At 64.2% G+C, this 54,808-nt stretch carries 59 protein-coding genes (2 of these 59 cut by a window edge); 42 read left to right on the forward strand and 17 right to left on the reverse strand.

Going from position 1 to position 54,808, the window contains the following annotated elements; genetic code table 11:
• From FJ867_RS01695 to FJ867_RS01720, 6 genes are all read right to left on the reverse strand, one after another.
• Positions 1–668 carry the 5' portion of a septation protein A gene (locus FJ867_RS01695; protein WP_140559284.1) on the reverse strand. Its footprint begins 7 nt before the window's first position, so the window shows 668 of its 675 coding nt (coding positions 1–668); the start codon lies at positions 666–668; its stop codon lies beyond the left edge, outside the window.
• A 51-nt stretch (positions 669–719) separates the two neighbouring features.
• The gene (gene ftsY, locus FJ867_RS01700; protein WP_140524973.1) at positions 720–2,555 is read right to left on the reverse strand and encodes a signal recognition particle-docking protein FtsY; all 1,836 of its coding nucleotides are present in this window, start codon (positions 2,553–2,555) and stop codon (positions 720–722) included.
• A gap of 12 nt (positions 2,556–2,567) precedes the next feature.
• Positions 2,568–3,893: a tRNA (N(6)-L-threonylcarbamoyladenosine(37)-C(2))-methylthiotransferase MtaB gene (gene mtaB, locus FJ867_RS01705; RefSeq protein WP_140816348.1), complete on the reverse strand. Its 1,326-nt coding sequence runs from the start codon at positions 3,891–3,893 to the stop codon at positions 2,568–2,570.
• A complete protein-coding gene (dapF, locus tag FJ867_RS01710) occupies positions 3,893–4,777 on the reverse strand; it encodes a diaminopimelate epimerase (protein ID WP_140816350.1) in 885 nt (294 codons plus the stop codon). Before dapF ends, mtaB begins: the two co-directional genes overlap by 1 nt.
• A gap of 72 nt (positions 4,778–4,849) precedes the next feature.
• Positions 4,850–5,011, reverse strand: a complete 162-nt coding sequence (locus tag FJ867_RS01715; RefSeq protein ID WP_140518074.1) for a DUF1328 family protein — start codon at positions 5,009–5,011, stop codon at positions 4,850–4,852.
• Between the two features lie 89 nt (positions 5,012–5,100).
• Positions 5,101–6,120, reverse strand: coding sequence for an MBL fold metallo-hydrolase (locus FJ867_RS01720; RefSeq protein ID WP_140518075.1), 1,020 nt, complete (start codon positions 6,118–6,120; stop codon positions 5,101–5,103).
• Positions 6,121–6,249: 129 nt separating this feature from the next.
• On the opposite strand from FJ867_RS01720, the gene FJ867_RS01725 reads away from it, so the two are divergent.
• The 3 genes from FJ867_RS01725 to zapE all read left to right on the forward strand — a co-directional run bounded on the left by FJ867_RS01725 (position 6,250) and on the right by zapE (position 8,656).
• Positions 6,250–6,693 (forward strand): hypothetical protein, encoded by a 444-nt coding sequence (locus FJ867_RS01725; protein WP_140816352.1) that lies wholly within the window; start codon positions 6,250–6,252, stop codon positions 6,691–6,693.
• A 136-nt stretch (positions 6,694–6,829) separates the two neighbouring features.
• Positions 6,830–7,369, forward strand: a complete 540-nt coding sequence (locus FJ867_RS01730) for a protease inhibitor Inh/omp19 family protein (RefSeq protein WP_140550731.1) — start codon at positions 6,830–6,832, stop codon at positions 7,367–7,369.
• Positions 7,370–7,396: 27 nt separating this feature from the next.
• The gene (zapE, locus tag FJ867_RS01735) at positions 7,397–8,656 is read left to right on the forward strand and encodes a cell division protein ZapE (protein WP_140816354.1); all 1,260 of its coding nucleotides are present in this window, start codon (positions 7,397–7,399) and stop codon (positions 8,654–8,656) included.
• Between the two features lie 21 nt (positions 8,657–8,677).
• On the opposite strand, the gene FJ867_RS01740 is transcribed toward zapE, so the two are convergent.
• A complete protein-coding gene (locus FJ867_RS01740) occupies positions 8,678–9,106 on the reverse strand; it encodes a GNAT family N-acetyltransferase (protein WP_140816356.1) in 429 nt (142 codons plus the stop codon).
• A 236-nt stretch (positions 9,107–9,342) separates the two neighbouring features.
• Between FJ867_RS01740 and mdh the strand changes: the two genes are divergently transcribed.
• The 12 genes from mdh to lpdA all read left to right on the forward strand — a co-directional run bounded on the left by mdh (position 9,343) and on the right by lpdA (position 21,236).
• Positions 9,343–10,311 carry a malate dehydrogenase gene (gene mdh / locus FJ867_RS01745; protein WP_140492808.1) on the forward strand — a complete coding sequence of 323 codons (969 nt, stop codon included), beginning with the start codon at positions 9,343–9,345 and terminating at the stop codon, positions 10,309–10,311.
• Between the two features lie 30 nt (positions 10,312–10,341).
• The gene (gene sucC, locus FJ867_RS01750; RefSeq protein WP_140492804.1) at positions 10,342–11,535 is read left to right on the forward strand and encodes an ADP-forming succinate--CoA ligase subunit beta; all 1,194 of its coding nucleotides are present in this window, start codon (positions 10,342–10,344) and stop codon (positions 11,533–11,535) included.
• 4 nt (positions 11,536–11,539) lie between these two features.
• Positions 11,540–11,911 (forward strand): cupin domain-containing protein, encoded by a 372-nt coding sequence (locus tag FJ867_RS01755; protein WP_140518078.1) that lies wholly within the window; start codon positions 11,540–11,542, stop codon positions 11,909–11,911.
• Between the two features lie 4 nt (positions 11,912–11,915).
• The gene (locus tag FJ867_RS01760; protein WP_140518079.1) at positions 11,916–12,413 is read left to right on the forward strand and encodes a DUF1579 family protein; all 498 of its coding nucleotides are present in this window, start codon (positions 11,916–11,918) and stop codon (positions 12,411–12,413) included.
• An 83-nt stretch (positions 12,414–12,496) separates the two neighbouring features.
• Positions 12,497–12,802 (forward strand): hypothetical protein, encoded by a 306-nt coding sequence (locus FJ867_RS01765; protein WP_140492797.1) that lies wholly within the window; start codon positions 12,497–12,499, stop codon positions 12,800–12,802.
• Positions 12,729–13,145, forward strand: coding sequence for a PIN domain-containing protein (locus tag FJ867_RS01770; protein WP_033838548.1), 417 nt, complete (start codon positions 12,729–12,731; stop codon positions 13,143–13,145). The genes FJ867_RS01765 and FJ867_RS01770 overlap by 74 nt, the downstream gene beginning before the upstream one ends.
• A gap of 26 nt (positions 13,146–13,171) precedes the next feature.
• The gene (gene sucD, locus FJ867_RS01775; protein WP_140518080.1) at positions 13,172–14,074 is read left to right on the forward strand and encodes a succinate--CoA ligase subunit alpha; all 903 of its coding nucleotides are present in this window, start codon (positions 13,172–13,174) and stop codon (positions 14,072–14,074) included.
• Between the two features lie 138 nt (positions 14,075–14,212).
• A complete protein-coding gene (locus FJ867_RS01780; protein WP_140816358.1) occupies positions 14,213–17,197 on the forward strand; it encodes a 2-oxoglutarate dehydrogenase E1 component in 2,985 nt (994 codons plus the stop codon).
• Positions 17,198–17,228: 31 nt separating this feature from the next.
• A complete protein-coding gene (odhB, locus tag FJ867_RS01785; RefSeq protein ID WP_140816360.1) occupies positions 17,229–18,509 on the forward strand; it encodes a 2-oxoglutarate dehydrogenase complex dihydrolipoyllysine-residue succinyltransferase in 1,281 nt (426 codons plus the stop codon).
• An 86-nt stretch (positions 18,510–18,595) separates the two neighbouring features.
• Positions 18,596–19,054 carry a hypothetical protein gene (locus FJ867_RS01790; protein WP_181168314.1) on the forward strand — a complete coding sequence of 153 codons (459 nt, stop codon included), beginning with the start codon at positions 18,596–18,598 and terminating at the stop codon, positions 19,052–19,054.
• Complete coding sequence (locus tag FJ867_RS01795) at positions 19,051–19,806, forward strand: SDR family oxidoreductase (RefSeq protein ID WP_140518084.1); 756 nt, start codon at positions 19,051–19,053, stop codon at positions 19,804–19,806. The genes FJ867_RS01790 and FJ867_RS01795 overlap by 4 nt, the downstream gene beginning before the upstream one ends.
• Positions 19,807–19,832: 26 nt before the next feature.
• Positions 19,833–21,236, forward strand: coding sequence for a dihydrolipoyl dehydrogenase (gene lpdA, locus FJ867_RS01800; protein WP_140518085.1), 1,404 nt, complete (start codon positions 19,833–19,835; stop codon positions 21,234–21,236).
• A 562-nt stretch (positions 21,237–21,798) separates the two neighbouring features.
• Here the strand turns inward: lpdA and FJ867_RS01810 are convergent.
• On the reverse strand, positions 21,799–22,866 hold the full coding sequence (locus FJ867_RS01810; protein ID WP_140816364.1) for a TraB/GumN family protein: 1,068 nt from the start codon (positions 22,864–22,866) through the stop codon (positions 21,799–21,801).
• 180 nt (positions 22,867–23,046) lie between these two features.
• The gene (locus FJ867_RS01815; protein ID WP_140816366.1) at positions 23,047–23,985 is read right to left on the reverse strand and encodes a tyrosine recombinase XerC; all 939 of its coding nucleotides are present in this window, start codon (positions 23,983–23,985) and stop codon (positions 23,047–23,049) included.
• Between the two features lie 281 nt (positions 23,986–24,266).
• On the opposite strand from FJ867_RS01815, the gene rimM reads away from it, so the two are divergent.
• Together rimM and trmD are read left to right on the forward strand one after the other, a co-directional pair.
• Positions 24,267–24,866 (forward strand): ribosome maturation factor RimM, encoded by a 600-nt coding sequence (rimM, locus tag FJ867_RS01820; protein WP_140492758.1) that lies wholly within the window; start codon positions 24,267–24,269, stop codon positions 24,864–24,866.
• On the forward strand, positions 24,863–25,564 hold the full coding sequence (gene trmD / locus FJ867_RS01825) for a tRNA (guanosine(37)-N1)-methyltransferase TrmD (RefSeq protein WP_140816367.1): 702 nt from the start codon (positions 24,863–24,865) through the stop codon (positions 25,562–25,564). The genes rimM and trmD overlap by 4 nt, the downstream gene beginning before the upstream one ends.
• On the opposite strand, the gene FJ867_RS01830 is transcribed toward trmD, so the two are convergent.
• Positions 25,546–26,298 carry a sulfite exporter TauE/SafE family protein gene (locus tag FJ867_RS01830; protein WP_140559271.1) on the reverse strand — a complete coding sequence of 251 codons (753 nt, stop codon included), beginning with the start codon at positions 26,296–26,298 and terminating at the stop codon, positions 25,546–25,548. The genes trmD and FJ867_RS01830 overlap by 19 nt on opposite strands.
• Before the next feature lie 305 nt (positions 26,299–26,603).
• Between FJ867_RS01830 and rplS the strand changes: the two genes are divergently transcribed.
• The 7 genes from rplS to leuC all read left to right on the forward strand — a co-directional run bounded on the left by rplS (position 26,604) and on the right by leuC (position 32,689).
• Positions 26,604–27,143, forward strand: coding sequence for a 50S ribosomal protein L19 (gene rplS / locus FJ867_RS01835; protein ID WP_140518090.1), 540 nt, complete (start codon positions 26,604–26,606; stop codon positions 27,141–27,143).
• A 155-nt stretch (positions 27,144–27,298) separates the two neighbouring features.
• Complete coding sequence (locus FJ867_RS01840; RefSeq protein WP_140816368.1) at positions 27,299–27,718, forward strand: organic hydroperoxide resistance protein; 420 nt, start codon at positions 27,299–27,301, stop codon at positions 27,716–27,718.
• Complete coding sequence (locus tag FJ867_RS01845; RefSeq protein ID WP_140492743.1) at positions 27,715–28,224, forward strand: MarR family transcriptional regulator; 510 nt, start codon at positions 27,715–27,717, stop codon at positions 28,222–28,224. The genes FJ867_RS01840 and FJ867_RS01845 overlap by 4 nt, the downstream gene beginning before the upstream one ends.
• Positions 28,225–28,402: 178 nt before the next feature.
• A complete protein-coding gene (locus tag FJ867_RS01850) occupies positions 28,403–29,200 on the forward strand; it encodes a transporter substrate-binding domain-containing protein (RefSeq protein ID WP_140524675.1) in 798 nt (265 codons plus the stop codon).
• A gap of 260 nt (positions 29,201–29,460) precedes the next feature.
• Positions 29,461–30,273, forward strand: coding sequence for an amino acid ABC transporter permease (locus FJ867_RS01860; RefSeq protein ID WP_140816370.1), 813 nt, complete (start codon positions 29,461–29,463; stop codon positions 30,271–30,273).
• Between the two features lie 56 nt (positions 30,274–30,329).
• Positions 30,330–30,965 (forward strand): class I SAM-dependent methyltransferase, encoded by a 636-nt coding sequence (locus tag FJ867_RS01865; protein WP_140816372.1) that lies wholly within the window; start codon positions 30,330–30,332, stop codon positions 30,963–30,965.
• A gap of 314 nt (positions 30,966–31,279) precedes the next feature.
• Positions 31,280–32,689, forward strand: a complete 1,410-nt coding sequence (gene leuC, locus FJ867_RS01875) for a 3-isopropylmalate dehydratase large subunit (RefSeq protein ID WP_140524672.1) — start codon at positions 31,280–31,282, stop codon at positions 32,687–32,689.
• 87 nt (positions 32,690–32,776) lie between these two features.
• On the opposite strand, the gene FJ867_RS01880 is transcribed toward leuC, so the two are convergent.
• A complete protein-coding gene (locus tag FJ867_RS01880; protein WP_140492726.1) occupies positions 32,777–33,091 on the reverse strand; it encodes a hypothetical protein in 315 nt (104 codons plus the stop codon).
• Between the two features lie 160 nt (positions 33,092–33,251).
• Here FJ867_RS01880 and FJ867_RS01885 point away from each other — a divergent pair, with 160 nt between their 5' ends.
• Positions 33,252–34,448, forward strand: coding sequence for a GGDEF domain-containing protein (locus FJ867_RS01885; RefSeq protein ID WP_140563954.1), 1,197 nt, complete (start codon positions 33,252–33,254; stop codon positions 34,446–34,448).
• A 190-nt stretch (positions 34,449–34,638) separates the two neighbouring features.
• Positions 34,639–35,841 carry a GGDEF domain-containing protein gene (locus tag FJ867_RS01890; protein WP_140816374.1) on the forward strand — a complete coding sequence of 401 codons (1,203 nt, stop codon included), beginning with the start codon at positions 34,639–34,641 and terminating at the stop codon, positions 35,839–35,841.
• Here the strand turns inward: FJ867_RS01890 and FJ867_RS01895 are convergent.
• Entirely contained in the window at positions 35,825–36,187 is a 363-nt protein-coding gene (locus FJ867_RS01895; protein ID WP_140816376.1) for a hypothetical protein, read from the reverse strand. The two genes, FJ867_RS01890 and FJ867_RS01895, sit on opposite strands and share 17 nt — an antisense overlap.
• Positions 36,188–36,631: 444 nt before the next feature.
• On the opposite strand from FJ867_RS01895, the gene sdhC reads away from it, so the two are divergent.
• The 5 genes from sdhC to FJ867_RS01920 all read left to right on the forward strand — a co-directional run bounded on the left by sdhC (position 36,632) and on the right by FJ867_RS01920 (position 40,840).
• Positions 36,632–37,051, forward strand: a complete 420-nt coding sequence (gene sdhC, locus FJ867_RS01900; protein ID WP_140816378.1) for a succinate dehydrogenase, cytochrome b556 subunit — start codon at positions 36,632–36,634, stop codon at positions 37,049–37,051.
• A gap of 2 nt (positions 37,052–37,053) precedes the next feature.
• Positions 37,054–37,449, forward strand: a complete 396-nt coding sequence (gene sdhD, locus FJ867_RS01905; protein ID WP_140816380.1) for a succinate dehydrogenase, hydrophobic membrane anchor protein — start codon at positions 37,054–37,056, stop codon at positions 37,447–37,449.
• A 4-nt stretch (positions 37,450–37,453) separates the two neighbouring features.
• Complete coding sequence (sdhA, locus tag FJ867_RS01910) at positions 37,454–39,289, forward strand: succinate dehydrogenase flavoprotein subunit (RefSeq protein ID WP_140518102.1); 1,836 nt, start codon at positions 37,454–37,456, stop codon at positions 39,287–39,289.
• A gap of 39 nt (positions 39,290–39,328) precedes the next feature.
• A complete protein-coding gene (locus FJ867_RS01915; protein WP_140518103.1) occupies positions 39,329–40,108 on the forward strand; it encodes a succinate dehydrogenase iron-sulfur subunit in 780 nt (259 codons plus the stop codon).
• A gap of 105 nt (positions 40,109–40,213) precedes the next feature.
• Positions 40,214–40,840 carry a DUF480 domain-containing protein gene (locus tag FJ867_RS01920; RefSeq protein WP_140559263.1) on the forward strand — a complete coding sequence of 209 codons (627 nt, stop codon included), beginning with the start codon at positions 40,214–40,216 and terminating at the stop codon, positions 40,838–40,840.
• Positions 40,841–40,888: 48 nt separating this feature from the next.
• On the opposite strand, the gene FJ867_RS01925 is transcribed toward FJ867_RS01920, so the two are convergent.
• Positions 40,889–41,314, reverse strand: coding sequence for an OsmC family protein (locus tag FJ867_RS01925; RefSeq protein WP_140518105.1), 426 nt, complete (start codon positions 41,312–41,314; stop codon positions 40,889–40,891).
• A gap of 213 nt (positions 41,315–41,527) precedes the next feature.
• Here FJ867_RS01925 and FJ867_RS01930 point away from each other — a divergent pair, with 213 nt between their 5' ends.
• Both FJ867_RS01930 and FJ867_RS01935 read left to right on the forward strand, forming a co-directional pair.
• Positions 41,528–41,755: a hypothetical protein gene (locus FJ867_RS01930; RefSeq protein WP_140492694.1), complete on the forward strand. Its 228-nt coding sequence runs from the start codon at positions 41,528–41,530 to the stop codon at positions 41,753–41,755.
• Complete coding sequence (locus tag FJ867_RS01935; RefSeq protein ID WP_140550698.1) at positions 41,752–42,108, forward strand: YciI family protein; 357 nt, start codon at positions 41,752–41,754, stop codon at positions 42,106–42,108. The genes FJ867_RS01930 and FJ867_RS01935 overlap by 4 nt, the downstream gene beginning before the upstream one ends.
• Positions 42,109–42,121: 13 nt before the next feature.
• Here the strand turns inward: FJ867_RS01935 and FJ867_RS01940 are convergent, their stop codons facing one another.
• Positions 42,122–43,381: a ubiquinone biosynthesis hydroxylase gene (locus FJ867_RS01940; protein ID WP_140816382.1), complete on the reverse strand. Its 1,260-nt coding sequence runs from the start codon at positions 43,379–43,381 to the stop codon at positions 42,122–42,124.
• A 98-nt stretch (positions 43,382–43,479) separates the two neighbouring features.
• On the opposite strand from FJ867_RS01940, the gene tesB reads away from it, so the two are divergent.
• From tesB to FJ867_RS01975, 7 genes are all read left to right on the forward strand, one after another.
• Positions 43,480–44,340 (forward strand): acyl-CoA thioesterase II, encoded by an 861-nt coding sequence (gene tesB / locus FJ867_RS01945; protein WP_140513947.1) that lies wholly within the window; start codon positions 43,480–43,482, stop codon positions 44,338–44,340.
• Between the two features lie 249 nt (positions 44,341–44,589).
• On the forward strand, positions 44,590–44,928 hold the full coding sequence (locus tag FJ867_RS01950) for a P-II family nitrogen regulator (protein ID WP_013528889.1): 339 nt from the start codon (positions 44,590–44,592) through the stop codon (positions 44,926–44,928).
• A gap of 32 nt (positions 44,929–44,960) precedes the next feature.
• The gene (locus FJ867_RS01955) at positions 44,961–46,313 is read left to right on the forward strand and encodes an ammonium transporter (protein ID WP_140816384.1); all 1,353 of its coding nucleotides are present in this window, start codon (positions 44,961–44,963) and stop codon (positions 46,311–46,313) included.
• Positions 46,314–46,622: 309 nt separating this feature from the next.
• Complete coding sequence (locus FJ867_RS01960) at positions 46,623–46,898, forward strand: hypothetical protein (protein ID WP_140513949.1); 276 nt, start codon at positions 46,623–46,625, stop codon at positions 46,896–46,898.
• A gap of 213 nt (positions 46,899–47,111) precedes the next feature.
• A complete protein-coding gene (locus FJ867_RS01965) occupies positions 47,112–49,778 on the forward strand; it encodes a DNA translocase FtsK (protein ID WP_140580170.1) in 2,667 nt (888 codons plus the stop codon).
• A gap of 135 nt (positions 49,779–49,913) precedes the next feature.
• Positions 49,914–50,594, forward strand: coding sequence for an outer membrane lipoprotein carrier protein LolA (locus FJ867_RS01970; RefSeq protein ID WP_140513951.1), 681 nt, complete (start codon positions 49,914–49,916; stop codon positions 50,592–50,594).
• A gap of 130 nt (positions 50,595–50,724) precedes the next feature.
• Entirely contained in the window at positions 50,725–51,531 is an 807-nt protein-coding gene (locus FJ867_RS01975) for an exodeoxyribonuclease III (RefSeq protein ID WP_140492674.1), read from the forward strand.
• Between the two features lie 122 nt (positions 51,532–51,653).
• On the opposite strand, the gene FJ867_RS01985 is transcribed toward FJ867_RS01975, so the two are convergent.
• Both FJ867_RS01985 and FJ867_RS01990 read right to left on the reverse strand, forming a co-directional pair.
• The gene (locus FJ867_RS01985; RefSeq protein ID WP_140492671.1) at positions 51,654–52,109 is read right to left on the reverse strand and encodes a cyclic nucleotide-binding domain-containing protein; all 456 of its coding nucleotides are present in this window, start codon (positions 52,107–52,109) and stop codon (positions 51,654–51,656) included.
• A gap of 121 nt (positions 52,110–52,230) precedes the next feature.
• Positions 52,231–52,914, reverse strand: a complete 684-nt coding sequence (locus tag FJ867_RS01990; protein WP_091576052.1) for a response regulator transcription factor — start codon at positions 52,912–52,914, stop codon at positions 52,231–52,233.
• Positions 52,915–53,058: 144 nt separating this feature from the next.
• Between FJ867_RS01990 and FJ867_RS01995 the strand changes: the two genes are divergently transcribed.
• Complete coding sequence (locus FJ867_RS01995) at positions 53,059–53,595, forward strand: L,D-transpeptidase (RefSeq protein ID WP_181165209.1); 537 nt, start codon at positions 53,059–53,061, stop codon at positions 53,593–53,595.
• Between the two features lie 66 nt (positions 53,596–53,661).
• On the opposite strand, the gene FJ867_RS02000 is transcribed toward FJ867_RS01995, so the two are convergent.
• The gene (locus tag FJ867_RS02000) at positions 53,662–53,898 is read right to left on the reverse strand and encodes a hypothetical protein (protein ID WP_140563946.1); all 237 of its coding nucleotides are present in this window, start codon (positions 53,896–53,898) and stop codon (positions 53,662–53,664) included.
• Positions 53,899–54,063: 165 nt separating this feature from the next.
• Between FJ867_RS02000 and gcvA the strand changes: the two genes are divergently transcribed.
• Positions 54,064–54,808, forward strand: partial view of a transcriptional regulator GcvA gene (gene gcvA, locus FJ867_RS02005; protein ID WP_140492662.1) — the 5' portion only. Its footprint extends 188 nt past the window's final position; the window shows 745 of its 933 coding nt (coding positions 1–745); the start codon lies at positions 54,064–54,066; its stop codon lies off the right edge, out of view.

Below are 54,808 nucleotides of genomic sequence, written 5' to 3' on the forward strand. Positions count from 1 at the left end.
CCGGCCTTCTCTTCGCCGCCGGTCTTGTCGTCCAGCGAATGGCGCAGGATCAGCGGCATCTGGCTGAAGGTGAACAGAAGCGTGATCGGCATGATGCCCCAGACCTTGAAGGTAACCCAGGCATCGGTCGAAAAATTCCGCCACACCACCTCGTTGACGAGGGCCAGGAACAGGAAGAACAGGCCCCAGCGAAAGGTGAGTTTTCTCCAGCCCTCGGCATCGAGCCTGAAGGCGGAATTGAAGACGTAGCCGAGCAGAGATCTGCCGAAGAACAGCCCACCGAGCAACACGCCGCCGAACAGCGTGTTGACGATGGTCGGCTTCATCTTGATGAAGATGTCGTCCTGCAGGTAGAGCGTCAACGCGCCGAAGATGAAGACGACGACGCCCGACACCATCGGCATGATCGGCAGGGTGCGGGTGAGCAGCCAGGACGCGACCAGCGCGATCGCGGTGGCGGCCATGAACAGGCCGGTGGCGACGAAGATCGGGCCGCCGAATTCCGCCAGCGCCGGGAATTTCTGCGTCAGCCATTCGCCTCGCGCATTGGCGAAAAAGAACACCAGCAGCGGCCCTAGCTCGAGAACGAGCTTGAGCAGCGGGTTGACGCCTTCCTTCTTCTCTTTCTGCGGGTCGGACGGATCGCGTTCGAGAATGGGTGGGTTCATATCTTCCTTCTTACGCACGATCCGGTTGAAGCAACTTCCGGGATCATGCCGTTAGGCAACGCCAGCGATCGCCCTGGCGAATTCGCTTGCCGAGAACGGTTCGAGGTCGTCGACCTGTTCGCCGACGCCGATGAAATAGACCGGCAATCTGTGTTTTGCCGCGATCGCCACCAGAATACCGCCACGCGCCGTCCCGTCCAGCTTGGTCATCACCAGGCCGTTGACGCCGGCGATGTTGCGGAAGATCTCCACCTGGTTGAGCGCGTTCTGGCCGGTGGTGGCGTCGACCGTCTGCAGCACGGTGTGCGGCGCTTCCGGATCGAGCTTGCCCAGCACGCGCACGATCTTCTCGAGTTCCGCCATCAGCTCGGCCTTGTTCTGCAGGCGGCCGGCGGTATCGATGATCAGCACGTCGGAGCCTGCTTCCTTCGCCTTCTCGAAAGCATCGTAGGCGAGGCCGGCGGCATCGGCGCCGAGCTTGGAGGCGATGACCGGCGATTTCGTCCGCTCGCCCCAGATCTTGAGCTGCTCGATGGCGGCGGCTCGGAAGGTGTCGCCGGCGGCCAGCATCACCGACAGGCCGCCATCGGTCAGTTTGGCCGCCAGCTTGCCGATGGTCGTGGTCTTGCCGGTGCCGTTGACGCCGACCACCAGGATGACATGCGGTTTGTGGCTGAGGTCGAGTTCCAGCGGCAGGGCGACGGGGGTCAGCACCTTCTCGACCTCCTGCGCCATCACGGTGCGGACCTCGGCGTCGGAGACATCCTTGCCGTAGCGGCTGGCGGCCAGCGAATCGGTGACGCGCAAGGCCGTCTCCAGCCCGAGATCGGCGCGGATCAGCACGTCCTCCAGATCCTGCAGCGTGTCGTCGTCGAGCTTGCGCTTGGTGAAGACGCCGGCAATGTTGCCCGACAATTCGCGCGAGGAGCGGGCAAGCCCGTCCCGCATGCGCTGGAACCAGGAGCGCCGCGGCGCCGGCTCCGGCGCCTTCTGCGGCTCGGCCTTCTGCTCCACCTTTCTGGCGACCGTTACCTTTCCGGGGGCGGGCGCAGCCTTCGGCGGGACGGGAACTGCCTCAGGTTCCGGCGCGATCTCGGCGCGCACAGGCTGCGGCTCGATCGGCGCAGGCTGGCGAATCGGCGGCGAGATTTCGGCGGCGGTTTCGGCGCTGGGTGCCAGGTTCTCGACAGGTCGGCGCTGCCCCTCACCCTCGCCCTCTTCCCGTGAAGGACGGGGAGAGGGAGGCGTTGGCGTTGCAGCTTCTTCCTTCTCCCCGTCACTATACGGGGAGAAGGTGCCAGCAGGCGGATGAGGGGCGGCGCCGGCCTGTGAAGGCTGCGCGGAAGACGGTGTCGCAGGAATCTCGATTGGCGCCGGCGTCTCGACCGGAACTTCGGCGGGCGTCGGTACTTCGGCGGGTGCCGGTTCCGGCAGCTGCTCCGGGCGCGACGGGACAATTTCCGGCTCGGCGGGCGCTGGTTGCGGTACCTCCTGCGGCCGCGGTTCGGGCGCAGGCTCCGGAATGGCCGGGGGTGTCGGAATTTTCTCAGGGGCCGGCGGCTCCGGGCGCTCTGGCGCCGGTGCCGGTTCCTCCTCCGGCCGCGGCTCCGGCAGCGGTTCCGGCTCGGGCGGAATGGTCGGCTCCGGCACCGGCGGAATGGCCGGGGCAGGCTCGGGTGTCGGCTCCTCGGGCGGCGCGGGCTCGACGGGAGGCTGAGCCTGGCTCTCCTCCCGCTTCAGGAATTCCGGAACGGCCTGCTCGGCCGCTGGCTTCAGCGTGTCGAGCTGATCCCATTTGATCGGCGGCAGCGGGGCGGTCTCGTCGACGCGCTCCTCGACGACCTCCTTCTTGCCGAACGAAAATATCTTCTTGAAGAACCCGGCCATCTCTTGCGTTTCTCAGGCGGCGCGGGCGGCAAGCGGAACCGCGATCAGCCGGGCGCCGTCATGGCCGGTGACTGTTGCTTCGACGATCTCGCCCGGCGCGCCGGTGGCGAGCGCGGCGAGCGTGAACCCTTCGGTGCGGCCGAGCCCGTCGCGCTCGATCAGGATCGACTGACGCGTTCCGGAGAGCGACGACAGATGGCGGCGATATGCCGTCTCGCCGGCGGCGCGCAGGCGGGCTGCCCGCTGCTTGACCACTTCGCGGCGGACCTGCGGCATGCGCGCGGCGGGCGTGCCTTCGCGCGGCGAAAACGGAAAGACGTGCAGGTGGGTCAGCCCGCATTCCCCGACGATCTTTGCCGAATTTTCGAACATAGCCTCCGTCTCGGTCGGGAAGCCGGCGATGATGTCGGCGCCGAAGACGACGTCGGGGCGCAGCTTGCGCACGTCTTCGCAGAAGCGGATCGACTGATCGCGCAGATGCCGGCGCTTCATGCGCTTCAAAATCATGTCGTCGCCCGATTGCAGCGACAGATGCAGATGCGGCATCAGCCGCGGCTCGGTGGCGACGGCGTCGAGCAAATCGTCGTCGGCCTCGATGGAATCGATGGAGGAGAGGCGCAGGCGCTTCACGTCCGGCACCTGGCGCAGGATGGTCTTCACCAGCCTGCCGAGTTTCGGTGCGCCCGGCAGGTCGGCGCCGAAACTGGTCATGTCGACGCCGGTCAGCACGATCTCGGCATAGCCATTGCCGGTGAGCCGCTTGACCTGTTCGACCACGGCGCCCATCGGCACCGAGCGTGAATTGCCGCGGCCATAGGGGATGATGCAGAAGGTGCAGCGGTGGTCGCAGCCATTCTGCACCTGCACGAAGGCGCGTGCCCTGCCCTCGATGGCATCGACCATATGGCCGGCGGTCTCGCGTACGGAGAAGATGTCGTTGACGCGCGCCTTCTCGCTGTCGTTGACACCGAAATCCGGCAGCGCGCGATAGGAATTGGCCTTCAGCTTCTCCTCATTGCCGAGAACGAGATCGACCTCGTCCATGGCAGCGAAATTCTGCGGCTCGGTCTGCGCCGCGCAGCCGGTGACGATGATGCGAGCCTCGGGGTTATCGCGGCGCGCCTTGCGAATCGCCTGTTTGGCCTGGCGCACCGCCTCACCTGTGACGGCGCATGTGTTGAAGATGACGGCGCCGCCAGCCAGCCCACCGAGGCCCGCAGTTTCGGCCTCGCGCCGCATCACCTCGGATTCATAGGTGTTCAGCCGGCAGCCGAAGGTCACCAGTTCGATGCGATTGGGGCCCTTCCCCACATCGCCATCCTTGAAAGGAGCGGGCATCAGGCCGCGCTTTCGGTGTCGCGCGCCCAGGCGCCGCTCGAGGGATCGAAGCTGCCGGAAAATTCCCATTCGGCCGCACCGGTCAGGATGACATGGTCGTTTTCGAGCCATTCCACATGCAGCGAGCCGCCACCGGGGGTCAGCAGATTGACGCTGCGCCCGGTGCGCCGGCTGCGGGCCGCTGCCACGACGGCGGCGCAGGATGCCGTGCCGCAAGCCTTGGTCAGGCCGGCGCCGCGTTCCCAGGTGCGGATGATCATGCTGTCGGGCGAGGTCACCTGCGCGATGGTGATGTTGGCGCGCTCGGGGAAGATCGGATGGTTTTCGAGCAGCGGTCCGAAGCGGTCGAGTTCGTAGGACCAGACGTCGCGGTCGACCCAGAAGATGGCATGCGGATTGCCCATGGAGACGACCGAGGGCGAATGCAGCACCGGGGCGTCGATCGGGCCGACCTGCAATTCGATCATGCGGGTATCGCGAAACTCCTCGGCGAGCGGAATGTCCCGCCAGCCGAAGCGCGGCGTGCCCATGTCGACCGAGATCGAGCCGTCGGCATGTTCCTGCGCGTTGAGGATTCCGGCGACGGTCTCGAAGGTGAATGTCTTTTGTCCGGTCTCGGCCGCCAGCGCCTGGACGACGCAGCGCATGCCGTTGCCGCAGGCCTGCGCGCCCGAGCCGTCCGAATTCAATATGTCGATGAAATAGGCCGTACCCGGCGTCCGCGCCTCATGGATCGCCATGATCTGGTCGAACCGCGTCGAGGCATCGGCGTTGAGCGCGACCGCAGCTGTCGGCGTCACCCGGTCGGCACGGCCGCGCATGTCGGCAACGATGATCTCGTTGCCGATGCCGTTCATCTTGGCGAAAGGGGCGGTGCCTGCCATTTCTTCCGGTCATTCCGTACTGTTTGCCGCTATATGGCGGAAAAGGGCGGGAATTACCAGTGCATCGCGCCTTCAGGTGACGGCGAAGACGCCGAGCACGATCAGCAGGAATATGATCAGCACGATACCGATCAGGATGCGCGCGCCGGTGGCGGCCGCACCTGCTAATGCCGGCATGCCGAGCAGGCTCGCAGCGGCGGCGATAATCAGGAGAATGATGATCCATTTAAGCATGGAAATGCCTCGCAAAGCGATAGAAATCGAAGCCCCTTCAACAAACGCGCCGGTGGCGCTCGGGTTCCGCCGGCCGCGGCCGGCCCCGGTCAAAGCGCCGCTTCCTGCGGCACGTCCCAGACCTCACCTGGCCGCAAGGCGCGAAAACGTTCGCGCGGCAGGCCCTCGGCCTCCAGCGCCTCGTCGAGCTTGCGTGCCGGCTCGTCGATCGGTTCGTCGGTGAGCTGGAACGTGCCCCAATGGCAGCCGGCCGCATAGGCGGCGTTGCACAATGTCATGCCTTGCACCGCCTCCTCCGGGTTTTGATGCTGCGAGGCCATGAACCAGCGCGGCTCATAGGCGCCGATCGGCAGGATGGCGAAGCGGAAGCCGCCGTGCTTGTGAGCCATGAGCCGGTAGTTGATGCCGTCATGGAAGCCGGTATCGCCCGCGAAATAGATCCGGCCGGCCGGCGTCTCGATGACGAAGCCGGCCCATAGCGCCATGCGCCGGTCGCGTGTGCCGCGCGCCGACCAGTGATGCGCCGGCTCGACATGGACGGCCACGCCATCGCCGATGTCGACCCTGTCGCCCCAGTCATGCGCCGAGAGCCGCATGCCGGGAACCGCCCCGCCAATCAGGACGTCATTGCCGAACGGGGTCACCACCAGCGGGTCGTGCCTGGCCTTGAGCTGCTTCAGCGTCGCGATGTCGAGATGGTCGTAGTGATTGTGGCTGACCAGCACGAGATCGATCGGCGGCAGGTCGGCCAGGGCGATGCCCGGCGCGTTGACGCGTTTCGGCCCGACGAAGGAGAACGGCGAGGCCCGCAGCGACCATACCGGATCGGTGAGGATGTTCAGGCCCGCGGTCTGGACCAGCAGCGTGGAATGACCGACCATGGTCACGGTCAGGCCGGCGCCCTCGACACGTGCAGGCGGCTTTGCCTGCGGAAAGGGGCTCGGATTGGTGGCCGGCCATTTCGAGCGTTGGCCATTGAACTGCCATTTCAGCAGATCGGCGAAACGCGCCGGCGGCTGGCCGCCGGGATTGAAGAACAAGGTTCCGTCGAAATGATCGCTGGGCGGGCCGTTATAGTAGCGATTGGCGGCTTTCGGTCTCGCAGCCAATTTGCGGCTCCAGCGAATTTCGTCTTGATAGACATAGCCCTTGTGCCGGCTGGCGCAAGCGTTTGCCGGCCGAATGCCAACGGCCCGGGCGGCCGGCTTGAGTAGGATCGGATTGGGGAGGACGATGCCATGGCGATGAAGCGGACCAGGACACCATGGATGAAGGCCGGGGATTTCGGCCGCTCGCTGGCGCGCGGCATCGGCGTCAACCTGCTGGTGAGCGACATGGCGGCCATGGAAGCCTTCTGCCGCGACGTGCTCGGCGCCGATATCATCTATGCCGACGAGGATTTCGCGGCGATCGAGCTGCTGGGCTCGGTGTTCATGCTGCACGCCGACCATTCCTATCTCGACAATGCCATGACAGGGACGATCGCCGGCGCCGAGACACGCGGCGCCGGCGTCGAGCTGCGTCTTTACGGCGCCAACCCGGATGCGGTCGAGGCCGCCGCGCGCGAGCATGGCCACATCGTGCTGGCCGGGGCGATCGACAAGCCGCACGGCCTGCGCGAGAGCTATGTCGTCGGACCGGACGGCTATATATTCGTGCCGAGCGCTCCGCTGGCCGGATGATTGCGACAAATTTGCAACAATTCTTGGCGCAAACCCTATTTTAACCATATCGGGTTGAAATTTCGCCACCTTCTCCATCTTGGTGGAGGGCGACATTGTGCGGACGGCAGCCCCGCCGGATCCGACGGAGGTTGGAATGACTTTTTCGAAAACCGGCCTGGTGGCCGTATCGCTGGCGGCGCTCGTTGCGAGCGGCTGCTCAACCTCACGGTTTTCCTCGATGGACGACCAGCAGCCGGCGCCGCTGCAGCCGGCGCCGTCCGGTCAGGTGACGGCCAACCAGTTGCCGCCCCCGGCCTCCCCCGGCACCACGGATCCGTCGCAATTCCCGACCGCCCCGCAGAACAGCCAGGTCGCCTCCTTGCCGCCGGACGGTTCGGCGCCGGCGGGTGCGCCGGACCTGACCGCGGCCAGTGTCGCCGGCGTATGGAATGCCAGCGTTTCCGGCCAGAGCTGCAAGGTGGCGACGCCGCAGACCAAATTCGGCGCCGGTTTCCGCGCCGGACCGCTGCATTGCCCGGCGCCGATCGACGGCATCAAGTCATGGAACGTCGCCGGCAAGCAGTTGACGCTTTACGATGAGAATGGCGGCACGCTGGCACGGCTCTATTCCTCGGGCGGCTCGAAATTCGACGGCCAGACTTCCAATGGCCTGCCGATCTCGCTTACAAGGTAGCCAAGCCCCTCGACAACGACGTGACCTATGCATCTGCGTGACGGCCTCCAGACCCATGTGACCGTCAGGCAGCGTTACGACCATCTGGTCGACACCGGTGCCATCGAGCGCGATCCGGCGCAGGAGCGGATCGTCACCGCTCTCGACCGGCTGGTATCAGAGATTTCGGTGAAGCGGCTGGCGCACAAATCGAGCGCGCTTGGCTGGCTCTTCGCCCGAAGGCGCGAGACGCACGAGGCGGTCAAGGGCCTCTACATCCATGGCGGCGTCGGCCGCGGCAAGACCATGTTGATGGACTTGTTCTTCGAGCTGCTGCCGGTGCGGCGCAAGCGCCGCGTGCATTTCAACGACTTCATGGCCGAGGTGCAGGACCGCATCCAGAAGCACCGGCAGGAGCGCAAGGACGGCACGGTGAGGGAAGACGATCCGATTCCGCCGGTGGCGCGGGCGCTTGCCGAACAGGCCTGGGTACTGTGTTTCGACGAGTTCTCGGTCACCGACATCGCCGATGCGATGATCCTGTCCCGGCTGTTTTCGGCGCTGTTCGCCAGCGGCGTGGTGCTGGTGGCGACGTCGAACGTAGCGCCGGAGAACCTCTATCGCGACGGGCTGAACCGTCAGCTTTTCCTGCCCTTCATCGGCATATTGGAACGGCATGCGCAGGTGCTCTCGCTCGATGCCGACAAGGACTATCGGCTGGAGAAGCTTGCCCGTACGCCGGTCTATGTGACGCCCGCCGATGCGGCGGCCGATGAGGCGCTGGACGCGGCTTGGCAAACGATGACGCGCGGCGCGCCGACGGCCGAGGCGTCGCTTGCCGTCAAGGGCCGGCAGCTGGCCGTTCCGCGCGCCGCCGGCGACGCGGCGCGTTTTTCCTTCGCCGATCTGTGCGAGAAGCCGCTCGGCGCGCGCGACTATCTGGCCCTTGCCGACCGCTTCTCGACCATCTTTGTCGACCGCATTCCGGTGCTGGGTGAAGGCCGGCGCAACGAGGCCAAGCGCTTCATCCTGCTGGTCGACACGCTCTACGACCATCACGTCAGGCTGGTGGTAAGCGCGGAAGCGCCGCCGCAGCAACTCTATGTGGCCAAGCGCGGCGTCGAGGTGTTCGAGTTCGAACGCACGGCTTCGCGGCTGATCGAGATGCAGAGCCGCGACTGGCTGGAGGATTGGGCGGAGCGGCGGAAGGCGAAGACGACGCCGGAGGCGCGGCAGGCGCCGGCTACGCCGCCTTCGTCCCAGGGCGGAGCGACGCAAAGCGAAGCGCGCACCCTAGGACGAAGATAGGCCGAACTCCTGTCAGCCTGGCTACAGTTGATAAACATACATGAGGAAGCTCTCTGCTGACTCGTGCGTCTCCTCGCGCGACTCGTAAAGCGCGCGGGCGGCACGGTTGTCCGGCTCGGAGCCGACCCAGGCTTCTTCGCAGCCATTCTCCCTGCCGATCGCAAACATCGCGTCGAGCATCTTTCGCGCGATGCCCTGGCGCTGGAAGGCCGGCGATACGCCGACCTCGTCGATGTAGAGCTCCGTCGCCTTGTCGGGATGACGGTGAATGATGGCGGCGCATTGACCGACGGTCACGCCGTCGGCGAGCCCCACGACCATGAAGTGGCCGGGTTCCCTGAGATAGACTGCCAATCGATCTGGCCTGACCGGTTCGTCGAACACATCCTCGGCGACCCGCATCACAAGGGCGTCATTGCCGGCATCAAGTCTTACGATCTCCATCTTCATCGTGTAGATTTTCCCCAGTCGAGTTTTCAAACTTTTACGTTTACGTAATTCCCGGTCACTCTAACCGATTGAAAACGCTCGCTCCAAAATAATCGTTTGAATTTACGCGGCGCCGGGGCTATTGGGTGCGGCGAAATCTCGCGGGATCCCCGCAGCATTCCGGTCTCTTCCTCGACGCCGTCATCAGATCGTCAGCGATTTGAGCGACATCACGAACAAAGGGAAACTATCCTGACATGGCACGCAACAAGATAGCGCTTATCGGCTCTGGCATGATCGGCGGCACGCTCGCTCACATGATCGGCCTCAAGGACCTCGGCGACGTGGTTCTGTTCGATATTGCCGAAGGCATCCCGCAGGGCAAGGGGCTCGATATTGCGCAATCGTCGCCGGTCGACGGGTTCGATTCCAGGCTGACCGGCGTCAACGACTATGCCGGGATCGAAGGGGCGGACGTCTGCATCGTCACCGCCGGCGTGCCGCGCAAGCCGGGCATGAGCCGCGACGATCTGCTCGGCATCAACCTCAAGGTCATGGAACAGGTCGGCGCCGGCCTGAAGAAGTACGCGCCGAAGGCCTTCGTCATCTGCATCACCAATCCGCTGGATGCGATGGTCTGGGCGCTGCAGAAGTTTTCCGGCCTGCCCAACACCCATGTCGTGGGCATGGCCGGCGTGCTCGACAGCGCTCGCTTCCGCTATTTCCTGGCCGAGGAGTTCAAGGTCTCGGTCGAGGACGTCACCGCCTTCGTGCTCGGCGGCCATGGCGATTCCATGGTGCCGATGATCCGCTATTCGACGGTTGCAGGCATTCCTCTGCCCGATCTCGTCAAGATGGGCTGGACCTCGAAGGAGAAGCTCGACCAAATCGTGCAGCGCACCCGCGACGGCGGCGCCGAGATCGTCGGCCTGTTGAAGACCGGCTCGGCCTATTATGCGCCGGCCGCATCGGCGATCTCGATGGCCGAAGCCTATCTCAAGGACAAGAAGCGTGTGCTGCCTTGCGCGGCCCACCTTTCCGGCCAGTATGGCGTGAAGAACACCTATGTCGGCGTTCCCGTGGTGATCGGCGCCGGTGGCGTCGAGCGCGTCATCGAGATCGAGCTTTCCAAGCCAGAGCAGAAGATGTTCGATAGCTCGGTGGCGGCGGTGCAAGGCCTGACCGAGGCCTGCGTCAAGATCGCGCCGCAACTCGCCTCGAAGTGAACCCCAGCAGCTGATCCGGAGACGATCCAGATGAACATCCATGAATATCAGGGCAAGGCGCTGCTGAAGGGCTTTGGCGCGCCGGTGGCCCAAGGCGTGCCGGTGTTCAAGGCGGATGAGGCGGAAGCCGCCGCCAAGGCGCTGCCCGGCCCGCTCTATGTGGTGAAGAGCCAGATCCATGCCGGCGGCCGCGGCAAGGGCAAGTTCAAGGAGCTCGGGCCTGACGCCAAGGGCGGCGTGCGGCTGGCCAAGTCGGTCGCCGACGTCGTCGCCAACGCCAACGAGATGCTCGGCCACACGCTGGTGACCAAGCAAACCGGCCCGGCCGGCAAGCAGGTCAACCGGCTCTATATCGAGGATGGCGCCGACATCGAGCGCGAGCTCTATCTGTCTGTTCTGGTCGACCGTTCGGTCGGCCGCATCGCCTTCGTCGTCTCGACCGAAGGCGGCATGGACATCGAGGCGGTCGCCCACGACACGCCGGAAAAGATCATCACCGTCGCCATCGATCCGGAAAAGGGCGTTACCGCGGATGACGTGAAGAAACTCAATGGCGCGCTGAAGCTCGACGGCGATGCTGCCAGGGACGGCGGCACGCTGTTCCCGATCCTCTACAAGGCCTTCGTCGAGAAGGACATGAGCCTGCTCGAGGTCAATCCCCTGATCGTCATGAAGAACGGCCGGCTGCGCGTCCTCGACGCCAAGGTGTCGTTCGACAACAACGCGCTGTTTCGCCATCCGGATGTGCTCGAGCTGCGCGACACCACCGAAGAGGACGAGAAGGAGATCGAGGCGTCGAAATACGACCTCGCCTATGTCGCGCTCGACGGCAATATCGGCTGCATGGTCAATGGCGCCGGCCTCGCCATGGCGACGATGGACATCATCAAGCTCTACGGCGCCGAGCCGGCCAACTTCCTCGACGTCGGCGGCGGCGCGTCGAAGGAAAAGGTGACGGCGGCCTTCAAGATCATCACCAGGGATCCGGCGGTCAAGGGCATCCTGATCAACATCTTCGGCGGTATCATGAAATGCGACATCATCGCCGAGGGCGTTATCGCCGCGGTCAAGGAAGTGGGCCTGAAAGTGCCGCTGGTCGTGCGCCTTGAAGGCACCAATGCCGAACTCGGCAAGAAGATCATCAACGACAGCGGCCTCAACGTCGTGTCGGCCGACGATCTTGACGACGCGGCCAAGAAGATCGTGGCGGCGGTGAAGGGCTGATCAAGTGCCTCCGCGCAAGATAAATCTCGTCGAGGCGGCGGATGCGAAGATCGCGGAGGTCTTCGATCCGCATATCGCCGGCGACGTCAATGACAGCCAGGCGAAGGTCGCCAAGTTCGGCGCGGTTTTCGACTGGCACGCCCATGACAACGAAGACGAAGCCTTCCTCGTGCTGCGCGGTCGCATCGCCATCGATTTCCGCGACGGTCCGGTCGAACTCGGCGAAGGCGACTTCATCGTCGTGCCGCGCGGCGTCGAACACCGGCCGCGTTCGCTGACACCGGAACCTGTGGTGCTGATGTTCGAACCGGCAACGACGCTCAACACCGGCAATGCCAAGAGCGCTCTCACCGTCACCGACCTGAAGCGGCTGTGAACCCATGAACGCTGCGCCTTTCTCCTCGCTCTCGGCCGATCACCAGCGCCTGCAGGCTCTGGTCGGCGCGTGGCGCGGCGAGGAAGAGGTCGCGGACACACAATGGGCCGATGGGGGCTCAGCGACTTCGGAAGTACTGGCAGAGGCACAGTTCGGCGGCCTGTTCGTAGTGCAACGCTATCGCCAGCGCCGCGACGGGACGATTTCGTTCGGCGCGCACAGCGTGTTCGGCTTCGACCGGCAAAACAGCCTTGTCACCATGCATCAGTTCGATTCGATGGGCTTTGTGCCGGCCTCGCCGGCCTCCGGCACGTGGGAGGGCAACACACTGACGCTGTTGCGCTCGTCGCCGCGCGGGGCCGCACGCGTGACCTACGCTTTCGACGGCAGCGACAGCTATCGCATGCGACTGCAATTCCAGCCCGTCGGCAGCGACGGCTGGCAAGACATGATGAGCGGCCTTTACCGGCGCGTCCCGCCTTCCGTTTTGGGGGATGGCTGAGCGATGGAAATCCTGGGCAAAGCGGTTGAAGAAAGACACATAATCACACATATATTGGCTGTGTGTTTATGTGGAGACGAGCGATGAAGAACGTCACCCTGGCCATGGACGAGGCCCTGCTCGAGAAGGCGCGAGGCCTTGCCGGACGTCGCAAGACGACGCTCAACGCCCTCATTCGTTCACTGCTTGCGCATGAAGTCGAGCAGGAAGATCGGATTGCCTGGGCCAAGGCGGGAATGAAGCGGCTTATGGACGAGGCTGCGAAACGGAGCGACAGCGCCGACACCCCCTATAAGTGGGATCGAAGGGACGCCTATGCCGACCGGGAAGATCGACTGCTTTCTCGACACGAACGTCCTGATCTACGCGGCTTCGGAGAAGAATCGTGACCCACGTCGCGCGCCAATCGCAGAAGACCTGGTATCGAGCACTGTCTTTGGCGTGTCGGGGCAAACCTTGGCCGAATTCACAGCGGTGGCGCGAGGAAAATCCCTTCTGGGGGATGATCTGCTCGACCAATGGCTGGTCCTCCTCGGCACTTGTCCGCTGGTGCCTGTCGACGAAAGCTATGTTCGCGCAGGACTGGACCTCGCCCGCCGCTACGGAATTCACTACTACGACGCCGCGCTTCTTGCCGCAGCCGGATATCTCGGCGCGCCGATTTTCTACACCGAAGATCTCAACCACAACCAGGTTTATGGCTCGGTGCGAGCCGTCAATCCTTTCTTGTAATCGCTGAATTCAGAGGCGTTCTCACCATGTCCATTCTCGTCGACAAGAACACCAAGGTGCTCGTGCAGGGCCTGACCGGCAAGACCGGCACCTTCCACACCGAACAGGCGCTGGCCTATCACGGGACCAAGATGGTCGGCGGCATCCATCCCAAGAAGGGCGGCGAGACTTGGACCGGCGCCAAGGGCGAGAACCTGCCGATCTTCGCCACCGTCGCCGAGGGCAAGGCCAAGACCGGCGCCAACGCTTCCGTCGTCTATGTGCCGCCGGCGGGTGCTGCCGAAGCCATCATCGAGGCCATCGAGGCCGAAATCCCGCTCATCGTCTGCATCACCGAAGGCATTCCCGTCATGGACATGATCAAGGTCAAGGCGCGGCTCGACCGTTCGACGTCGCGGCTGATCGGCCCGAACTGTCCCGGCGTGCTCACCCCCGACGAATGCAAGATCGGCATCATGCCCGGGAACATCTTCCGCAAGGGTTCGGTCGGTGTTGTTTCGCGCTCGGGAACGCTTACCTATGAAGCCGTGTTCCAGACCACCAATGTCGGCCTCGGCCAGACCACCGCTGTCGGCATCGGTGGCGATCCCGTCAAAGGCACCGAATTCATCGACGTGCTCGAAATGTTCCTCGCCGACGACGAGACCAAGTCGATCATCATGATCGGCGAGATCGGCGGCTCGGCCGAGGAAGACGCCGCGCAGTTTCTCAAGGACGAGGCCAAACGCGGCCGCCGCAAGCCGATGGCGGGCTTCATCGCCGGACGCACGGCGCCGGCCGGCCGCACCATGGGCCATGCGGGCGCGGTTATCTCGGGCGGCAAGGGCGGCGCCGAAGACAAGATCGCGGCAATGGAATCGGCCGGGATAAAAGTTTCGCCATCGCCGGCCCGGCTGGGCACGACGCTGGTCGAGGCAATTAAGGGCTAGTGAGTAGTCAATAGTGAGTAGTGAAAAGGGAAGAACGGGTGAGTAGCAGCTGAACGGGAAAGTCTTCATTTTTCCTACTCCTTACTGACTACTCACTATTCCCCTCGAAAGGAGACGGAGCCAGGCTCCGCAGACAAAATGGCACGACAAGATCAGGCCAACGACCAATTTTCGCTCACCTCTTTCCTCTATGGCGGCAATGCCGATTATATCGACGCGCTCTATGCGGCGTATGAGGACGATCCAGCCTCGGTCAATCCCGAATGGCAGGAGTTCTTCGCCGGCCTGAAGGACGATGCCGGGGATGTCCGCAAGAACGCCAAGGGCGCCTCGTGGGCCAAGCCCTCCTGGCCGCTGCAGGCCAATGGCGAGCTGGTGTCGGCGCTCGACGGCAATTGGGGCCTGGTCGAGAAGCACATCGAAAAGAAGGTCAAGGAGAAGGCAGCCGTCAACGGCGCCGTCCCCTCCGACGCCGACGTGCACCAGGCGACGCGCGATTCCGTGCGCGCCATCATGATGATCCGCGCCTATCGCATGCGCGGCCATCTGCACGCCAATCTCGACCCGCTCGGCATCGCCACGCTCGAGGATTACAACGAGCTGTCGCCAGAGAATTACGGCTTCACCGAAGCCGACTACGACCGGCCGATCTTCCTCGACAATGTGCTCGGGCTCGAATTCGGCACCATCCGCCAGATGCTCGACATCCTGACCCGCACCTATTGCTCGACGCTCGGCGTCGAGTTCATGCACATCTCCGATCCGGAAGAGAAGGCGTGGATCCAGGCGCGCATCGAGGGCGCCGACAAGGAGATCTCCTTCACCGCGACCGGCAAGAAGGCGATCCTGCAGAAACTGATCGAGGCCGAGGGCTTCGAGCAGTTCGCCGACGTCAAGTTCAAGGGCACCAAGCGCTTCGGCCTCGACGGCGGCGAAGCGCTGATCCCGGCACTGGAACAGATTGTCAAGCGCGGCGGCCAGCTCGGGCTGAAGGAGATCGTGCTCGGCATGGCGCATCGCGGCCGCCTCAACGTGCTCTCCCAGGTGATGGCCAAGCCGCATCGCGCCATCTTCCACGAATTCAAGGGCGGCTCGGCCGCACCCGACGAGGTCGAGGGCTCGGGCGACGTCAAATACCATCTTGGCGCCTCCTCGGACCGCGAGTTCGACGGCAACAAGGTGCACCTGTCGCTGACCGCCAATCCCTCGCATCTGGAAATCGTCGACCCTGTGGTGATGGGCAAGGCGCGCGCCAAGCAGGATTATCTGTTCGGCCGCGGCCGCGAGGAGATCGTGCCGCTGGAGGAGCGCGCCAAGGTGCTGCCGCTGCTCCTGCACGGCGACGCCGCCTTCGCCGGCCAGGGCGTCATCGCCGAAATCCTTGGCCTGTCGGGCCTGCGCGGCCACCGGGTCGCCGGCACGCTGCATTTCATCATCAACAACCAGATCGGCTTCACCACCAATCCGCGCTTCTCGCGTTCGTCGCCCTACCCGTCCGACGTCGCCAAGATGATCGAGGCGCCGATCTTTCACGTCAATGGCGACGACCCGGAGGCGGTCGTCCACGCCGCCAAGGTGGCGATCGAATTCCGCATGAAGTTCCACAAGCCGGTGGTCGTGGACATGTTCTGCTACCGCCGCTTCGGCCACAATGAGGGCGACGAGCCGGCCTTCACCCAGCCGATCATGTACCGCAACATCCGCACCCACAAGACGACGGTGCAGATCTATGCCGACCGGCTGATCGCCGAGGGCCACATCACCCAGGATGAATTCGACAAGATGAAGGCCGACTGGCGCGCGCATCTGGAATCGGAATGGGAAGTCGGCCAGCACTACAAGCCGAACAAGGCCGATTGGCTCGACGGCGCCTGGTCGGGCCTGCGCACGGCCGACAACCAGGACGAACAAAGGCGCGGCAAGACCGCCGTTCCGGTCAAGACGCTGAAGGAGATCGGCAAGAAACTGACCGAAGTACCAAAGGATTTCGAGGCGCACAAGACCATCGTCCGCTTCCTCGAGAACCGGCGTCAGGCGATCGAATCCGGGGAGGGCATCGACTGGTCGACGGCCGAGGCCCTGGCCTTCGGCGCGATCCTGCTCGACGGCAATCCGATCCGCCTGTCGGGACAGGATTCCGAACGCGGCACCTTCTCGCAGCGCCATTCCGTGCTCTACGACCAGCGCGACGAGACACGCTACATCCCGCTCAACAACCTGTCGGCGGCGCAGGCCGGCTACGAGGTCATCAACTCGATGCTGTCGGAAGAGGCGGTGCTTGGCTTCGAATATGGCTACAGCCTTGCCGAACCGAAAGCGCTGACGCTCTGGGAAGCGCAGTTCGGCGACTTCGCCAACGGCGCCCAGGTGGTGTTCGACCAGTTCATATCGAGCGGCGAACGCAAGTGGCTCAGAATGTCGGGTCTCGTCTGCCTGCTGCCGCATGGCTATGAAGGCCAGGGCCCGGAACATTCCTCGGCCCGGCTCGAGCGCTTCCTGCAGCTTTGCGCCGAAGACAATATGCAGGTGGCGAACTGCACGACGCCGGCAAACTACTTCCACATCCTGCGCCGGCAGCTTAAGCGCGACTTCCGCAAGCCGCTGATCCTGATGACGCCGAAGTCGCTGCTGCGTCACAAACGGGCGGTGTCGACGCTGCCGGAAATCTCGGGTGAAAGCTCGTTCCACCGGCTGCTGTGGGACGATGCCCAGCTGTTGCCCAACCAGGCAATCAAGCTCACCAAGGATTCCAAGATCCGCCGCGTCGTGCTGTGCTCGGGCAAGGTCTATTACGACCTCTATGAAGAACGCGAGAGGCGCGGCGTCAACGACATCTATCTGCTGCGCGTCGAACAGCTCTACCCGTTCCCTGCCAAGGCGCTGATCACCGAATTGTCGCGCTTCCGCAACGCCGAGATGGTGTGGTGCCAGGAGGAGCCCAAGAACATGGGTGCCTGGTCGTTCATCGACCCGTATCTGGAATGGGTTCTGGCGCATATCGACGCCAAGCATCAGCGGGTGCGCTACACCGGCCGTCCGGCCGCCGCTTCGCCGGCGACCGGACTGATGTCCAAGCATCTTGCCCAGCTTGCCGCCTTGCTCGAAGACGCGCTCGGCGAATAGAACTCCAGAAGAGACAGAACGGACAGGCACAATGGCTACCGAAATCCGCGTTCCAACTCTCGGCGAATCCGTCACCGAGGCGACCATCGGCAAATGGTTCAAGAAGGTGGGCGATGCCATTGCCGCCGACGAGCCGCTGGTCGAGCTCGAAACCGACAAGGTGACGGTCGAGGTTCCCTCGCCAGGCGCCGGAACCTTGGGCGAGATCGCCGCCAAGGAGGGCGAGACGGTCGGGGTCGGCGCTCTTCTGGGCTCGATTTCGGCCGGTGGCGCCGCCGCACCGGTCACCAAGCCGCAAGCCGTGGCGCAGGCATCGAGCCCCGACGCCGCGCAGACCACCAAACAGGCCGCCGCCGAGACCGCCAAGGTCGCCGGCGACGCCGGTCCGGTCGAGCCGCGCACCATGCCGCCGGCGCCGGCAGCGGCGAAACTGATCGCCGAGAACAATCTGTCGGTCGACCAGCTTTCCGGCTCCGGCAAGCGCGGCCAGGTGCTGAAGGGCGACGTGCTCGACGCCATCTCCAAGGGTGCGCCGTCGCAGCCGGCCGAGACGCCGAAGGCGGCCCCGGCAGCGCCGGTTGCTGCCCGTGCGCCGTCCTCAGGCAACGACGCGGCGCGCGAGGAGCGCGTGCGCATGACCAAGCTGCGCCAGACCATCGCGCGCCGGCTCAAGGAAGCGCAGTCGACCGCCGCCATGCTCACCACCTTCAACGAGGTGGACATGTCAGCGGTGATGGCGCTCAGGACCAAGTACAAGGACGTGTTCGAGAAGAAGCACGGCGTGAAGCTCGGCTTCATGGGTTTCTTCACCAAGGCCGTCACCCATGCCTTGAAGGAAATCCCCTCGGTCAACGCCGAGATCGATGCCACCGATATCATCTTCAAGAACTACGCCCATATCGGCGTCGCCGTCGGCACCGAGAAGGGTCTGGTCGTTCCGGTGGTGCGCGATGCCGACCAGATGTCTATCGCCGAGATCGAGAAGGAGATCGGCCGGCTCGGCATCGCCGCGCGCGACGGCAAGCTGTCGGTCGCCGACATGCAGGGCGGCACGTTCACGATTTCCAATGGCGGCGTCTACGGGTCGCTGATGTCCACGCCGATCCTCAACGCGCCGCAGTCGGGTATTCTGGGCATGCACAAGATCCAGGACCGGCCCGTGGTGGTCGGCGGCCAGATCGTGATCCGGCCGATGATGTATCTGGCGCTGAGCTACGATCACCGCATCGTCGACGGCAAGGAAGCGGTGACCTTCCTGGTGCGCGTCAAGGAAAGCCTGGAGGATCCGGAACGGCTGGTGCTTGATCTGTGAGGCGGTCGAATGGCGGCTCGCGGTCGGAGTAGCCAATAATGGCCCTGTTCCCTGGGCCTGCCAGACCGATAGCGCTGGCGGCCGGTATGGCATTCGCCGCTGTCCACGCTAATGCCGCATGCCCGGCCGAACTCGCCGTCTACGGCGATGCCCAGAGCGGCAGTGAGATCAATTTTACGCCGACCGGCACGTCGGCGACCGTCACCAACACGTTCCGCTTGATCCTCGACAACGATGTGGTGCTGAACGGCATCGTCCAATGGAACGAAGGTGTTTCGCGGCCGAACGGGGCGCTGATGTACAAATGCCCGGGAGGCGACGTTACCGGCACCGAGCTTGCCGCCTGCACCTTGTGGAACGGCGTCATCTATACGTCGGATGAAAAGGGCAGCATCGGCCTGTTGCCAGCCGAAGGCGTCGAAGCACCGAAGACGCTGATCCTGCCCGATCTCGGTCCGGTGTTGCATCAATCCACCGCCCATGGCGGCAGCGGATTTTCGAAAGTGCCGTCGGACGTGTTTGCCTTGAAGGGGTGCCAGGAATGAGCGGGACGCAAAAGGTGCTGCTGGTCACCGGCGGCAGCCGCGGCATCGGCGCCGCGATCTGCCGGCTCGGGTCGAAGGCTGGCTATCGCGTAGCGGTCAACTACACCTCCAACCAGACCGCCGCCGAGGCACTGGTCGGCGAAATCAAGGCCGCAGGCGGCGAGGCCTTTGCGGTCAGGGGCGATGTCGGCGTCGAATCCGATATCGTTGCCATGTTTGAAGCCGTCGACCACGGCTATGGCCGGCTCGATGCTTTCGTCAACAATGCCGGCATCGTCGACGTCAAGGCGCGGGTCGATGAGATGGATGTTTCACGGCTGGAGCGCATGATGCGCATCAACGTCGTGGGGTCGCTCCTCTGCGCCCGCGAAGCGGTGAAGCGGATGTCGAGCCGTCACGGTGGGTCGGGTGGATCCATCGTCAACATCTCGTCGGCTGCGGCAATTCTGGGCTCGCCGGGCGAATATGTCGACTACGCCGCGTCCAAGGGCGCGATCGACACCTTCACCATGGGGCTCGCCCGCGAGGTGGCGCTGGAAGGCATCCGCGTCAATGCGGTGCGGCCGGGCATCATCGATACCGAAATCCATGCCTCGGGCGGGCAGCCGGACCGGATAGAGCGGTTCCGCGATCTTCTGCCAATGAAAAGAGCCGGCACCGCGGATGAAGTCGCGGGCGCGGTTCTCTACCTGTTGTCCGATGCCGCGTCCTATACGACCGGCGCGATCCTGAATGTCAGCGGCGGCCGCTGAGCGCCCCAAGAAAAAGGGAAACAAACATGGCTTATGACGTCGTAATCATCGGCTCGGGACCGGGCGGCTATGTCTGCGCCATCAAGGCGGCGCAGCTCGGGCTGAAGGTCGCGGTGGTCGAGAAGAACCCGACCTTCGGCGGCACCTGCCTCAACATCGGCTGCATTCCGTCCAAGGCGTTGCTGCATGCCTCCGAGATGTTCGCCGAAGCCGGCCACTCCTTCGACACACTGGGTGTCGAAGTGACACCGAAGCTCAATTTGAAGAAGATGATGGCGCACAAGGACGCCACGGTGACGGCGAACGTCAACGGCGTCGCCTTCCTGTTCAAGAAGAACAAGATCGATAGTTTTCGCGGCATCGGCACGGTGGTCGCGGCGGGCAAGGTGTCGGTGACGAGCGAGGACGGCAAGGTCGAGGAAATCGAGACGAAGAACATCGTCATCGCCACCGGCTCGGATGTCGCCGGCATTCCTGGCGTCACGGTCGACTTCGACGAAAAAGTCATCGTGTCCTCGACCGGCGCGCTGTCGCTGGACAAGGTGCCCGGCCATCTCGTCGTGGTCGGCGGCGGCGTCATCGGGCTCGAGCTCGGCTCGGTCTGGGCGCGGCTCGGCGCCAAGGTCACCGTGGTCGAATTCCTCGACACCATCCTCGGCGGTATGGACGGTGAGGTCTCCAAGCAATTCCAGCGGCTGCTCTCCAAGCAGGGCTTCGAATTCAGGCTCGGCGCCAAGGTCACCGGCGTCGCCAAGGCCAAGAAGGGCGCCAGCGTCACTTTCGAGCCTGTGAAAGGCGGCGCGGCCGAGACGATCGAGGCCGACATGGTGCTGATCGCCACCGGCCGCCGAGCTTTCGCCGACAGCCTGGGCCTGAAGGAAGCGGGCGTCGAGGTCGATGAGCGCGGCCGGGTCAAAACCGACGCGCACCTCAGGACCAACATACCAGGCATCTATGCCATCGGCGATGTCATCGCCGGGCCGATGCTGGCGCACAAGGCCGAGGATGAGGGCGTGGCAGTGGCCGAGACCATTGCCGGCCAGGCCGGCCATGTGAACTATGACGTCATTCCGAGCGTCGTCTACACCAGCCCGGAGATCGCTTCGGTCGGCAAGACCGAGGAGGAATTGAAGAAGGCCGGCATCGACTACAAGGTCGGGAAATTCCCGTTCACCGCCAATGGCCGGGCGCGCGCCATGCTGCACACCGACGGCTTCGTCAAGATCCTGGCCGACAAGGCCACCGACCGCGTGCTCGGCGTTCACATCGTCGGCTTCGGCGCCGGCGAGATGATCCACGAGGCGGCGGTGCTGATGGAATTCGGGGGCTCGTCGGAAGATCTCGCCCGCACCTGTCATGCCCATCCGACCATGTCGGAAGCAGTGAAGGAAGCGGCATTGGCGACGTTCTTCAAGCCGATCCATATTTAGAACGATCCAGGAAAACCGTGAAACGGTTTTCCCGGGCAAGCGCGTAGCGCTTCCCTTGAGGGAATTGCCTCCTTGCCTGCCCCAAACAGAACGGCCCACCGGAAGGCGGGCCGTTCTTCGTTGAAAGCCGTGGCCCGATTACTGGGCCGGTGCGGGAGCTGGGGCCGGCGCAGGAGCCGGTGTCGCCGGTGCAGGGGCCGGCGCGGGTGCTGGGGCAGGGGCAGGGGCAGGAGCCGGTTCGGCGGGCTTCATCGGCTCCGCGGGCGCTGGCGCCGGGGCCGGTGTGCTCGCGGCGGGCGGTTCGGTCGCCGGATGCTCACCACTTCTTCCGAAAACATAATACGCGACAATCGCCAGAATAACGACGACCAATGCAATCAGCCAAGGGCTGCCGCCGCCACCTGATCTGGGCGTGTCGTTTGATGGATTCGCCATAAAAGTGTCCTCCGTGGATGAAAATGATCAATCAACAGCCATCAACGCGCAACCGTTGATGGGGTTTCACGCTAGGGAAGGAAAGCGCCGAAAACGCGGCGCCTGATTCCTCCGCTGCCCACGCGACTCAATCGACAGCGGTGACAGTATAGCCGGCTTTGCGGAAATCCTCGACCAGGCCCTCGGGACCGGGCAGATGCAGCGCGCCGACGGCGATGAAGGCACTGCCTTTGGCGAGGAATGGTCCGGCATGATCGACCATCGCCTTGTTGCGGCTGGTGATCATGGTCTGCTCGAACGCCGCGTAGCCTGTCGCGTCGCCCGTCTCGCCGGGCAGCACGGCGCGAAACAGCGGCCAGAACATGCCGGTCTCGCCGCGCTGGTAGAGCACGATCATGGTTTCGTTGACGTCGTTCATCTTGTCGCCGAGCTTCAGTGTGTCGACCAGTCCCTTCATGTGGAACGCCATCGGCAGCGAAGCCATGGCGCGCAGCTGGTCGGCGACGGTCTCCAGCCCTTCGACGGATTTTCCGGAGGCCTTGGCATCCTCGGCAAGCTTGACGTCGAGCACCGGCGCGCCGCCCGCCTTGCGGGCGAGCTCGCAGGCTGGAAGCGCCACCATGGCCGACAGCATCCACGGCTTCATCTTGGCGACGGTTGCCGGCGGGATGCCGCGTTCGTCGAGCGCCTTGTCGACCGCCGCGGCGTCGTCGGGCGACAGCAGCGACGACAGCGTGGTGCTGTCGGTGAACATCATCAGCTCCGGCTGCTTGAGCAGGGCCGCCATCATCTTCTGCCGGTCGAGCACTTCGGTGGTCTCGATGACGATGGTGCCGGCGCCGTCATAGGCCTTCTGCGCGGCCGGCGGCAGCGCTGTGACGCGCGGGTCGGTCATATGCATGGTGCCGAACAGGAAGGACGGCTGTTCGCCCGTCTTCTCCAGCTTCCACAGCAGGCCCTTGCCGTTCGGCGTTGCGGCGGCTTCCGCCTCGATCTTGCGGTAGGTGGACGGGTCACTTTTCTGCAACGCCGACAGCATGTCGGCGCCAGTGCAGGACGGGATTTCGGCATGCGCCTTGCCCGCCGCGAACAACAGGACGGCGAGCAGAGACAGGAAGAACAGCACATGGAACGCCACGAGCAGCTTCAGCGAGAAGAGCGCAGCGCGGTCGGCGATGACGATGACCCGTTTCATGGTCCTTTCCTAAGCTGGAAAAACGGCAAAACGGTTAATCGGGAGAATGAAATTGTCTCCGGTTCAGTCAATTTTGACTATCGCTCGAATTACCTGGGTCGAACGGCTTGATGGTTGGTTGAGCCGCCCACCCATCGTCATCCCGTGGCGAAGTCCGGAAGCCTCGCACAACCCCAACACTCACGCCCTCGGGTGAGCCGATTCATAGATCTCCAACAGCCTCGCCGTATCGACGCCGGTATAGATCTGCGTGGTCGACAGGCTGGCATGGCCGAGCAGTTCCTGGATGGTGCGCAGGTCGCCGCCGCGGCCGAGCAGATGCGTGGCGAAGGAATGGCGCAAGGCGTGCGGCGTTGCGGTGTCCGGCAGGTTGAGCGCCGAGCGCAGTTTGGCCATCTCCCGCTGGACGATGGCCGGGTTGAGCGGGCCGCCGCGCGCGCCGCGAAACAAAAGGCCCTTGGGGTCGAGATGGTAGGGGCACAGCCGGCGGTATTCGGCAACCGCCCTGAGCGCCACCGGCAGCACCGGCACCAGCCGCGTCTTGCCGCCCTTGCCGGTGACGCGCAGCACCGTGTCGGCCTCCGACGCCAGTTCGGCGCCGGCAAGGCCGAGCGCCTCGGAAATGCGCAGGCCCGAGCCGTAGAGCAGCGTCAGCACGGCGGCGTTGCGGGCGGCGATCCAGGGTTCCTCCGCCAATTGACCCTCGACGGAAACGACATGTTTTGCGTCACTGGCCGTCAGCGGTTTCGGCAGTGACTTTGGTTGGCGGGGCGCGCGCAGGGCCGCCGCGCCCGCTGCGTTGGCGAGACCACGCCGTTCCAGAAAGCGCAAGAGTGAGCGAATGCCGGCCAGCCCCCGGCCGAGCGTGCGGGCGCCTGCGCCTTCGTTGCGGCGGGCGGCGAGAAAGCCGCGCAGGTCGGCCGGGCGCAGATCGGCGATGTCGGCTATGCCGGGCGGGCCGCCATTATGACCCGTCAGGAAATGCAGGAACTGCCTGGTGTCGCGCTCGTAGGCTTCCACCGTCTCGGGCGACAGCCGACGTTCTCGCGCGAGCATCTTGAGCCAGCTTTCGCGTGCCGCCTGGAGGTCGGGCTTTGCCGGGATAAGGAATTCCTGCATGGCGTCGTTCCGGTTCGCCGTCATTTTCCGGCAGCCGGGTTAGGAAGCGGTGAAGAGGCGTCATTGAAATGACAATCCGGTGGGGCTAGGAGTCGACCGGCGGCAATCAAAACCGTGGTGATTGGCCAAACGGGGTATCCGCAAATAGAGAGTTGCAGGAACGAAACCCGTGAGCCTTTCTGAACTGCCGTGGGTTTGATCACCGTAACGAATGGGTCCTCGGGTCTGCGCAGTCGCTTCGCGCCTGCTCCGCCCGTGGATGACGAAGGTAAAAGCGCGCCATGAGCAAGCCCCAGAACCCCGTCCAGATGGCCGTGATCGGCGCCGCTCACGGCATCAAGGGCGAATTGCGCGTCAAAACCTTTACCGGCGATCCGCTGGCGCTCGCCGATTACGGGCCGCTTTACGCAAGGGACGGCCGCGCCTTCCAGATCATCGACATAAGGCCCGCCAACACCGTGGTCGTGGTGCGCTTCAAGGGTGTCAGTGACCGCAACGCGGCCGAGGCGCTGGCGGGCACGGAGCTGTTCGTCGATCGCTCCATGCTGCCCGATGACGGCGAGGAGGACGAATTCTATCATGCCGACCTGATCGGTCTGGAGGTTCGGGACGATACGGGAGCCGTCCTTGGCAAGGTCGTCGCCGTGCACAATTTCGGCGGCGGCGACATCCTCGATGTGACGCTGGCCGGACGCAAGGGCGTGTTGATCCCGTTCACGCAGGCCGCTGTGCCCGAAGTGTCCATCGCCGAGGGTTTTGTGCGCGTCAACCAGGCGGCGGCCGGACTGGTCGAGGACGAGGACGGCGAAGCGCCGCGCGAGGAAGGCTTCGACCCGAAGGGCAGGCCGCGCGGCCCGAGGGACGCCGGGGGCAACCGGTGAGCTTCTCCGCCTCCGTGCTTACGCTCTACCCGGAAATGTTTCCGGGTCTGCTTGGCCTGTCGCTGGCCGGGCGGGCGCTGGAGGCCGGTACATGGTCGCTGCAAGCAATCCAGATCCGCGACTTCGCAACCGACCGCCACCGCACTGTCGACGACACGCCGGCCGGCGGCGGCGCCGGCATGGTGATGCGCGCCGATGTCTTGGCCAGGGCGATCGACCATGCCTCGCCCGAAGGCGATTTGCGGCCACGGCTGCTGATGAGCCCGCGTGGAAAGCCGCTGACGCAGGCGCGCGTGCGCGAACTGGCCGCCGGGCCGGGCGCCGTCATCCTGTGCGGCCGCTTCGAAGGCATCGACCAGCGGGTGATCGACGCGCGGAAATTGGAGGAAGTCTCCATCGGCGATTTCATCCTCTCCGGCGGCGAGCCGGCGGCGCTTGTGCTGCTCGACGCGGTCGTGCGGCTGCTGCCCGGCGTCATGGGCAATGCCGTGTCGGGTGAAGAAGAGAGCTTTGAAAACGGCCTGCTCGAACACCCGCACTACACGCGGCCGCAGGATTTCGAGGGCCGGCCTATTCCCGAGGTGCTGACGTCGGGTAACCACGGCAAGATCGCAGCGTGGCGGCGGGCAGAGTCAGAGAAGCTGACGCGAGAACGACGGCCGGACTTGCTCGGCTCTCCTCAGCCCTTGGCGAAATAGTAGAAAGCCAGGAACAGCCCGACCGCGACGACGAAGCCGCGCACGGCATTCTGCGGCACGCGCTTGGCGATCCACACGCCGGCATAGCCGCCCAACGCGCCGCCGGGGATCATGATGATCGCTTGCGGCCAGGCGACGACGCCACCCGAGACGAAGACGACGATGGCGACCGCTGCGATGACCATGGCCAGCATGTTTTTCAGCGCGTTCAGGCGGTGGTAGTCGCCGGCCTGGGTCAGGCCGAGCGTCGCCAGCATCATCACGCCCATGCCGGCCCCGAAAAAGCCGCCATAGATGGCCGTGACGAACTGCGCCAGCGAGCCGGCCAACGAGCCCACAGAAGCCTCATGCCCCGGCTTGGGCGCGGGCTTCAGCCACGGCCCGGCGGCGAACAGCGCCGTCGCGGCCAGCAGCAGCCACGGCACCAGGACGCGAAATGACGGATTGTCCAGCGCCAGCAGGATGAGTGCGCCGGCCAGTGCGCCGAGCGCCGATATCAGGCAGAGCAGCAGGGCGCCACGCCAGAAATGACGGATGTCGTCCCGGTAGGCCAGCGTCGAGGTGATATAGCCGGGAAATTGCGTCACCGAGGAGGTGGCGTTGGCGACGATCGGCGGCAGGCCGACCAAGGTCATGGCGCCGAACGTGATGAAGGTGCCGCCGCCCGCGACCGCATTGGCGGCGCCGGAAAGAAAACCCGCCATGAATAGCAGGACCGCGTCGAAAAAGGACATGAGGATGCCGCCGGAGAACTATGGTTGCCCCGCCTTAGGCAGCTTGAAGGGCCCTTGCAACCCGGTAGTGGACAGATACGATGGTGCACGCGAGCAAAAAAGACGCGGCCAAGACGTGACAAAGCGTCGAAATAGCTGTATGTGCCCGCCGAACCGGGAGAAATCTGCCGGACCCGTCAACAATGGCGGTGTAGTCGCCCCTGCCCGATGTTTTCGAACAAAGGGCATAGCCGAGCGGTCATTGGAACTGCAAGGCGAGCGCCGGGCGCTCTGACTGTCGGAAGAACAAGAAGTGGATTATTGAGATGGATCTCATCCGTCAGATCGAGGCCGAACAGGCCGCCAAGATCGAAGCAAAGCGCAAGCTTCCCGAATTCCAGCCCGGCGACACCGTGCGCGTCCAGGTCCGCGTGACCGAAGGCACCCGCACCCGCGTCCAGGCATATGAAGGCGTCGTCATCGCCCGTGCCGGTTCGGGCTTCCAGGAAAATTTCACCGTCCGCAAGATCTCCTACGGCGAAGGCGTCGAGCGCGTGTTCCCGGTGTTTTCGCCAATGGTCGAAGGCGTCGAGATCGTGCGTCGCGGCAAGGTGCGTCGTGCCAAGCTCTATTACCTGCGCGACCGTCGCGGCAAGTCGGCCCGTATTTCGGAGAACACCGGCGTGCGCGCCCGCAAGCTCAACGATGAGGAGCGCGATGCGCTGAACGCCGAGAAGGCGCGCATCGAGGCCGAGAAGGTTGCCGCCGCGCAGGCGCTGGCCGCCGAGACGGCCGCCAAGGAAGCTGCCGAGAAGAAGGCCGCCGACGAAGCCGCCAAGGCTGCGGAGGCCGCTGCCGCCGAATAAGGCTTTCGACAGAGACTTCTGAAAAAGGCGGCTTTGGCCGCCTTTTTTTCGTTTCGGAGCCCGCCCTTTTGCCACATGCGGGCTTCCAAAGCGGGATTGACTCCTATAATACGGTATACTAATTAATCGTATACAATTAATTTTGGAGACTTGATATGACCGCACTCTATTCGACCCAGGCTCGTGCCGTCGGCGGCCGCGCCGGCCACGTCCAGACCGATGACGGCCTGCTCAGCGTCGACCTCGCAATGCCGAAGGAGCTTGGCGGCAAGGGTGGCGCCACCAATCCCGAACAGCTTTTCGCCGCCGGCTATGCCGCTTGCTTCGAAAGCGCCATGCGGTTTCTCGCCGGCAAGCAGAAACTGCCGCTGCGCGATGCCTCGGTGACGGCCACTGTCAGCCTCCATCCCAACGGTCAGGGCGGTTTCCTGCTCGGCGTTTCCCTCGCGGCCGAGACGAAAGGTCTTGATCAGGCGGCCGCCGAAGCGCTTGTATCGGCAGCGCACCAGATCTGCCCCTACTCCAACGCAACCAGGGGCAATATCGAGGTGGCGATTTCGGCAAAGGCGACATGACGGCGAAAACCAAAGACACGGCCAACCAGGTCCCGGCGGGTGACGCCGGGACAAGCGCGGTCCCAAGGCTCAGCGACCAGCTCTGCTTCGCGCTCTATTCGGCGAGCGGATTGATGACGAAGCTCTACCGGCCGTTGCTCGATCCGCTTGGCCTGACCTATCCGCAATATCTGGCCATGCTGGCGCTGTGGGAGCGCGCGCCGAGCACGGTGGGCGAGCTCGGCGAGGCGCTGGGCCTCGATTCGGCGACGCTGACGCCGCTGCTCAAGCGGCTCGAGGCCGGCGGCCTGGTTACGCGCCGGCGCGATCCTGCCGACGAGCGCCGCGTGCTGGTCGAGCCGACAGCCAAGGGCCAAGCCTTGCGCGAGCGCGCCAGGGACATCCCCGCCGCCATGCTCTGCAGCCTGCCGCTCGACCCAGCCGAGTTGAAGTCGCTGCATGGCACGCTGACCCGCTTCGTCGCCGGGCTGCGCGAGGCCGATGCCGGAGCGCCGCAGCGCGGCTGATCGGCCACGGCAAGGATCGTTCCCCAAAATCCCGGCCGAAAGTATCTATTTGCGTTTTTCGCCGGCCGTGGCGCAGCGGAGCGTCTTGCATGGCGCTTGCGGAGAGCTAAAGTCGGCGCCGGATTTCCTTTGCAAGCCCGGCCCGTGTCCGGGCGCTTTCACTTCCGGGGAGTGTGTCATGACAAAATCGAAACTGCTGCTGGCCGGCCTGCTTGCCGTCATGCTTGCGCCCGTTGCCGCCTTCGCCCAGGCGCTGCCCGATCTCGGCGGCAAGAAAGTGGTGGTGGTGACGGAAAACGCCTATCCGCCGCTACAGTTCATCGATGCCAAGACCGGAAAACAGATCGGCTGGGAATATGACGCGATGAACGAGATCGCCAAGCGGCTGAATTTCACCGTCGAGTACCAGAACACGTCCTGGGACGCGATGATCCAGGCGGTTTCCGACAACCAGTACAACATCGGCATGACCGGCATCACCATCAAGGACGACCGCAAGCAGAAGGTGGATTTCTCTGACCCCTATATGCGCTCGGAACAGTTCATGTTGGTGCGCGGCGACGAGAGCCGCTTCACCGACGCCAAGACCTTCGGCGCCTTCAAGGACGGGCTGATCGGCGCGCAGGCCGGCACGACGCCCTTCTACACCGCTGTCTACAGCGTGCTGGACGGCAATGAGCAGAACCCGCGCATAAAGCTGTTCGAGACGTTCGGTGCCACCGTGCAGGCGCTGAAGACTGGCGACGTCGATGTGGTGCTGACGGACGGCACTGCGGGCAAGGGCTATGTCGACGCTTCCGAGGGCAAGCTGAAGCTGATCGGCGGCCCGCTCGGCACCGAGGATTTCGGCTTCATCTTTCCCAAGGGCTCCGACCTGGTGAAGCCTGTCAACGCCGCGATCGCCGCGCTCAAGACCGACGGCACGTTCGATGCGCTGAACAAGAAATGGTTTCTTGATTACAAGATGGGGCAGTAGTTCGTCTTGATGCGGGCGGTGCGCGTGCGGGAACTCGCGCTGAGTTTGCGCTTGAACGCCCCCCTCTGCCCTGCCGGGCATCTCCCCCTCAAGGGGGGAGATTGGCAGCTTGGCCTTCGTCCCACATGCAGCATCGATGAAGATTGGCGAAGGCAGATGAGACATCTGATCTCCCCCCTTGAGGGGGAGATGTCCGGCAGGACAGAGGGGGGCGCCTTGGCGCCTGTCTTGCGCACTATGCACCTCGCCGGCCACGCCTGATGGCACCCCCACAGCCCTCCGTCAAACCTGAATTCCCCTGGTGGCTGGCCGCCGCCCTTGTCCTTGCCTTGGCCGCCGCGCTCGCCATCGCCGCCAGCGATCTTTATGCCCAGGTCTTCGCCACTGTTGCCAAGGGCATCGGCGTCACCGTCTTCGTCACCATTGTCGCCTTCGCGCTGGCCTCGATGATCGGCCTCGGCATCGCGCTGATGGGATTGTCGGGTTCGCAGTGGCTGCGGCAGATCGCGCGTTTCTATGTCGAGATCATCCGTGGCGTACCGATCCTGGTGCTTTTGTTCTGGATCGCGTTTGCCGGCGCACCGGCTTTCGTCGCAGCCTGGAACGCGCTGACCGCGCCGCTGCAGAGCACCGGCTATCTCGGCGAGTTGCAGGTGCGCGACGTCTCGCTCTTGTGGCGCGCCGTCATGGCGCTGACCATCGGCTATTCCGCCTTCATCTCCGAAGTGTTCCGGGCCGGCATCCAGGCGGTCGAGAAGGGCCAGATAGAAGCGGCCAAGGCGCTCGGGCTCACGCGGGCGCAACGTTTCCGGCTCATCGTCTTTCCGCAGGCGATCCGTACCATCCTGCCGCCGCTCGGCAATGACTTCGTCGCCCTGGTCAAGGATTCCTCGCTGGTCTCGGTGCTCGGTGTCGCCGACATCACGCAGATGGGCAAGGTCTATGCCGCCGGTTCCTTCCGCTTCTTCGAGACCTATTCGATAACAGCCTACATCTATCTCATCCTGACCGTCGGCTTGTCTTTGGCGCTCCGGGCGCTGGAACGGCGGTTGCGCCGCCAGCATCAGGAATAGTGTTTCGGCAAGGACGGCGTTACGCTCCGGTTGCGCACTGGAGGAGGAGCATGCCCATGAACGTCGACAAGGCCAATGCTGCGCTGGATTCGGTCTATACGGCCGATACGCCCGAAACCCTGGCGCAGGCCTATGCCGCATGGGCCGCGACTTATGACAGCGAGACCGCCTCGCTCGGCTATCTCCTGCCGTTCCTCATCACCGCCTGGGTGGCGCGCCACGTGCCTGCGGGCGAAGGGCCGCTGCTCGACGCGGGCTGCGGCACCGGCCTGTCGGGGCCGTCGCTGAAGGCGCTGGGCTACGGCGATATCGCCGGGCTCGACCTGTCGGACGACATGCTGAAGATCGCCGGCAGCCGCAACGCCTATGGCGAGCTGAAGCAGGCAATGCTGGGCGGCCCGCTGCCCTGGCCCGACGGCCATTTCCGCGCCTTCTTCTCGACCGGCGTGTTCACCATCAGCCATGCGCCGGCTTCCGGCCTGCACGAACTGGTGCGCATCACGAAGAAAGGCGGCCACGCCATCTTCACCGTGCGCGACCAGGTGTTCGAGAGCGGTGGTTTCCAGGCCGTCTTCGACGAGCTGGAACGGACGGGAAAATGGCGGCTGATGGAGCAAAGCCCGTGGTTCCGCTGCTATGCGACTGCCGAGCCGGATGCGCTGGTGAAGACGTTTGTCTTCGAGGTGCTTTGAACCGCGGGTCCGCCAACCTTGGTGCGCATCCCCCGGAGGCGTGGACGCGAGGACGAGGAACCCAGGTCCCGCGCAGCCACCGCCAATTGCCGAAAGGCCAAAACATTGCTATCTACCCCGCCATGGAAGAGCTTTTTGGCGATCCGGCCTACAAGGGGTTCGTGCTGCAGGACAGAAAACGCCTGCCGTCGCGCTTCTCCGCGCGCGTCTGTGGCGCGCCGACCAGCCGACTTACGCGGGCCGACTGATCAACTCGTTTCGCCTGACATCTTGGCGTCTGCCCTTCCCTTTCTCATATCGACGGATTTACGCACATGAGCGCACCGCGCACCCTCTATGACAAGATTTTCGACGACCACGTCGTCGACCGCCAGGACGACGGCACCTGTCTGCTCTATATCGACCGCCACCTCGTCCATGAGGTGACCAGCCCGCAGGCCTTCGAGGGCCTGCGCATGAGTGGTCGCAAAGTCCGTCATCCCGAAAAGACGCTGGCCGTGGTCGACCACAACGTCTCGACTTCGCCCGAGCGCAAGTTCGGCATCAAGAACGAGGAAAGCCGCATCCAGGTCGAGGCTCTGGCCAGGAACGCCAAGGATTTCGGCGTCGAATATTATTCCGAGAATGACATCCGCCAGGGCATCGTCCACATCATCGGGCCGGAACAGGGTTTCACCTTGCCCGGCATGACCATCGTCTGCGGCGACAGCCACACCTCCACCCACGGCGCCTTCGGCGCGCTGGCGCACGGCATCGGCACGTCGGAGGTCGAGCACGTGCTGGCGACGCAGACGCTGATCCAGCGCAAGGCCAAGAATATGCTGGTGCGCGTCGACGGCCAGTTGCCGGAAGGCGTCACCGCCAAGGACATTATCCTCGCCATCATCGGGGAGATCGGCACCGCCGGCGGCACCGGCTATGTCATCGAATATGCCGGCGAGGCGATCCGCTCGCTGTCGATGGAAGGCCGCATGACGATCTGCAACATGTCGATCGAGGGCGGCGCGCGCGCCGGCCTGATCGCACCTGACGAGACGACCTTCGCCTATGTCAAGGACAAGCCGCGCGCGCCCAAGGGCGCCGCCTGGGACGCCGCGCTCGCCTACTGGAAGACACTGCAATCCGACGAAGGCGCGCATTTCGACAAGGTGATCGTGCTCGATGCGGCCAAACTGCCGCCGATCGTCTCCTGGGGCTCTTCCCCGGAGGATGTTGTCTCGGTGCAAGGGATTGTGCCGAACCCGGAAGACATCACCGACGAAAACAAGCGCACCTCAAAGCAGCGCGCGCTCGACTATATGGGCCTGACGCCGGGAACGAAGATCACCGACATCGCCCTCGACCGTGTCTTCATCGGCTCCTGCACCAACGGCCGCATCGAGGATCTGCGCGCCGCCGCCAAGGTGGTCGAGGGCAGAAAAGTCAATCCGCGCGTCAACGCCATGATCGTGCCGGGCTCCGGCCTGGTCAAGGAACAGGCCGAGGCCGAAGGGCTGGACAAGATCTTCCTCGCCGCCGGCTTCGACTGGCGCGAGCCGGGCTGCTCGATGTGCCTTGCCATGAACGACGACCGGCTGAAGCCACATGAGCGCTGCGCCTCGACCTCGAACCGCAATTTCGAGGGCCGGCAGGGCTTCAAGGGGCGCACCCATCTGGTGTCGCCGGCCATGGCTGCGGCGGCGGCGATCGCCGGCCACTTCGTCGATATTCGCGACTGGAAGTAAATCGCGGCTGGTTCGATCGAAACGCAAGGGCCCGGACCGCGATGCGATCCGGGCCTTCTGCTTGAGCGTCCAGAGCATGTTGGAGCTTCACCGGTCGTCGCGGCGGATGATCTCGTGGAACTGCTCGCGGCGCCCCGGTTCTTCGGCGGCGACCACCAGGGCCAGTCCGCGTTCATCGAAGAGTTTGAACCATTCGTCCCACTCGACCAGCTCATAACCTCCGGCATTGATCGGACGCTCCGGCTGGTCTTCGTCCTCATAGGCGTGCTGGCCGAACACCAGCCGCAGCATCGCCTGCGTGCCGGCTTCGGGCGACACGTCGACAATGGCCGGAAAGCCGGCGCGCGACGCGGCCCACGAACGGATTGCCTCGTGATCGGTCAGGGTGATTGTATCGGCCATTATCGGTTCCTCTTCTGCGCTGGACAAACGCAGGTCCGGCGCGCCGGTTCCACGTCACGCTCCGCACCAGCGTGACGCATATTCGCTTTCGCTTAACCGCTTGTTTGGGCTTGCGCCCTAAGGTCTTCCCCGACGTCAAGCGAGGGGAAGTCACGGTCCTTTGGACACCGGCCTGCTGATAGCGTTGTTAAACCCGACGATCGCGCTGGCCCTCGGCGCGGCGTTCCTCGTGCTTTGGTTCTATCAGCGCCACCGTCCCTATCTGGCCGTGCTGGCGGTAAGCTATTCGCTTGCGGCGGCCGGGTTCCTGTTCCAGCATTTCACGCTGCCCGTTGGCCTGGCACCGTCGAAGCTGCTCTCCAATCTATGCTTCTGCGTTGCCGGATCCTGCCTGGCCGGCGCGATCGTGGCGCGGCATGGCCGGCGAGTGCCCTATGCCGGGCTTTGCGTCTTGGCGAGCGGCGGCATGGCCGCCTTTTGCTGGTTCCTGTTCGTCCAGCCGGACCTGACATGGCGGGTCCTCGTCATCAATTTCGCGCTCGGCGGCATCAGCCTGGTGGCAGCCGCCGAATTGCGCAAGGTGCGTGGCAATGGCCCGACGGAAAAGATCCTGTTCGTCCTGGCGTTGCTCGCGGGGCTGAATTTCTTCGTGCGCACGCTTGCCGTCATCGTCGCGCACGGGCCTTTCGCGACTTATGACGAGCTCTATACATCATCCTATTGGACGACGGCGTTGCTGTCGCATGCGCTGCTGTCGCTGCTGATCGCGCTTTGCCTGTTCTCCGCCGCCGCGCTCGACGTGATGAAGGCGTTGAAGGTCGAAACCTACACAGATCCGCTGTCTCGCCTCCTCAACCGGCGCGGCTTCGAGCAACGGGCGGCACTGCTCTTGCAACGCTGCGCGGCGGCGAAATTGCCGGTGGCCCTTGTGCTGGCCGATCTCGACCACTTCAAGGCGCTCAACGACCTGCATGGGCATGCCGCGGGCGACCGGGTGATCGCCGACTTCGCCGCCAAGCTTCGCGCCGCCGCCGGTACGCGCGGTGAGGCCGGACGTATCGGCGGCGAGGAATTCGCGGTGCTCCTGCCCTTGACCGATCTTGCCGCCGCGCGGCTGCTCGCAGAGGCCGTGCGCGTGGCCTACTCGGCCGGCGGCGTCGACGGACTTCCGCCCGGCACCAAGGTCACCGCCAGTTTCGGCGTGGCGGCGCGCAGCGGCGACGAAGCGCTGGAGCCGTTGATGCGCCGCGCCGACGAGGCCCTCTACAAGGCCAAGAAGAACGGCCGCGACAGCGTGCGCCTGTCCTATGAGCGGCCGGAAACGCTGTTCGTGCCGGAGCCGCTCAAAGCCGGCTGAAGGCGATCGGCCTGACGTCTTCACCATCCAGGACCGCGCCGCACCGCTTCGTTCCTTGCTTCGCCCTGAAAGGCGATGGCAAACATCCTTCGGCCAATCCCCGAGGCGTGCGCGAGCCTCCGATATGACCTGACGTTAACTTCTTTTTCGCCCGTCGATGGTTTGCTGCCGTCAGGGGCTTTGGGAAATCATGGGCGGCGCGGACTTCATCCTTGTCATCAATCTGTTCGTTGCCGGGCTGCTGGCGGCGGCCTTCATGGCGATTGCCGTCTATGACATCGGACGCGTCTCGGCACGCTGGCTGGCGTTCGGTTATGTGCTGGGCATGGCCTATTTCGTCGTGGAATTCAGCATCCCCGCCTTCGACAATGCGCGGCTGGTGGTCGTCGCAGCCTTTGCCGTTTTCCTTGGCGCCACCATCGCCTTCAACGGCGGGCTTGCGCATAGATACGGCGTGACGCCGCCCTGGTCGGCGATGCTCCTGATCCTGGCTGTTGCGTCTGTCGCGGTCTATTTCGCCCAGGATCTGCCGCGCCAGTCCCTAGTCAGCAAGATGGCCTACCAACTGCCCTACGCCGTCATGCAGCTTACCGGGTTCGGCATTGTCTGGTCGTCCAGGCAAAGGCGTGACCGGCTCGATCGGATGCTGATGGCGGTGCTGGCGGCCAGCGCCATGCAGTTCGCCAGCAAGCCATTCATCGCCGATGCGCTTGGCGGCCGCGGCGCCGCCCCGCAATCCTATCTGCAGACCAGCTATGCCCTGGTATCGCAATCGCTCGGCACCGTGTTCGGCGTGGCGCTGGCCTTGCTGGCGCTGGCCATACTGGTGCGCGACGTGCTCGCCGAGGCGACGTCGAAATCGGAAACGGACACGCTGTCGCGGCTCCTCAACCGCGGCGGCTTCGAGCATCACGCCGAGAGGGCGCTGGGGGACGCGGCGCGCCGGGGCGTCCCAGTCGCGCTGGTCATCGCCGATCTCGACCACTTCAAGTCCATCAACGACAATTACGGCCATGCCTCGGGCGACCGGGTCATCGAGGCCTTTGCCCGCTTCCTGCGCGAGGCCGCGGCCGACCACCATGTCGCCGGTCGTATAGGCGGCGAGGAGTTCGCCATCATCCTGCCAGGCACCAACCTTGCCGCCGCGCGGCTGTTCGCCGAAAGCGCGCGCAGCGCCTTCGGGACGCTGCCCATCGACGGGCTCCCCGCCGACAATCGCTGCACGGCAAGCTTCGGCGTCGCCGAGCTTCGTGCCGGCGAGCATTTTTCCGGTCTGATGCGGCGTGCCGATGAAGCGCTCTATCAGGCCAAGGATGCCGGGCGCGACTGCGTGCGCGTTTCCGCCGGGCCAGCCAGGCCAGAGGCCGTGGCGCTGTTCAGCGGCAGGGGCTGAGCTCGGGCATTTCGCCGTCGGAGAGGCCATACATATAACTGCGCCCCTTCACGAACACCGGCGGCCGATAGCAGTCGCCATAGCCCGACATCTCGTCAGCGCCGTTCTCGTAGATCACCTTGGGCTGGCCGGCGCTGGTATAGTCGGACAGCTGCTTGGCGAGATTGCCTTCGCCGACGAGGATGCGCTTGTAGCCGGCGGCACTGTCGATGACGAGATTGCCGAAGGAATCGGCGTAGACCCGATCCTGGTGGCGTCCGTCCGCCAGCGCCGGCGCGGCGAAGCCGACGGCCAATACCGCCACTGTGAACGCCGCAAGGCGCGATCTGCCCGAATTCGAACGCATGGCGTCCTCCATGTTGGAGACAAAGCCTCCTCGAATCGGAAATTAACCTTTTCTTAACCTTTGTTAAGAGGCTGGCGCGGTTCTCACCCATGTCTTGATAAACATGGTTAACGAGGCACATGACGCGATCGTGATCGACGGTCGCGAGGCGCTGGTGATGAAAGCGGGCTCGGCGCCGCTGACCCGCACCCGCTGAGCCGAAGCCCGCGCCCGCCACATATATGCTGCACCGCAGCGAGAACGGGCCGGCTTGGCATCGTCGACGCCTAATCGATTGAAGCCCGGACCTGCCTTTTAATAAGACTAAATTACGTTTTCGAAACGGTTTTCTGGCTTTGACGCGGTGCAAAAAGAGCATTAGAAACCGGCTGTCCGAAGTCGCAACCGGAAGCGGCAATGCCGCATTTCCACCTGAGGCTCCAGGAACGCCGAACTGGGGGAGCCATGAGCAAATCACCAGCCACCCGCGAATTCACCAGACGTGAACGGCCGCTTTCGCCGCACCTCAGCGTGTACCGGCCGCCGATCACCATGACGATGTCGATCATCCATCGCATCACCGGCGGCGCGCTCTATTTCGGCACGCTCCTGGTCGCGATATGGCTGATGGCGGCAGCGAGCTCGCAAGCCACTTTCGATTGGGTGAGCTGGGCCTTCGGAACCTGGCTCGGGCGGCTGATCCTGTTCGGCTACACCTGGGCGCTCATGCATCACATGCTGGGCGGCGTGCGCCACCTGATCTGGGATACCGGCGCCGGTCTCGAAAAGCATACCGCCTCCAAGATCGCCTGGGCGACCCTGGCCGGCTCGGTCCTGCTCACGCTGCTGATCTGGATCGCCGGCTATATGGCGCGAGGAGCCTGACCATGAGCACTGGAAAGACCGACATGCGCACGCCGCTGGCGAAAGTCCGCGGCCTGGGGTCCGCCCGCGAAGGCACCGGGCATTTCTGGCGCCAGCGCCTCACGGCAATCGCCAACATCCCGCTGATCCTGTTCTTCACCGGGTTCCTGGTCGCGCTCAACGGCTCCGGTTATGCGGAGGTGCGGGCAGCGCTCGCCAACCCGCTCGTGGCGCTGATGATGGCCCTTGTGCTCATCTCGCCGCTTTATCACATGCGGATCGGCATGCAGGTGATCATCGAGGATTACGTGCATGGCGAAGGCATGAAGCTGGCGCTGATCGCCCTCAACACTTTCTTCACCGTAGCGGTCGGCGTGGCTTCGCTCTTCGCCCTGCTCAAACTGGCATTCGGAGGCTGACGTTTTGGCCAAGGACGCGAAAGAAGCCAATACGGCAGGCTATACCTATGTCGACCACAAATTCGACGTCGTGGTCGTCGGTGCCGGGGGCGCGGGACTGCGCGCTACGCTGGGCATGGCCGAACAGGGCCTGCGCACCGCCTGCATCACCAAGGTTTTCCCGACCCGCTCGCACACGGTGGCGGCGCAGGGCGGTATTGCCGCTTCGCTTTCCAACATGGGCCCGGACTCCTGGCAGTGGCACATGTACGACACCGTCAAGGGTTCGGACTGGCTGGGCGATGTCGACGCCATGGAATATCTGGTGCGTGAAGCGCCGGCCGCCGTCTACGAACTCGAGCATTACGGCGTGCCGTTCTCGCGCACGGAAGAGGGCAAGATCTACCAGCGGCCGTTCGGCGGCCACATGATGAATTACGGCGATGGCCCGCCCGTGCAACGCACCTGTGCCGCCGCCGACCGCACCGGCCACGCCATCCTGCACACGCTCTACGGCCAGTCGCTGAAGAACAACGCGCAGTTCTTCATCGAGTATTTCGCGCTCGACCTGATCATGGAGCCGGACGGCACATGCACCGGCGTCGTCGCCTGGAACCTCGACGACGGCACCATCCACCGCTTCTCGGCCAAGATGGTTGTGCTGGCGACAGGCGGCTATGGCCGCGCCTATTTCTCGGCGACCTCGGCGCACACCTGCACCGGCGACGGCGGCGGCATGGCCGCGCGGGCGGGGTTCCCCTTACAGGACATGGAGTTCGTGCAGTTCCACCCGACCGGCATCTACGGCGCCGGCTGCCTGATCACCGAGGGCGCGCGCGGCGAGGGCGGCTATCTCGTCAACTCCGAGGGCGAGCGCTTCATGGAGCGCTACGCGCCGTCGGCCAAGGACCTCGCCTCGCGCGACGTCGTCTCGCGTTGCATGACGCTGGAAATCCGCGAGGGCCGCGGCGTCGGCAAGAACAAGGACCATATCTTCCTGCACCTCGACCATCTCGATCCGGCGGTGCTGCACGAGCGGCTGCCCGGCATCTCGGAATCGGCAAAGATCTTCGCCGGCGTCGACCTCACCAAGGAGCCGATTCCGGTGCTGCCGACGGTGCACTACAATATGGGCGGCGTGCCGACCAATTACTGGGGCGAGGTGCTCAACCCGACGATCCTTAATCCCGATCGGGTCTCGCCCGGCTTGATGGCGGTAGGCGAGGCCGGGTGCGCCTCGGTGCACGGCGCCAACCGGCTGGGATCGAACTCGCTGATCGACCTGGTCGTGTTCGGCCGCGCGGCGGCGATCCGTGCCGGCCAGGTCATCGACCGCAAATCGGCAATCCCGTCGCCCAACCAGGCCTCGGTCGACAAGATCATGGACCGCTTCGACCGGCTGCGCCACGCCAACGGCTCGACGCCGACGGCGGTTCTGCGCGAAAAGATGCAGCGCGCCATGCAGGAAGACGCGGCGGTGTTCCGCACGCAGGAATCGCTGGAGAACGGTTGCAAGCGCATTTCGCAGATCTGGGGCGAGCTCAAGGACATAAAGGTTTTCGACCGCTCGATGATCTGGAACTCCGACCTGGTGGAGACGCTGGAGCTGGAAAACCTGATGGCCAACGCCATCACCACGGTCTACGGCGCCGAGGCGCGCAAGGAGAGCCGTGGCGCGCACGCGCGGGAGGATTTCTCGGCCCGCGACGACGCCAACTGGCGCAAGCACACGCTCGCCCATCTGAGCGAGACCGGTGAGGTGACGCTCTCCTATCGTCCGGTGCACACCGAACCGCTGCTGGCCGAAAAGGACGGCGGCATCAGTCTCGCCAAGATCGCGCCCAAGGCCAGGGTGTATTGAAATGACGTCCAGCCGCGTCATCCGAAAGGACCTGAGGTAATGGTCGAACTCACGCTCCCCAAGAACTCGAAGATCCAGCAGGGCAAGACCTGGCCGAAGCCGGAAGGCGCGACCAATCTCAGGGAATATCGCATCTACCGCTGGTCGCCGGATGATGACGAGAACCCGCGCATGGACACCTATTTCGTCGACATGGACGATTGCGGGCCGATGGTGCTGGATGCGCTGCTCTGGATCAAGAACAAGATCGACCCGACGCTGACCTTGCGCCGCTCCTGCCGGGAAGGCATCTGCGGCTCCTGCGCCATGAATATCGACGGCTCCAACACGCTCGCCTGCACCAAGGGCTGCGACGACATATCGGGTGCCGTCAAGATCTACCCGCTGCCGCATATGCCCGTCATCAAGGACCTGGTGCCCGACCTCACCAATTTCTACGCCCAGCACGCCTCGATCGAACCGTGGCTGAAGACGGTCTCGCCGCAGCCCGCCAAGGAATGGCTGCAGAGCCATGAGGAGCGTGAGAAGCTCGACGGGCTCTACGAATGCATATTGTGCGCCTGCTGCTCGACCTCTTGCCCGAGCTATTGGTGGAACGGCGACCGCTATCTCGGCCCGGCAACCCTGCTGCAGGCCTATCGCTGGCTGATCGACAGCCGCGACGAGGCCACGGGCGAGCGGCTCGACAATCTCGAGGACCCGTTCCGGCTCTATCGCTGCCACACCATCATGAACTGCGCGCAGACCTGCCCCAAGGGATTGAATCCGGCCAAGGCGATCGCGGAAATCAAGAAGATGATGGTGGAGAGAAGGGTTTAGGCGCTCGCTCGCGGCAATCTTGAACGCAGCGATCCTTCGCGCCCCCTTTCTCCGGCAGGACAAAAGGGGCGCTGTCTTGCCAGCTTCAAAAAGGATTGCAATCCAATGACGGACCTCCCCATCCTGTCTCCTCCCGAAGCGCGTGTGCTCGGCTGCCTCATCGAGAAGAAGGAGCTGACGCCGGACGTCTATCCGTTGACCCTCAACGCAGCGCTTGCCGCCGCCAACCAGAAGACGGCGCGCGAGCCCGTCATGGCGCTGGAGCAGACAGAGGTGCACCGGGCGCTGAAGCTGCTCGAGCAGAAGGGGCTGGTGCGGCAGATGTTCGGCTCCCGCGTCGAGCGCTACGAGCACCAGATGGCGCAGCGCTTCTCGCTGACCACGCCGCAGACCGCCTTGGTCGGCCTGCTTTTGCTGCGCGGGCCGCAGACGGCGCATGAATTGTTGGCACGCAGCGAGCGCATGGCAAGGTTTTCATCGATCGAGGATTTGCGCGGTGAACTCGATATGCTGATCGGCCGTCGACCGCCGCTCGTTCAGGAAATCCCGCGCGGTCCAGGCCAACGCGAGGACCGCTATGTGCATCTCCTCGCCGGGCCGGTTGACGTTGCCGCCCTGTCGGCGCAGCGCACTGCATCGGCCGTGCCCGCTTCCGACCTTGAAGCGAGAGTGGAGGCGCTGGAGCAGGAAGTCGCAGCCCTTCGCGCCCGGCTCGACGCGCTGGGCGCCTGAGCGGTCGGGCGTGTCCGGCGCGACCATGCGCGCCGGGATGCCGTGGTCTCAGCCGAGCCTGGCGTCGAGCGATACGTTGATGGCGCCCAGCGCTTTGGAAACAGGGCATTCGGCCTTGGCCTTCTCGGCCAATTCCTTGAACTTCGCGGCGTCGATGCCGGGCACCATGCCGACAAGGGTGATCGCGCTGCCCGTGATGCCGGTGCCGGGAACCAGCGTCACCACGGCCTTGGCGTCGAGCTCGGCCGCCGGGGTGCCGTTCTCGGCCAGGAAATGCGACAGCTGCATGGCGTAGCAGCCGGCGTGCGCGGCCGCGATCAGCTCTTCCGGATTGGTGCCGGATTTGCCGCTCTCGTCCTCGAAGCGTGCCTTGAACGAATAGGGCGTGCCGTTCAGGGTCCCGCTCTGGCTGTCGAGCGTGCCTTTGCCGTCCTTCAGATTGCCCTTCCAGACGGCGGTTGCGGTGCGGTCCATGAATTCCTCCTTGGTTGTCGTGAACTTGTCCAGGTGAGCCCAGCGTCCGGCCAACTATAGCGCGGGCATGCGCGAAGACCACTGCGCTGTTTGGACCACGGCGTGATGACGGTTCATTCCTTTCGAAAAAAATCCGCGTGCAAAAATGTCGGCTTCCATTCGGCCCGACCGTCCTGCGGGCGACCACGGGATTGTGGCCGGATGGAGGTTCACATGGACAATCTGTTTTTCGCAATATGGAAGACCCCGGGCCGCAAGGCTCAACGACGGCAGGACTTCTGGCTGGAGCCGCCGCCGTCCGGTGTCCGCAGGCTGCTGGCGGCTGTCGCCATCGTCGCGGTCGCGGCATGCCTTCTCGACCATGCGGCAGCGGTCGAAGGCAAGGCTGACACGCTCGTCGCCGCATCCTATGATTCATCGCAGCAAGGGAGCGCGAAATGAAATATGTCTGCCTGGTCTATGGTGAGGAGAAAGACCTCCACGCGCTCACTCCGGAAGGATCGGCCAAGCTCGACGCCGATTCGCTGGCCTATGACCGGTCCTTGGACCAACAAGGCAAGCTCATCGTCGCGCAGGCGCTGCAATCGGTGAAGACCTCGAAGACCGTGCGCCGTCGCAAGGGCAAGCGGCTGGTCACCGACGGCCCGTTCGCCGAAACCAAGGAGCAGTTGCTCGGCTTCGTCATGATCGAGGCGAAGGACCTCCAGGAGGCGCTGGACATCGCTGGCGGCATTCCGCTGGCCGAACTCGGCACGATCGAGGTCCGGGCGATCTATGACGTGCCCGGGTCATAGATGGCGCGGCGGGTCAGATCGCCTCGCCCTTCAAAAGGCGCGGCGTGCCGGCCGAAAGCCCCGACGCCTGGCGGATGAAGAATTCCTTCAGCCGCGGCATGCGTTCGACCAGGCCGAGGCCGATGTCGCGCACCGCGCGCAGCGGGCCGATATCGTTGGAAAACAGCCGGTTCAGCACATCTGTCGTGACGCCCATCTGCACCGTGTCGAAACGGCGCCATTGCTGGTAACGCTCGAGCACGTCGAGCGCGCCGATATCCTGGCCCAGCCGGTCGGCTTCGACGATCACCTCGGCCAGGGCGGCGACATCCTTGAAGCCGAGATTGAGGCCCTGGCCGGCGATCGGGTGGATGCCGTGGGCGGCATCGCCGGCAAGCGCCACGCGCGGCGCGACGAAGGCGCGCGCGATGGTAAGACCCAGCGGCCAGGCGCGCGGCTTGTCGGCGACGCGGATCTCGCCAAGCTTGAGGCCGAAACGCTGTTCCAGTTCGTGCTCGAAGAGGAGATCGTCGCCGGCGACCAGCGTTTGAGCATCTTCCGACCGCTCGACCCAGACGATCGACGAGCGGTTGGAGCCGTCCGCGCCCGGCTTCAGCGGCAGCGTGGCGAAGGGTCCGGCGGGCAGGAAATGCTCTTCGGCGCGGCCATTGTGCGGCCGTTCATGTGCCACGGTGCAGACGATGCCGGACTGGCCGTATTCCCATTTCACCGTCTTGATGCCGGCCATGTCGCGCAGCTTCGAGTTGACGCCGTCGGCGGCGACCAGCAGCCGCGCCTTCAGCGTCGCGCCGTCGGCCAGATGCACGGTGATGCCCGCACCATTGGTTTCGAACCCTTGCACGGCAACGCCTTCGATGATGTCGACGCCGAGCTTTTCGGCGCTGCGGCGCAAGGCGCCGTTCAGCACCCGGTTGGCCACCATATGTGCGAAGGGCTCGCCCGGCGCCACCTCGCCGTCGAAGGTGAGGAAGACCGGGCGCACAGGATCGGCGGTACGCGAATCGGTGATGATCATCTCGGTGATCGCCTGCGCTTCCGGCGCGATCTCGGCCCAGACGCCGAGCCGCTCGAGCATGCGGCAGGCGGCCGCCGCAATGGCCGAGGCGCGCCCGTCCCTTTGCCAGGAGCCGGCGGACGCGGCATCGACCAGGGCCACGGCAAGCTCCGGTTGCGCCTGTTTCAGCGACACGGCGGCAGCCAGGCCGACATAGCCGGCGCCGGCGACCAGAACATCGAGCCCGGACCTGGTTTTCGCCTCTGCCTTGCCTTCCATGGTCTTCGCTCCTTGCAAGCCAGCCTGCCACCGCCCTTGACGGCCCGTCCTTCCTGTCGGAAACCCGCCGAGGAAATTTTGAGGCGAGGTCACGACACATGACGGCGGCCATGGACGAGCTTCTGCGCATTCTCGACCTCGAGAGGCTGGAACACAATCTGTATCGTGGTCGCAGCCCCCAGGTGGAGTGGCAGCGCGTGTTCGGCGGCCAGACCATCGCCCAGGCGCTGGTGGCGGCGCAGCGGACAGTCGAGCCCGACCGCTACGTGCATTCGCTGCACGGCTATTTTATGCGGCCGGGCGACATCAAGGTGCCGATCATCTACGAGGTCGACCGCATCCGCGACGGCGGCTCCTTCACCACCCGCCGGGTGCTGGCGATCCAGCACGGGAACGCGATCTTCTCGCTGGAGGCCTCGTTCCAGGTCGATGAGAAGGGGCTGGAGCACCAGTTCGCTTTGCCCGACGACGTGCCGCCGCCGGAAAGGCTGAAGACGCAGCGCCAACTGCTCGAAAAGGCCGACCGGGTGCCGGAAGCGGTGCGACGCTTCTGGGCGCGCGAGCGGCCGCTGGAGCTCAGGCCGGTCAATCTCCAGCACTATGAAAGCCGTGACAAGCTGCCGCCCCGGCAGAATGTCTGGATCCGCCTCGCCGGTCCCGTCCCAGACGACCGCGCGCTGCAATCGGTGTTGCTCGCCTACCTTTCCGACATGACGCTGCTCGACACCTCGACCTTCGCGCATGGGCGCGGGCTGTTCGATCCCGACATCCAGGCGGCCAGCCTCGACCATTCGATGTGGTTCCACCGCCCGCATTCGCTCGACGGCTGGCTGCTCTACGCGCAGGACAGCCCCTCGAGCTCGGGATCGCGCGGGTTCAGCCGCGGCACGCTCTATGCCCGCGACGGCACGCTGATCGCTTCGATGGCCCAGGAAGGCTTGATCCGGCTCAAGCGTTGAGCAGTCCTTTCGACCAAAGCCTGCCAAATAGGCGTTTTCTGAAAATTGCTTAATTATTGAGCAGAAGCTGTGCCGCGCTCATCGGTACGGTGCGATCGCCGGTGCGTCAATTCCTTTGTTTACAACCAGTTAACACGCTGCTTCGGCAATTGGCACGGAGCTTGAATCCTCGTCGGCACTCTCCGGCTCCTCGGGATCGGTGAAGGTGTGCAAACGCGGGGGACCGCAACAGCAAAAGGGTGAAACCTTATGAAAATCGTGATGGCAATCATCAAGCCTTTCAAGCTCGACGAGGTACGCGAAGCGCTTACCGCCGTCGGCATCCAGGGCCTGACCGTCACCGAAGTCAAAGGCTACGGGCGTCAGAAGGGGCACACGGAAATCTATCGCGGGGCGGAATACGCGGTCAGTTTCCTGCCGAAGATCAAGATCGAGGTCGCGGTCAGCGCCGACATGGTCGACAAGGCCGTGGAGGCCATCACCGCGGCCGCCAAGACCGGTCAGATCGGCGACGGCAAGATCTTCGTTTTCGGCATCGACCAGGCGGTGCGCATCCGCACCGGCGAAACAGACACCGACGCGCTCTGAAGCGGCGAACACGTATTCCAATGGAGAGTTCAATGAATATTCCTTCCACCTTGAAGAAGACGGGACGCGCCGCCCTTTTTGGCTCGCTCGCTCTCGCAGCGTTGGGCAGCGTCGCCGCCTTCGCGCAGGAAGCGGCTCCGGCCGCGGCTGCCGCCGCCCCGGCCGCTCCCACCCCGGTGCTCGACACCGGCAACACCGCCTGGATGCTGACTTCGACGGCGCTGGTGCTGATGATGACCATCCCCGGCCTGGCACTGTTCTACGGCGGCATGGTGCGCAAGAAGAACGTGCTTGCCACCGTCATGCAGAGCTTCGCCATCACCTGCCTGGTGACGGTGCTGTGGTTCATGTTCGGCTATTCGCTGGCCTTTTCCGACGGCGGCGGCATGAATGCCTATCTCGGGGGCTTCTCGAAGTTCTTCCATCACGGCATCACCACCTCGACGCTGTGGGCGCCGGGCGTGGCCAACATTCCTGAATTCGTCTTTTCGATGTTCCAGATGACCTTCGCCATCATCACCCCGGCCCTGATCGCCGGCGCCTTTGCCGAGCGCATGAAGTTCTCGGCCCTGCTGATCTTCATGGCGCTGTGGCTGCTGGTCGTCTATGCGCCGATCGCGCATTGGGTCTGGGGCGGCGGCTTCCTCGGCGCTGCCGGCGTGCTCGACTTCGCCGGCGGCACGGTCGTCCATATCAATGCCGGTGTCGCGGGTCTCGTCTGCGCCCTGGTCCTGGGCAAGCGCGAAGGCTACGGCACCACCAACATGGCGCCGCATAACCTGGTCTATTCCGTGATCGGCGCTTCGCTGCTGTGGGTCGGCTGGTTCGGCTTCAACGCCGGTTCGGAACTCGCCGCCGACGGCCTTGCCGGTGCCGCGATGCTCAACACCCAGGTTGCCACCGCGGCAGCGGCGCTGGCCTGGATGTTCGCCGAATGGATCGTCGCCAAGAAGCCCTCGGTGCTCGGCATCATCTCCGGCGCGGTTGCCGGCCTTGTCGCGGTGACGCCGGCTTCCGGCTTCGTCAACCCGACGGGCGCCTTCATCGTCGGCATCGTCGCCGGCGTCGTCTGCTACATCTCGGCGGTCAAGGTAAAGCACATGTTCGGCTATGACGACTCGCTCGATGCCTTCGGTGTCCATGGCGTCGGCGGCGTGGTCGGCGCATTGCTGACCGGCGTGCTCGCCGACCCGGCAATCAACAGCCTGTCCTCGGGCGCGTCGATCGGCAAGCAGCTCTACGGCATCGTCTTCACCATCCTGTGGACGGCAATCGCCACCTTCGTCATCCTCTACATCGTCAAGGCGCTCGTCGGCCTGCGTCCGTCGACCCAGGAAGAGGTCGAGGGTCTCGACATCAGCCAGCACGGCGAAGTGGTGCCGTAAGGCCTCTTTGCCATGGGACCGGCGGACCTCCTCCCGCCGGTCACATCTCTTTCTGTAATCGCGTACGGAAAACCGCTGCACGTCTTCCGGAACTGTTTTGAAATCCCGTCGTGACGCTCCGCAAGGTGCTTACGCCTTGAGGCCCGGATCGCTCCGGGCCTCTTTTTTTGGAGCCCGTTTGGTTGGACGAGCGCAATCACGTTCGCGTGATTGAGATTTTCGAGGAAACATCGGCCGTCTTGGCATCGAACTCCCGGGCACGACCACTGTTCGGCGGTCGTTGCAAACAATAGGGAAGGAAACTATCCAATGAACGTCAAGAATATCTGTCTCGGCGCGCTCGCTCTTTCCATGGTCAGCGGCATGGCATTTGCCGGGGCTCTCGACGAACCCGACAATATGGCCCCGTTCTTCACCGATTCCAGCATGAAAACCATGAAGCCGATGGCGGAATTCAAGACCGCTTTCATGGCCATGCCAATGGAAAAGCAGGATGCGATGAAGAAGGAATGCCAGGACGCGGCGATGAGCAAGCCGCACGCCGAGTTCTGCGCCAACGTCCAGGCGCTCGGCGGAGCCAACTGAGACCGCGGCGGATCAGGCCCACCGAGCCTGGTCACCCTGCCGTTGCCGATGCAGAAATGGCGGGCCGTGAGGCTCGCCATTGTTATTTGCGGCAGGCGGCTGGGGCCCTTGCCATGGTTAATGCGGCCTTAACCTTCCCACGCATAGTCTGGCAGCCAAATCTGCCGAAGTGCGTCACGCGCTCGGGCCAGGCAATCACTGACGGGGAAGAGCATGCGTTCAGGGGCTTCAGCACCGCTCGCGCTGACCGATACGGGGCACGGCATCCAGGCATTCGCGCGACGCCAGGTCGGCCGGCTTGTCGGCGCCGGCATGTTCGCGTTCACCGCCTTCGGCGTCGCCAGCCTTGCCACCTGGAATGTCGCCGACCCGAGCTTCTCGCACGCCACAGCCAACACCGTCACCAATGCCATGGGATATGCGGGTGCGGTCTTCTCCGACATCGCCATGCAGTTCTTCGGCCTTGCCGCCGTGGCGGCGCTGGTTCCGGCCGTGATCTGGGGATATCTGCTGTTTTCGGCGCGCGGCGTCGACAGGCTGCCCAGGCGCGGTCTGTTCTGGTTCGGCTTTGCCCTGCTGGCCGCTGCGATCGCCGGCTGCGTGGTGCCGCCCAAGACCTGGCCGCTGCCGACCGGGCTCGGCGGCGTGTTCGGCGACATGGTACTGAAGATTCCGGGCGTCGTCATCGGTGGCTATCCGACCGGGCTGGTGGCCAGCGTGCTCGCCATTCTGATGGCCGGGCCGGCGCTATGGCTGTTCGCCTACGGTTCGGCGCTGATCGCACGCAAGAACGGTTTCGCCGTCATGGAGGAACCGGCCGCCGCCGATCCGCGTGAGGATGAGCTGCTGTTCGACAATGACGAGGATGAAGGCGACGAAGGCATACTGGCGCTCGGCGCAATGACCCATTGGTGGCTTTCGTTCCGCGCCTGGATGCACCGCCGCGCCGTGCGCCGCAGGCAGCGGCGGGACGAATTCGAGCCGGGAATGGAGCCGCGCGCCAGCGCCTGGCGGCGTGCCGCCGAACGGGTCGAATCGGCCGAGTTCGCCGAGCAGCGGATGAGCCCGGATGGCCGTGCCCGCGTCGAACCGGAATTCTTCGCCGCCATGGTCAACGACCGCAGCGTTTCCGTCGATCCGGACGATGACGTCTTCGACGGTCGCTTCGACACCGGCGATGACGATGTCGATTTCGACGATGAACCCCTCGTCCAGCGTCGCGCGGCTCCCACCGCCAAGGTCCAGCCGTTCCGCTCGGATGCCGCCACGCGCGTTGAAGCGCCGGCGCCGCGCCCGGCCCCGGGTGCGCGCGTCCAGCGCGAGGCGCAGACCTCGCTGATCGGCTCGGAAAAATTCGAGATGCCGTCGCTGCATTTCCTGTCCGAACCGAAGAACGTCGCGCGCGACCCGAGCCTCTCGAAGGACGCGCTGGAACAGAACGCCCGCCTGCTCGAAGGCGTGCTGGAGGATTTCGGCGTCAAGGGCGAGATCATCCATGTCCGCCCCGGCCCCGTCGTCACGCTCTATGAGCTGGAGCCGGCGCCGGGCATCAAATCATCGCGCGTCATCGGCCTCTCCGACGACATCGCCCGCTCGATGAGCGCCATCGCCTGCCGCGTCGCCGTGGTGCCGGGCCGCAACGCCATCGGCATCGAATTGCCGAACGCCAAGCGCGAGACGGTGTATCTCAGGGAAATCATGGCCAGCCGCGATTTCGAGACCACCAAGGCCAAGCTGGCGCTGGCGCTGGGCAAGACCATCAACGGCGAGGCGGTCATCGTCGATATCGCCAAGATGCCGCACGTCTTGGTCGCCGGCACCACCGGCTCGGGCAAGTCGGTCGCCATCAACACCATGATCCTGTCGCTGCTCTACCGGCTGACGCCGCAGGAATGCCGGCTGATCATGATCGATCCCAAGATGCTGGAGCTCTCGGTCTATGACGGCATCCCGCACCTTTTGACGCCTGTCGTCACCGACCCGAAGAAGGCGGTGGTTGCGCTGAAATGGACCGTGCGGGAGATGGAAGACCGCTACCGCAAGATGTCGAAGGTCGGCGTGCGCAATATCGACGGTTTCAACGCACGCGTCCAACAGGCGGAGAAGAAGGGCGAAAAGATCTCGCGCACGGTGCAGACCGGCTTCGACCGCCAGACCGGCGAGGCGATCTACGAGACCGAGAATCTCGACCTCGAGCCGATGCCCTACATCGTCGTCATCATCGACGAAATGGCCGATCTGATGATGGTTGCCGGCAAGGACATCGAGGGTGCCGTCCAGCGCCTGGCGCAGATGGCTCGCGCCGCCGGCATCCACGTGATCATGGCGACGCAACGTCCGTCCGTCGACGTGATCACCGGTACCATCAAGGCCAACTTCCCCACCCGCATCTCCTTCCAGGTAACGTCGAAGATCGACAGCCGCACCATCTTGGGCGAGCAAGGCGCCGAGCAGCTGCTCGGCATGGGCGACATGCTCTACATGGCCGGCGGCGGCCGCATCCAGCGCGTGCACGGCCCGTTCGTCTCCGACGACGAGGTGGAGAAGATCGTCGCGCATCTGAAGCTGCAGGGCGTGCCGGAATATCTCGACGCCATCACCGAGGACGATGATGAGGACGAGGACGAGCCCTCCGGCAAGGGCAGCTCGGGCGGCGGCGGCGGCAATTTCGAGGATTCCGACGACCCTTACGACCAGGCGGTGTCCGTGGTGTTGCGCGACGGCAAGGCCTCGACCAGCTATATCCAGCGGCGTCTGGGCATCGGCTACAACCGCGCCGCTTCGATCATCGAGAAGATGGAAAAAGAAGGCATTGTCGGCCCCGCCAATCATGCCGGAAAACGCGAGATCCTGGTGCCGACCGAAGAGGACAAATTCTGATCGCGAAAGATACCGGCGGCAACTTTGAACCTTCTGGCGCGTTCAAGCGGTAAGCAGCGTTCGCGCCGTCAAACTTCAGCCCAACTGGGGGTTCAGGACAACAACAAATCAGGACTCAAGATGAGAGTGACCGACATGAAAAACGATCTTTCCGCGCTCGGCGATCTTGCCCCGACGCGCCGTCAGCTGCTTGGCCTCGGCCTGGTGCTCGCGGGCGCTGCCGCCCTCAACGTGGTGCCCGGATTCGAGCTGCTGGCATCCGCGCAGGCGGCCGTGCCGGCGGCCGCGCAGAAGATCGCCGATCATTTTTCCTCGGTTAAGTCGATGAGCGGCGAATTCGTGCAGTTCGGCCCCAAGGGCGAACAGACCGGCGGCAAGTTCTTCCTGGAAAGACCGGGCAAGATCCGCTTCAACTATGACGGATCCTCGAATTTCCGGGTGATTTCGGACGGCAAGTCGGTGGTCATCCTCAACAAGAAACTGAACACGTCCGATCTCTATCCCTTGTCGAAGACGCCGCTGAAACTGCTGCTCGACGACCGGATCGATCTCTCCGGAAACCGCGTCAAGAGCGTCAAGGAAGAGGACGATCTCACCACCATCCAGCTCTCGGACAAGTCGGTGTTCGGCAATGCGCGGATCACCATGATGTTCGATCCGAAGACCTATGATCTGCGCCAGTGGACGATCACCGATGCGCAGGGCAAGGACACCACGGTGATGATCTTCAACACCAAGGAAGGCGTCAGCTTCGCTCCCGACACGTTTGCCATCGACTATACGGCCAATCGCGAGCTGAATACGAAAACCAGATAGCTTTCCTCGCGCTGGCGAAGCCTTTCGTGCAGTTTCGGCGGCGCGGCGCCGACCTCCGCAACTGCTGCAATGCTTGTCTTTATGGCGCGGGGCTGGCAGTAGTTCGGCGATCTTTCGCCGGACCCGCCAAATGCCCTTTTCCATCGCCACCTGGAACATAAATTCCGTTCGCCTGCGCATGCCGATCATCGAGCGCCTGCTCGATGAATACGCACCCGATGTGCTTTGCCTGCAGGAAACAAAAGTTCCCGACGAGCTGTTCCCCGAAAAGGCCTTCCGCAGGCTCGGCTACGGGCACATCGCCTTTCACGGTCAGAAGGGCTATCACGGCGTGGCGACGGTCGCGCGCCGGCCGATCGCGGTGGTCGAGAAGCGCCGCTTCTGCGACATCGACGACAGCCGGCATTTGTCGGTGACCGTGCGGGCCGGCGGCAAGACGATCCTGCTGCACAATTTCTACGTTCCGGCGGGCGGTGACGAACCGGACCCGGAAGTCAACCGCAAATTCAGGCACAAGCTCGATTTCGTCGCCGAGATGAACGCAATCCGCGCCGAACACAGCGAAGTGTCCGCCTCGGTCCTGGTCGGCGACCTCAACATCGCGCCGCTCGAACACGATGTCTGGTCGCATAAGCAACTGCTCAACGTGGTCAGCCATACGCCGGTCGAGACGGAGAGTTTCGAGGCCATGCGGCTGGCCGGCGACTGGGTCGACCTGATGCGGCTCAACGTGCCATCAGAACAGAAGCTCTACACCTGGTGGAGCTACCGCGCGCAGGACTGGGAGGCATCCAACCGCGGCCGGCGGCTTGACCATGTCTGGTCGTCACCGAACCTGGTGCCTGATTTCACCGGCTACGAAATCCTGCGGGCGGCGCGTGGCTGGGAACGTCCCTCGGACCATGTTCCGGTCATCGCGCGGTTCAACCTGGACTGATCAGCCGGGCCGGCGCTTTTCCCACTCCGGCGACAATTGCGTCAAGCCGCTCGGTCGCCATGATGAAGGGCAGGTCATTTTCGGTGGCGCGAACCAGCCGGAACTCCACCTGTCTCTCCCGTTCACTCGGAAAAGCGCGGCGCCAGCTTCTCGATGCGGTGGATCATTGCCTGAAAGTCTTCCAGGATGCGCTGGTGGAGCTGTGCCGCCAAATCCGGATATTCCTCCAGGATGCGGCGGAACATCTTTCGGCTGAGCCGGATCACCTCCGAATCGACCGCGGCCGATGCACTGGTCAGCCGGTTGGTGTCGGCGATCAGCGCCAGTTCGCTCAGCATGGTGCCGGGGCCGGCCGTGCCGATAGGGATGCGTTCGCCTGTCTGCTCGCGGTAGAGCACGATCTCTCCGCTGACCACGATATAGGCCGAATCAGCCATATCGTCCTCGCGATAGAGCTTGTGGTCTGCCTGCAGCAGCATGGTCTCGGCGCCGAAGGCGAGCAGGCGCAATTGTTCCTGCGTGAAGCCCTCGAAAAGCCTCACGGCTGACAGGATGCGGATGTCGTCATCCAGCGCCATCTAGCTGTGTCCCCGAACGGTCAGTCCAATCCCTCCTCTGCGGTGCGATCCAGAATCCCGCTCCAACAGGATCGCACCCAAAAGCAGCCCCGCCCAGACCGCTTATTGGATAATAAAATGTTTAAGGAACCAGCTTGTAGCCACCGCTTTCTGTCACAAGAATTTCCGCATTGGAAGGATCGCGCTCGATCTTCTGGCGCAGGCGATACACATGGGTTTCCAGCGTGTGCGTGGTAACGCCGGAATTGTAGCCCCACACCTCCTCGAGCAGCACGTCGCGCGTCACCACCTTCTGGTCGGCGCGGTAGAGATATTTGATGATCGAGGCCTCCTTCTCCGTCAGCCGCACCTTTGCGCCGCGCGGGTCGATCAGCAGCTTCTGGCTTGGCTTGAAGGTGTAGGGGCCGACCGAGAAGGTGGCGTCCTCGCTTTGCTCGTGCTGGCGCAGCTGCGCGCGGATGCGCGCCAAAAGCACCGCGAAGCGGAACGGCTTCGTCACGTAGTCGTTGGCGCCGGCTTCGAGGCCAAGGATCGTGTCCGAATCGGTGTCGTGGCCGGTCAGCATGATGATGGGCGCCTTGTAGCCGCCCTTGCGCAGGATCTTCACCGCTTCGCGGCCGTCCATGTCGGGCAGGCCGACATCCATGATCAGCAGGTCGATGAGGCCGCCACGCGCCGCGGCGACGCCTTTTGCCGCAGTGGACTCCTGCAGCACGTCGAATTCCTCATAAAGGGACAATTGCTCGACCAACGTGCCGCGCAGGTCGTCATCGTCGTCGACGATCAGGATGGTTCGTGAAGTCATGGATCAATCCGTTGTTTTGAAAAGAAAATTCAGTTGACCGCTGCCTGTTTATGCGGAAGCTGACCGGCACAACAGCCGATCACAGTGATTTGTTCCGTGGCACGATCATACAAGAAAAAACACGATCGCAATGCAGCCGGCGCAATTTTGCGAAAAGGACTGCGGGTGCTGACCGTGCGGGCAAGGCCCGGCCGTCCCAGCCAGGGGCTGCTGCAGGCGGGCAGAACGGTGTTTGCCTGCGCGCTGGGGCGTGGCGGCATCTCGGCGGGCAAGCGCGAAGGCGACGGCGCCACGCCGCTTGGCCAAATGCGGATCCTGTCGGGTTATTTCCGGGGAGACCACTTCTCCAGCGGCCGCATCACCCGGCTGGCGATGACGCCGATCGGGCCTGATCTCGGCTGGTGCGAAGTGCCCGACGACCGAAACTATAACAGGCCAGTCAAGATCCCCTACGGCGCCAGCCACGAACGCATGCGGCGCGACGACAGGCTCTATGATGCCTGCCTTGTGCTCGACTGGAATATAACGCCGCGCCGCCGCGGACGCGGCAGCGCCATCTTCTTCCACCTGGCGCGCCCGGGCTTCACGCCCACGCAAGGCTGCGTCGCGGTGACCGCACGCACGATGGCGCGCCTTTTGCCGCTGCTGTCGGACCGGACGGTGGTGAGGGTGGTAAGGTAGGGAGTAGGGAGTAGGGAAATAGGCAGTCGGGCTCTTCCTAATCTCTAATCCCTACTGCCTACCTCCTTACCTCCGTGGCTGCTGCCAACCGATGTCGAGCAGGCCCAGCCGGCCGCGTTCGCGGTCCATGGCACGGGAGACGTCTTTGCGCGTGGCGCCGACATCGCGCAACTGGCGGTCCGACAGATCCTCGACATCGTCCTGCGGCAGGCTTGCCGCGACCTTGGCCTGGCGGAGCCAGTCGAACGCGGCGGTCAGCCAGTTCAACCGGCTCGCGGGAGCTCTCAAAGCTATGTGAGACATGATGCGGTTCCTTCCATCCGGACATAAAATCCGGTTTGATATTGGTTCGATGGTTGCATCATGCCCGATTGAAAGATTGGAGAGAAACGAGTAGTTCTTTCCGGATTATCAAGTTTTCTTTGAGGATCAGGGCGCCATGACCGCGTCTGTTCTGGGGCCGCGCTGATGGCCCGCCTGGTGCCGGGAACCCGGGCGCTGAGGACGCTGGAGGCAGCGGCCCGGCATCTCAATTTCACCCGGGCCGCCGACGAACTCGGCCTGACGCCAGCCGCCGTCAGCCACCAGATCAAGGAGATCGAAGACCAGCTCGGCATCGTCCTGTTCACGCGTTCCAGCCGCAGCATCCGGCTGACGGAGGCCGGAACGGTGCTGTTCGAGGCCTCTGCCGATGCGCTCGACCTGCTTGGCAAGGCCGTCTCGCGGGCGCAGAAGATGACGCGCGGCACGACGCTGCTGAAAGTAACGCTCGACGCCCAATTCGCGACGAAATGGCTGATGCGGCGGGTCGAGGATTTCCGAAAAAAACATGAAGGCATCGAACTCAGGTTCGACATCGCCTACGGATTGCGGGATTTCGACCTCGACGATGTCGATGTCGGCATCCGCTTCGGCGCCGGCAGATATCCGGGACTTTGCGCGCACCGGCTGTTCGACAACGTCATCATTCCGGTGTGCAGCCCGAGCCTGCTGGCATCAGGTCCGCCGCTGCGCGAACCGCGCGATCTCTTCCATCACACGCTTGCCCATATCGAATGGGCGCGGCAGGGCGTGACCTGGCCGAACTGGCGCATGTGGATGGCGGCAGCCGGCGTCGACGATTTCGACGACAGCCGCACCATCGTTTTCGGCACCTCGGCCGACGCGGTCCAGGCGGCGATGGAGGGCAGCGCCGTGGCGCTCGCCGATTTCG

This window comes from Mesorhizobium sp. B2-5-3, assembly GCF_006441005.1.
GTDB lineage: Bacteria > Pseudomonadota > Alphaproteobacteria > Rhizobiales > Rhizobiaceae > Mesorhizobium.

What these genes read in the sequence shown, in the direction of transcription:
- ftsY (WP_140524973.1), bottom strand. Translation starts at nt 2,555, where the DNA reads ATGGCCGGGTTCTTCAAGAAGATATTTTCGTTCGGCAAGAAGGAGGTC.
- FJ867_RS01830 (WP_140559271.1), bottom strand. Translation starts at nt 26,298, where the DNA reads ATGTCCTTTTTCGACGCGGTCCTGCTATTCATGGCGGGTTTTCTTTCC.
- FJ867_RS01990 (WP_091576052.1), bottom strand. Translation starts at nt 52,914, where the DNA reads ATGACTTCACGAACCATCCTGATCGTCGACGACGATGACGACCTGCGC.
- FJ867_RS01780 (WP_140816358.1), top strand. Translation starts at nt 14,213, where the DNA reads ATGGCACGACAAGATCAGGCCAACGACCAATTTTCGCTCACCTCTTTC.
- rplS (WP_140518090.1), top strand. Translation starts at nt 26,604, where the DNA reads ATGGATCTCATCCGTCAGATCGAGGCCGAACAGGCCGCCAAGATCGAA.
- sucC (WP_140492804.1), top strand. Translation starts at nt 10,342, where the DNA reads ATGAACATCCATGAATATCAGGGCAAGGCGCTGCTGAAGGGCTTTGGC.
- FJ867_RS01795 (WP_140518084.1), top strand. Translation starts at nt 19,051, where the DNA reads ATGAGCGGGACGCAAAAGGTGCTGCTGGTCACCGGCGGCAGCCGCGGC.
- FJ867_RS01930 (WP_140492694.1), top strand. Translation starts at nt 41,528, where the DNA reads ATGGACAATCTGTTTTTCGCAATATGGAAGACCCCGGGCCGCAAGGCT.
- FJ867_RS02000 (WP_140563946.1), bottom strand. Translation starts at nt 53,898, where the DNA reads ATGTCTCACATAGCTTTGAGAGCTCCCGCGAGCCGGTTGAACTGGCTG.
- sucD (WP_140518080.1), top strand. Translation starts at nt 13,172, where the DNA reads ATGTCCATTCTCGTCGACAAGAACACCAAGGTGCTCGTGCAGGGCCTG.
- FJ867_RS01740 (WP_140816356.1), bottom strand. Translation starts at nt 9,106, where the DNA reads ATGAAGATGGAGATCGTAAGACTTGATGCCGGCAATGACGCCCTTGTG.
- sdhD (WP_140816380.1), top strand. Translation starts at nt 37,054, where the DNA reads ATGAGCACTGGAAAGACCGACATGCGCACGCCGCTGGCGAAAGTCCGC.
- FJ867_RS01725 (WP_140816352.1), top strand. Translation starts at nt 6,250, where the DNA reads ATGGCGATGAAGCGGACCAGGACACCATGGATGAAGGCCGGGGATTTC.
- FJ867_RS01815 (WP_140816366.1), bottom strand. Translation starts at nt 23,985, where the DNA reads ATGCAGGAATTCCTTATCCCGGCAAAGCCCGACCTCCAGGCGGCACGC.
- mtaB (WP_140816348.1), bottom strand. Translation starts at nt 3,893, where the DNA reads ATGCCCGCTCCTTTCAAGGATGGCGATGTGGGGAAGGGCCCCAATCGC.
- FJ867_RS01765 (WP_140492797.1), top strand. Translation starts at nt 12,497, where the DNA reads ATGAAGAACGTCACCCTGGCCATGGACGAGGCCCTGCTCGAGAAGGCG.
- FJ867_RS01845 (WP_140492743.1), top strand. Translation starts at nt 27,715, where the DNA reads ATGACGGCGAAAACCAAAGACACGGCCAACCAGGTCCCGGCGGGTGAC.
- zapE (WP_140816354.1), top strand. Translation starts at nt 7,397, where the DNA reads ATGCATCTGCGTGACGGCCTCCAGACCCATGTGACCGTCAGGCAGCGT.
- FJ867_RS01790 (WP_181168314.1), top strand. Translation starts at nt 18,596, where the DNA reads ATGGCATTCGCCGCTGTCCACGCTAATGCCGCATGCCCGGCCGAACTC.
- lpdA (WP_140518085.1), top strand. Translation starts at nt 19,833, where the DNA reads ATGGCTTATGACGTCGTAATCATCGGCTCGGGACCGGGCGGCTATGTC.
- tesB (WP_140513947.1), top strand. Translation starts at nt 43,480, where the DNA reads ATGACGGCGGCCATGGACGAGCTTCTGCGCATTCTCGACCTCGAGAGG.
- FJ867_RS01840 (WP_140816368.1), top strand. Translation starts at nt 27,299, where the DNA reads ATGACCGCACTCTATTCGACCCAGGCTCGTGCCGTCGGCGGCCGCGCC.
- FJ867_RS01730 (WP_140550731.1), top strand. Translation starts at nt 6,830, where the DNA reads ATGACTTTTTCGAAAACCGGCCTGGTGGCCGTATCGCTGGCGGCGCTC.
- FJ867_RS01970 (WP_140513951.1), top strand. Translation starts at nt 49,914, where the DNA reads ATGAAAAACGATCTTTCCGCGCTCGGCGATCTTGCCCCGACGCGCCGT.
- mdh (WP_140492808.1), top strand. Translation starts at nt 9,343, where the DNA reads ATGGCACGCAACAAGATAGCGCTTATCGGCTCTGGCATGATCGGCGGC.
- FJ867_RS01925 (WP_140518105.1), bottom strand. Translation starts at nt 41,314, where the DNA reads ATGGACCGCACCGCAACCGCCGTCTGGAAGGGCAATCTGAAGGACGGC.
- FJ867_RS01770 (WP_033838548.1), top strand. Translation starts at nt 12,729, where the DNA reads ATGCCGACCGGGAAGATCGACTGCTTTCTCGACACGAACGTCCTGATC.
- leuC (WP_140524672.1), top strand. Translation starts at nt 31,280, where the DNA reads ATGAGCGCACCGCGCACCCTCTATGACAAGATTTTCGACGACCACGTC.
- FJ867_RS01850 (WP_140524675.1), top strand. Translation starts at nt 28,403, where the DNA reads ATGACAAAATCGAAACTGCTGCTGGCCGGCCTGCTTGCCGTCATGCTT.
- FJ867_RS01860 (WP_140816370.1), top strand. Translation starts at nt 29,461, where the DNA reads ATGGCACCCCCACAGCCCTCCGTCAAACCTGAATTCCCCTGGTGGCTG.
- dapF (WP_140816350.1), bottom strand. Translation starts at nt 4,777, where the DNA reads ATGGCAGGCACCGCCCCTTTCGCCAAGATGAACGGCATCGGCAACGAG.
- FJ867_RS01715 (WP_140518074.1), bottom strand. Translation starts at nt 5,011, where the DNA reads ATGCTTAAATGGATCATCATTCTCCTGATTATCGCCGCCGCTGCGAGC.
- odhB (WP_140816360.1), top strand. Translation starts at nt 17,229, where the DNA reads ATGGCTACCGAAATCCGCGTTCCAACTCTCGGCGAATCCGTCACCGAG.
- FJ867_RS01940 (WP_140816382.1), bottom strand. Translation starts at nt 43,381, where the DNA reads ATGGAAGGCAAGGCAGAGGCGAAAACCAGGTCCGGGCTCGATGTTCTG.
- FJ867_RS01955 (WP_140816384.1), top strand. Translation starts at nt 44,961, where the DNA reads ATGAATATTCCTTCCACCTTGAAGAAGACGGGACGCGCCGCCCTTTTT.
- FJ867_RS01760 (WP_140518079.1), top strand. Translation starts at nt 11,916, where the DNA reads ATGAACGCTGCGCCTTTCTCCTCGCTCTCGGCCGATCACCAGCGCCTG.
- FJ867_RS01920 (WP_140559263.1), top strand. Translation starts at nt 40,214, where the DNA reads ATGACGGACCTCCCCATCCTGTCTCCTCCCGAAGCGCGTGTGCTCGGC.
- FJ867_RS01985 (WP_140492671.1), bottom strand. Translation starts at nt 52,109, where the DNA reads ATGGCGCTGGATGACGACATCCGCATCCTGTCAGCCGTGAGGCTTTTC.
- FJ867_RS01950 (WP_013528889.1), top strand. Translation starts at nt 44,590, where the DNA reads ATGAAAATCGTGATGGCAATCATCAAGCCTTTCAAGCTCGACGAGGTA.
- FJ867_RS01960 (WP_140513949.1), top strand. Translation starts at nt 46,623, where the DNA reads ATGAACGTCAAGAATATCTGTCTCGGCGCGCTCGCTCTTTCCATGGTC.
- FJ867_RS01810 (WP_140816364.1), bottom strand. Translation starts at nt 22,866, where the DNA reads ATGAAACGGGTCATCGTCATCGCCGACCGCGCTGCGCTCTTCTCGCTG.
- FJ867_RS01935 (WP_140550698.1), top strand. Translation starts at nt 41,752, where the DNA reads ATGAAATATGTCTGCCTGGTCTATGGTGAGGAGAAAGACCTCCACGCG.
- FJ867_RS01975 (WP_140492674.1), top strand. Translation starts at nt 50,725, where the DNA reads ATGCCCTTTTCCATCGCCACCTGGAACATAAATTCCGTTCGCCTGCGC.
- FJ867_RS01865 (WP_140816372.1), top strand. Translation starts at nt 30,330, where the DNA reads ATGAACGTCGACAAGGCCAATGCTGCGCTGGATTCGGTCTATACGGCC.
- FJ867_RS01890 (WP_140816374.1), top strand. Translation starts at nt 34,639, where the DNA reads ATGGGCGGCGCGGACTTCATCCTTGTCATCAATCTGTTCGTTGCCGGG.
- FJ867_RS01895 (WP_140816376.1), bottom strand. Translation starts at nt 36,187, where the DNA reads ATGCGTTCGAATTCGGGCAGATCGCGCCTTGCGGCGTTCACAGTGGCG.
- FJ867_RS01915 (WP_140518103.1), top strand. Translation starts at nt 39,329, where the DNA reads ATGGTCGAACTCACGCTCCCCAAGAACTCGAAGATCCAGCAGGGCAAG.
- sdhC (WP_140816378.1), top strand. Translation starts at nt 36,632, where the DNA reads ATGAGCAAATCACCAGCCACCCGCGAATTCACCAGACGTGAACGGCCG.
- FJ867_RS01880 (WP_140492726.1), bottom strand. Translation starts at nt 33,091, where the DNA reads ATGGCCGATACAATCACCCTGACCGATCACGAGGCAATCCGTTCGTGG.
- FJ867_RS01965 (WP_140580170.1), top strand. Translation starts at nt 47,112, where the DNA reads ATGCGTTCAGGGGCTTCAGCACCGCTCGCGCTGACCGATACGGGGCAC.
- rimM (WP_140492758.1), top strand. Translation starts at nt 24,267, where the DNA reads ATGAGCAAGCCCCAGAACCCCGTCCAGATGGCCGTGATCGGCGCCGCT.